49 protein-coding genes and 1 pseudogene are annotated in these 50857 nt (G+C 66.7%); 18 read left to right on the top strand and 32 right to left on the bottom strand.

The genetic code is table 11. From position 1 onward, the window contains the following. On the top strand, positions 1 to 546 hold a 546-nt coding region (locus tag AB3G45_RS29100; protein ID WP_367834012.1), incomplete at its 5' end, for a homogentisate 1,2-dioxygenase domain-containing protein. Positions 547 to 566: 20 nt separating this feature from the next. Here the strand turns inward: AB3G45_RS29100 and AB3G45_RS29095 are convergent. The 5 genes and pseudogenes from AB3G45_RS29095 to AB3G45_RS29075 form a co-directional block, all read right to left on the bottom strand. Beyond that, a pseudogene (locus AB3G45_RS29095) lies at positions 567 to 833 on the bottom strand (tetrahydrofolate dehydrogenase/cyclohydrolase catalytic domain-containing protein); the annotation flags it as partial. Next, positions 830 to 1396, bottom strand: a complete 567-nt coding sequence (locus tag AB3G45_RS29090) for a sarcosine oxidase subunit gamma (RefSeq protein ID WP_367834011.1) — start codon at positions 1394 to 1396, stop codon at positions 830 to 832. The gene AB3G45_RS29090 and the pseudogene AB3G45_RS29095, both read right to left, overlap by 4 nt. Continuing rightward, positions 1389 to 4319 (bottom strand): sarcosine oxidase subunit alpha family protein, encoded by a 2931-nt coding sequence (locus AB3G45_RS29085; RefSeq protein ID WP_367834010.1) that lies wholly within the window; start codon positions 4317 to 4319, stop codon positions 1389 to 1391. Before AB3G45_RS29085 ends, AB3G45_RS29090 begins: the two co-directional genes overlap by 8 nt. Then, positions 4316 to 4606 carry a sarcosine oxidase subunit delta gene (locus AB3G45_RS29080; RefSeq protein WP_367834009.1) on the bottom strand — a complete coding sequence of 97 codons (291 nt, stop codon included), beginning with the start codon at positions 4604 to 4606 and terminating at the stop codon, positions 4316 to 4318. Before AB3G45_RS29080 ends, AB3G45_RS29085 begins: the two co-directional genes overlap by 4 nt. Before the next feature lie 13 nt (positions 4607 to 4619). Then, positions 4620 to 5870, bottom strand: coding sequence for a sarcosine oxidase subunit beta family protein (locus tag AB3G45_RS29075; RefSeq protein WP_367834008.1), 1251 nt, complete (start codon positions 5868 to 5870; stop codon positions 4620 to 4622). Between the two features lie 122 nt (positions 5871 to 5992). On the opposite strand from AB3G45_RS29075, the gene AB3G45_RS29070 reads away from it, so the two are divergent. Further along, positions 5993 to 6949: a GlxA family transcriptional regulator gene (locus AB3G45_RS29070; protein ID WP_367834007.1), complete on the top strand. Its 957-nt coding sequence runs from the start codon at positions 5993 to 5995 to the stop codon at positions 6947 to 6949. 333 nt (positions 6950 to 7282) lie between these two features. Then, a complete protein-coding gene (locus AB3G45_RS29065; protein WP_367834006.1) occupies positions 7283 to 8152 on the top strand; it encodes a bile acid:sodium symporter family protein in 870 nt (289 codons plus the stop codon). A gap of 14 nt (positions 8153 to 8166) precedes the next feature. On the opposite strand, the gene AB3G45_RS29060 is transcribed toward AB3G45_RS29065, so the two are convergent. Next, positions 8167 to 8988, bottom strand: a complete 822-nt coding sequence (locus AB3G45_RS29060; RefSeq protein WP_367834005.1) for a helix-turn-helix domain-containing protein — start codon at positions 8986 to 8988, stop codon at positions 8167 to 8169. A gap of 63 nt (positions 8989 to 9051) precedes the next feature. Here AB3G45_RS29060 and AB3G45_RS29055 point away from each other — a divergent pair, with 63 nt between their 5' ends. Next, the gene (locus AB3G45_RS29055; protein WP_367834004.1) at positions 9052 to 10011 is read left to right on the top strand and encodes a DMT family transporter; all 960 of its coding nucleotides are present in this window, start codon (positions 9052 to 9054) and stop codon (positions 10009 to 10011) included. Between the two features lie 46 nt (positions 10012 to 10057). Here the strand turns inward: AB3G45_RS29055 and ocd are convergent, their stop codons facing one another. Together ocd and rocF are read right to left on the bottom strand one after the other, a co-directional pair. Beyond that, positions 10058 to 11119, bottom strand: a complete 1062-nt coding sequence (gene ocd / locus AB3G45_RS29050) for an ornithine cyclodeaminase (protein ID WP_367834003.1) — start codon at positions 11117 to 11119, stop codon at positions 10058 to 10060. Between the two features lie 27 nt (positions 11120 to 11146). After that, complete coding sequence (gene rocF, locus AB3G45_RS29045) at positions 11147 to 12067, bottom strand: arginase (protein ID WP_367834002.1); 921 nt, start codon at positions 12065 to 12067, stop codon at positions 11147 to 11149. Between the two features lie 119 nt (positions 12068 to 12186). Here rocF and AB3G45_RS29040 point away from each other — a divergent pair, with 119 nt between their 5' ends. After that, on the top strand, positions 12187 to 12624 hold the full coding sequence (locus AB3G45_RS29040; protein ID WP_367834001.1) for an Lrp/AsnC family transcriptional regulator: 438 nt from the start codon (positions 12187 to 12189) through the stop codon (positions 12622 to 12624). An 11-nt stretch (positions 12625 to 12635) separates the two neighbouring features. On the opposite strand, the gene AB3G45_RS29035 is transcribed toward AB3G45_RS29040, so the two are convergent. The 5 genes from AB3G45_RS29035 to AB3G45_RS29015 all read right to left on the bottom strand — a co-directional run bounded on the left by AB3G45_RS29035 (position 12636) and on the right by AB3G45_RS29015 (position 18022). Further along, positions 12636 to 13286: a glutathione S-transferase family protein gene (locus tag AB3G45_RS29035; protein WP_367834000.1), complete on the bottom strand. Its 651-nt coding sequence runs from the start codon at positions 13284 to 13286 to the stop codon at positions 12636 to 12638. A gap of 104 nt (positions 13287 to 13390) precedes the next feature. Further along, positions 13391 to 14572 carry a M20 family metallopeptidase gene (locus AB3G45_RS29030; RefSeq protein ID WP_367833999.1) on the bottom strand — a complete coding sequence of 394 codons (1182 nt, stop codon included), beginning with the start codon at positions 14570 to 14572 and terminating at the stop codon, positions 13391 to 13393. After that, on the bottom strand, positions 14559 to 15737 hold the full coding sequence (locus tag AB3G45_RS29025; RefSeq protein ID WP_367833998.1) for a M24 family metallopeptidase: 1179 nt from the start codon (positions 15735 to 15737) through the stop codon (positions 14559 to 14561). Before AB3G45_RS29025 ends, AB3G45_RS29030 begins: the two co-directional genes overlap by 14 nt. A 33-nt stretch (positions 15738 to 15770) precedes the next feature. After that, positions 15771 to 16523, bottom strand: coding sequence for an ectoine utilization protein EutA (locus AB3G45_RS29020; protein ID WP_367833997.1), 753 nt, complete (start codon positions 16521 to 16523; stop codon positions 15771 to 15773). Between the two features lie 116 nt (positions 16524 to 16639). Beyond that, a complete protein-coding gene (locus AB3G45_RS29015) occupies positions 16640 to 18022 on the bottom strand; it encodes a PLP-dependent aminotransferase family protein (protein ID WP_367833996.1) in 1383 nt (460 codons plus the stop codon). Positions 18023 to 18169: 147 nt separating this feature from the next. Between AB3G45_RS29015 and AB3G45_RS29010 the strand changes: the two genes are divergently transcribed. From AB3G45_RS29010 to AB3G45_RS29000, 3 genes are all read left to right on the top strand, one after another. After that, entirely contained in the window at positions 18170 to 18319 is a 150-nt protein-coding gene (locus AB3G45_RS29010; RefSeq protein ID WP_367833995.1) for a hypothetical protein, read from the top strand. Positions 18320 to 18470: 151 nt separating this feature from the next. Next, positions 18471 to 19352 carry an alpha/beta hydrolase gene (locus AB3G45_RS29005; protein ID WP_367833994.1) on the top strand — a complete coding sequence of 294 codons (882 nt, stop codon included), beginning with the start codon at positions 18471 to 18473 and terminating at the stop codon, positions 19350 to 19352. Between the two features lie 81 nt (positions 19353 to 19433). Then, positions 19434 to 19943 (top strand): NUDIX hydrolase, encoded by a 510-nt coding sequence (locus AB3G45_RS29000; RefSeq protein ID WP_367834013.1) that lies wholly within the window; start codon positions 19434 to 19436, stop codon positions 19941 to 19943. Positions 19944 to 19985: 42 nt separating this feature from the next. On the opposite strand, the gene AB3G45_RS28995 is transcribed toward AB3G45_RS29000, so the two are convergent. From AB3G45_RS28995 to AB3G45_RS28985, 3 genes are all read right to left on the bottom strand, one after another. Next, complete coding sequence (locus AB3G45_RS28995; RefSeq protein WP_367833993.1) at positions 19986 to 20432, bottom strand: VOC family protein; 447 nt, start codon at positions 20430 to 20432, stop codon at positions 19986 to 19988. Positions 20433 to 20568: 136 nt separating this feature from the next. Next, the gene (locus AB3G45_RS28990; RefSeq protein ID WP_367833992.1) at positions 20569 to 21948 is read right to left on the bottom strand and encodes a sigma-54-dependent transcriptional regulator; all 1380 of its coding nucleotides are present in this window, start codon (positions 21946 to 21948) and stop codon (positions 20569 to 20571) included. Continuing rightward, a complete protein-coding gene (locus AB3G45_RS28985) occupies positions 21945 to 23744 on the bottom strand; it encodes an ATP-binding protein (RefSeq protein WP_367833991.1) in 1800 nt (599 codons plus the stop codon). The genes AB3G45_RS28990 and AB3G45_RS28985 overlap by 4 nt, the downstream gene beginning before the upstream one ends. 223 nt (positions 23745 to 23967) lie before the next feature. On the opposite strand from AB3G45_RS28985, the gene AB3G45_RS28980 reads away from it, so the two are divergent. Next, entirely contained in the window at positions 23968 to 25299 is a 1332-nt protein-coding gene (locus AB3G45_RS28980; protein WP_367833990.1) for a dicarboxylate/amino acid:cation symporter, read from the top strand. An 83-nt stretch (positions 25300 to 25382) separates the two neighbouring features. Here the strand turns inward: AB3G45_RS28980 and AB3G45_RS28975 are convergent, their stop codons facing one another. From AB3G45_RS28975 to AB3G45_RS28955, 5 genes are read right to left on the bottom strand one after another with little or no spacing between them, the layout of a single operon-like run. After that, positions 25383 to 27275, bottom strand: a complete 1893-nt coding sequence (locus AB3G45_RS28975) for a bifunctional sugar phosphate isomerase/epimerase/4-hydroxyphenylpyruvate dioxygenase family protein (protein ID WP_367833989.1) — start codon at positions 27273 to 27275, stop codon at positions 25383 to 25385. A 23-nt stretch (positions 27276 to 27298) separates the two neighbouring features. Continuing rightward, complete coding sequence (locus AB3G45_RS28970) at positions 27299 to 28159, bottom strand: shikimate dehydrogenase (protein WP_367833988.1); 861 nt, start codon at positions 28157 to 28159, stop codon at positions 27299 to 27301. A gap of 60 nt (positions 28160 to 28219) precedes the next feature. After that, positions 28220 to 29224 carry a TRAP transporter substrate-binding protein gene (locus AB3G45_RS28965; protein WP_367833987.1) on the bottom strand — a complete coding sequence of 335 codons (1005 nt, stop codon included), beginning with the start codon at positions 29222 to 29224 and terminating at the stop codon, positions 28220 to 28222. Positions 29225 to 29279: 55 nt separating this feature from the next. Beyond that, on the bottom strand, positions 29280 to 30560 hold the full coding sequence (locus AB3G45_RS28960; RefSeq protein WP_367833986.1) for a TRAP transporter large permease: 1281 nt from the start codon (positions 30558 to 30560) through the stop codon (positions 29280 to 29282). A 10-nt stretch (positions 30561 to 30570) separates the two neighbouring features. Further along, positions 30571 to 31128, bottom strand: coding sequence for a TRAP transporter small permease (locus AB3G45_RS28955; protein WP_367833985.1), 558 nt, complete (start codon positions 31126 to 31128; stop codon positions 30571 to 30573). Positions 31129 to 31414: 286 nt separating this feature from the next. Here AB3G45_RS28955 and AB3G45_RS28950 point away from each other — a divergent pair, with 286 nt between their 5' ends. After that, entirely contained in the window at positions 31415 to 32071 is a 657-nt protein-coding gene (locus AB3G45_RS28950) for a TetR/AcrR family transcriptional regulator (protein WP_367833984.1), read from the top strand. Between the two features lie 142 nt (positions 32072 to 32213). Next, entirely contained in the window at positions 32214 to 33503 is a 1290-nt protein-coding gene (locus AB3G45_RS28945) for a cystathionine gamma-synthase family protein (protein WP_367833983.1), read from the top strand. Here AB3G45_RS28945 and AB3G45_RS28940 read toward each other — a convergent pair. From AB3G45_RS28940 to AB3G45_RS28915, 6 genes are all read right to left on the bottom strand, one after another. Then, positions 33500 to 33775, bottom strand: coding sequence for a helix-turn-helix domain-containing protein (locus AB3G45_RS28940; protein WP_367833982.1), 276 nt, complete (start codon positions 33773 to 33775; stop codon positions 33500 to 33502). The genes AB3G45_RS28945 and AB3G45_RS28940 overlap by 4 nt on opposite strands. Positions 33776 to 33836: 61 nt before the next feature. Next, on the bottom strand, positions 33837 to 34712 hold the full coding sequence (locus tag AB3G45_RS28935; protein WP_367833981.1) for a glycine betaine ABC transporter substrate-binding protein: 876 nt from the start codon (positions 34710 to 34712) through the stop codon (positions 33837 to 33839). A 56-nt stretch (positions 34713 to 34768) separates the two neighbouring features. Continuing rightward, positions 34769 to 35653 (bottom strand): ABC transporter permease, encoded by an 885-nt coding sequence (locus tag AB3G45_RS28930; RefSeq protein WP_367833980.1) that lies wholly within the window; start codon positions 35651 to 35653, stop codon positions 34769 to 34771. A 22-nt stretch (positions 35654 to 35675) separates the two neighbouring features. Then, complete coding sequence (gene proV, locus AB3G45_RS28925) at positions 35676 to 36908, bottom strand: glycine betaine/L-proline ABC transporter ATP-binding protein ProV (protein ID WP_367833979.1); 1233 nt, start codon at positions 36906 to 36908, stop codon at positions 35676 to 35678. Between the two features lie 301 nt (positions 36909 to 37209). Continuing rightward, positions 37210 to 38001, bottom strand: a complete 792-nt coding sequence (locus AB3G45_RS28920) for an SDR family NAD(P)-dependent oxidoreductase (protein ID WP_367833978.1) — start codon at positions 37999 to 38001, stop codon at positions 37210 to 37212. A gap of 82 nt (positions 38002 to 38083) precedes the next feature. Beyond that, positions 38084 to 38911 carry an alpha/beta fold hydrolase gene (locus AB3G45_RS28915; protein ID WP_367833977.1) on the bottom strand — a complete coding sequence of 276 codons (828 nt, stop codon included), beginning with the start codon at positions 38909 to 38911 and terminating at the stop codon, positions 38084 to 38086. A 130-nt stretch (positions 38912 to 39041) separates the two neighbouring features. On the opposite strand from AB3G45_RS28915, the gene AB3G45_RS28910 reads away from it, so the two are divergent. Next, the gene (locus tag AB3G45_RS28910) at positions 39042 to 39995 is read left to right on the top strand and encodes a GlxA family transcriptional regulator (RefSeq protein WP_367833976.1); all 954 of its coding nucleotides are present in this window, start codon (positions 39042 to 39044) and stop codon (positions 39993 to 39995) included. A 13-nt stretch (positions 39996 to 40008) separates the two neighbouring features. Here AB3G45_RS28910 and AB3G45_RS28905 read toward each other — a convergent pair whose 3' ends face one another. Continuing rightward, on the bottom strand, positions 40009 to 41304 hold the full coding sequence (locus AB3G45_RS28905) for a GGDEF domain-containing protein (protein ID WP_367833975.1): 1296 nt from the start codon (positions 41302 to 41304) through the stop codon (positions 40009 to 40011). 275 nt (positions 41305 to 41579) lie between these two features. On the opposite strand from AB3G45_RS28905, the gene ugpB reads away from it, so the two are divergent. From ugpB to AB3G45_RS28885, 4 genes are all read left to right on the top strand, one after another. Further along, entirely contained in the window at positions 41580 to 42887 is a 1308-nt protein-coding gene (gene ugpB, locus AB3G45_RS28900; RefSeq protein ID WP_367833974.1) for a sn-glycerol-3-phosphate ABC transporter substrate-binding protein UgpB, read from the top strand. 84 nt (positions 42888 to 42971) lie between these two features. After that, positions 42972 to 43853 (top strand): sn-glycerol-3-phosphate ABC transporter permease UgpA, encoded by an 882-nt coding sequence (ugpA, locus tag AB3G45_RS28895; RefSeq protein ID WP_367833973.1) that lies wholly within the window; start codon positions 42972 to 42974, stop codon positions 43851 to 43853. Positions 43854 to 43862: 9 nt separating this feature from the next. Further along, positions 43863 to 44711, top strand: coding sequence for a sn-glycerol-3-phosphate ABC transporter permease UgpE (gene ugpE / locus AB3G45_RS28890; protein WP_367833972.1), 849 nt, complete (start codon positions 43863 to 43865; stop codon positions 44709 to 44711). Continuing rightward, complete coding sequence (locus tag AB3G45_RS28885; RefSeq protein WP_367833971.1) at positions 44711 to 45757, top strand: sn-glycerol-3-phosphate import ATP-binding protein UgpC; 1047 nt, start codon at positions 44711 to 44713, stop codon at positions 45755 to 45757. The genes ugpE and AB3G45_RS28885 overlap by 1 nt, the downstream gene beginning before the upstream one ends. 12 nt (positions 45758 to 45769) lie before the next feature. Here the strand turns inward: AB3G45_RS28885 and AB3G45_RS28880 are convergent, their stop codons facing one another. Then, on the bottom strand, positions 45770 to 45997 hold the full coding sequence (locus AB3G45_RS28880; protein WP_367833970.1) for a hypothetical protein: 228 nt from the start codon (positions 45995 to 45997) through the stop codon (positions 45770 to 45772). Positions 45998 to 46065: 68 nt separating this feature from the next. Continuing rightward, a complete protein-coding gene (locus tag AB3G45_RS28875; RefSeq protein WP_367833969.1) occupies positions 46066 to 46782 on the bottom strand; it encodes a hypothetical protein in 717 nt (238 codons plus the stop codon). A gap of 363 nt (positions 46783 to 47145) precedes the next feature. Here AB3G45_RS28875 and AB3G45_RS28870 point away from each other — a divergent pair, with 363 nt between their 5' ends. Then, complete coding sequence (locus AB3G45_RS28870) at positions 47146 to 48720, top strand: phospholipase D-like domain-containing protein (protein WP_367833968.1); 1575 nt, start codon at positions 47146 to 47148, stop codon at positions 48718 to 48720. On the opposite strand, the gene AB3G45_RS28865 is transcribed toward AB3G45_RS28870, so the two are convergent. Beyond that, entirely contained in the window at positions 48618 to 49550 is a 933-nt protein-coding gene (locus AB3G45_RS28865; RefSeq protein ID WP_367833967.1) for a lysylphosphatidylglycerol synthase domain-containing protein, read from the bottom strand. The two genes, AB3G45_RS28870 and AB3G45_RS28865, sit on opposite strands and share 103 nt — an antisense overlap. A gap of 79 nt (positions 49551 to 49629) precedes the next feature. Between AB3G45_RS28865 and AB3G45_RS28860 the strand changes: the two genes are divergently transcribed. After that, the gene (locus AB3G45_RS28860; RefSeq protein WP_367833966.1) at positions 49630 to 50355 is read left to right on the top strand and encodes an endonuclease/exonuclease/phosphatase family protein; all 726 of its coding nucleotides are present in this window, start codon (positions 49630 to 49632) and stop codon (positions 50353 to 50355) included. Between the two features lie 6 nt (positions 50356 to 50361). Here the strand turns inward: AB3G45_RS28860 and AB3G45_RS28855 are convergent. After that, positions 50362 to 50857: RES family NAD+ phosphorylase (locus AB3G45_RS28855; protein ID WP_367833965.1), on the bottom strand; the 496-nt coding region annotated here is incomplete at its 5' end.

Genomic DNA, 50857 nt, shown 5'->3' with positions numbered 1-50857 from the left:
ATCGGCCAATCGCCGCTGGACGTCGTCGCATGGCACGGCAACTACGCGCCGTACAAGTACGACCTGCGGCGTTTCTCGCCCGTCGGGCCGATCCTCTTCGATCATGCCGATCCGTCGATCTTCACCGTGCTGACCTCGCCGTCCGAGACGGAGGGCACGGCGAACATCGATTTCGTCATCTTCTCCGACCGCTGGCTGGTCGCGGAAAACACCTTCCGGCCGCCATGGTATCACATGAACGTCATGAGCGAGTTCATGGGCCTGGTCTACGGGCAATATGACGCCAAGACCGGTGGCGGCTTCGTTCCCGGCGGCGTGTCGCTGCACAATTCCATGCTGCCGCACGGCCCGGACGTGGATGCTTTCGAAAGGGCGAGTTCCGTGGAGTTGAAACCCCACAAGCTGGAAGGAACCATGGCTTTCATGTTCGAGACCCGCTTCCAGCAGCGCGTCTCTGCCTTCGCGGCGGAAACCCATCCGCCGCAAAGGGACTATGGCAGCTATGGCCACAAGCTGAAGAAGATGTTCGACCCCGACCGGCGATAAGGAAAACGCTCCTCGTCATGCACGAGGATGCCGTGCACCGCCGGGTCGGGGTTCAGCCGCTCGATGAGGGCGATCAGCTCGGCCTGCGGTGCGTTCTCGGGCAACCTGTGCTCGAAGTTCGCCGTTCCGGCGGCCCGCGTCTGCGTGCCCTTGCTGCGGACATAGACCTCGCTTGCCGGGTCCTGTCCGACGAGCACCACCGGAAGGCCGGAAACGAGACCGTGCGCCGTCTTGAGGTCCGCGACCTCGCGGGCGATAACCTTGCCGTCGATCGCCGCCGCGCTCATGCGCCGGGGTCGGCAAGGCGCGCGGCCGCAGTCTCCAGCGTATGCCAGAGCGTGCCGGCGGCCGAGCGCATGCCGATCACGGCGAGCCGGTCCGCCGCGCGGCGGATGACGAAGACGCTCATATGTTCGAGGCCGGTACGGGTGGCGGTGCCGGGGCCGAAGCGGGCGGCATCGAGGTTCACGAGTTTCGCCATCAGCGCGAGAACCGGCGCCTCGCCGGCGGCGGAGCGGACCTCGAAGGCGACGAAGCCGTCGGTCTGCTCGGTGACGGAGCACCCGGGACAGGCGGCGGTTATCTCGGCGGCGAAGTCCGTTTCGGCGCGGCCGGGGCCTTCGACCAGCCATTGGCCGGGGCCGGTCCAGAGCGCGGCGGCGGTATCGTTGCCAGTCCATAGGCCGGGGCCGGGCAGGCCGAGGCCGAAGGGGGCCGGCTCTGTGGCGCCGCGGCGCAGCGCCAGCGAGGTGAGTGCGAGGCCGGAATTTTCCTCAAGGGTGAGAACACCGTGGGTGACGGCGCGGGCCGTGCTGCCGCCGAGCGCGGTCAAGGGTTTCAGGTCAGGCACGGAGGCGTTCTCCCTCGGGATCGACGAAATGGGGCGAGACGACACGCAGGCGGACGGACTGGCCCTGCAACGGATTGGCGGCGACGATCACCTCGCCGAGCCGTTCGGCTCCGTTGGCGAGGAAGCCGAGGCCGATGGCCGAGCCGACATGGGGCGAGAAGCAGGCGGAGGTGATCCAGCCCTGATCGGTCCCGGTGTTCTGCGCCGCATCCGCGGCGAAGAGATGCGAGCCGGCGACGACGGGCTCGGCCGGATCGACCGGCTGGAGGCCGACGAGGCTGCGCGTTTCCGCCACCAGCCCGTCGCGTCGCATCATGACGATGCCGATCGCGTCCTTCTTCGCGGAAACCATGCGGCTCATGCCGAGCATCTGCGCGGTGGTCTGGCCGTTCAGCTCGTTGCCGGCGGCGTGGCCCTTCTCGATGCGCATCACGCCGAGCGCCTCGGTGCCGTAGGGCGTCGCGCCGAGGTCCGCGCCCTTCTCCATCAGCCGCGCCATCAGCGCATTGCCGTAGCGGGCGGGAACGGCGATCTCATAGGCAAGCTCGCCGGAGAAGGAGATGCGGAAGAGCCGCGCCCTCAGGCCCCCGCAGACCGTGAGGCCGGCGCAGGCCATGAAGGGGAAAGCTTCGTTGGAAAGGTCGAAGCCGTCCACCACCCGCTCCAGCAGCCGGCGGGCGTTCGGGCCGGCGACGGAAACTTGAGCCCAGGCGTCCGTGGTCGAGATGAGCTGCACGTCGAGTTCCGGCCAGAGGCACTGGCGGGCGAATTCCATGTGGCGGTAGATCGGGCCGGCCTGCGTCGTCGTGGTGGTCACGACATAGTGGCCCTCGGCGAGCCGCGCGCAAGTGCCGTCGTCATAGGCATGGCCGTCCTCGCGCAGCATCAGGCCGTAGCGCACCATGCCGACCTTGAGGCTCTTCATGGCGTTGCAATAGAGCCGGTCGAGGAATTCGGCCGCATCCGCGCCCTGCACGTCGACCTTGCCGAGCGTGGTCACGTCGCAGATGCCGACGCCCTTGCGGGTGGCGAGCACTTCCCGGTCGACCGTCTCGCGCCAGTGGGTCTCGCCGGGCTTGGGGAAATACTGCGCGCGCATCCACTGCCCGACCTCGACGAAGACCGCGCCTTGCGCTTTCGCCCATTCATGGCTCGGGGTGAGCCGGCGAGGGCGGAAATGCGGACCCGTGTCGCCGCCGCCGAGCACCGAAAGGGAAACCGGCGTATAGGGTGGGCGGAAGATCGTCGTGCCGGTCTGAGGGATCGGCTTGCCGGTCAACTCGGCCATCACGGCGAGCGCGGTGACGTTCGCCGTCTTGCCCTGATCGGTCGCCATGCCGAGCGTCGTCCAGCGCTTCAGATGCTCGACGGGACGCATGTTCTCCTGATGCGCCAGCCTGATGTCCTTGACGGTGACGTCGTTCTGGAAATCCACCCAGGCGCGACCCTTGCCCGGTACATGCCAGAGCGGCTGGAGCCTTGCCTCGCCGTCGATGCTGCGCGGAAGCGGCGGCATCGCCGCCGTGATGCCGAGCGCGGCAAGCGCCGAGACGGCCGCTTCCGCGCCGGAGGCCATCGCCGCCGCCGTGCCGCCCTTGCCGGCCGCCGCGCCGGCGACCGTCATGCCGTCCGGCAAGCTGTCGCCGGGCAGGAAAGCTTGGCATCCCTCGTCCCAGACGGGACGGCCGCGATGATGCGAGGCGAGATGGACGTTGGGGTTCCAGCCGCCGGAGACGGCAAGGCCCCCGCAGGCGATCCATTCCTTCGTGCCGCCGCGCGTCACCTTGACGGCGGAAAGGCCGAGACGGCCCTTGCTGTCGGAGACGGTCGCGCCGGCGATCAGCCGGTAGTCGCCGGTCGCCCTGGCGTCGGTGCGCGAATCCACCACGGCGGCGACCCTGATGCCCTTGGCCAGCAGGTCGCGGGCCGTGCGGTGGCCGTCGTCGCCATTGGTGAAGATCGCCACGGTTTCGGCGGGGCTTGCGGCCCAGCGGTTGGCATAGGCGCGCATGGCGCCGGCCAGCATGATGCCGGGACGGTCGTTGTTGCGGAAGGGGATGTGCCGCTCCGTCGCGCCGGCCGCCAGCACCGTGCGCTTGGCCGTGATGCGCCACAGCGTCTGGCGTACCTTGCCGCCCGGCTCGGCGAGATGGTCGCTCACCCGCTCGACCGCGCCGTAGACGCCATTGTCGAAAGCGCCGAACATGGTGGTGCGGCGCAGGACGCGAAGGTTCGGCAGGCTGGCGAACTCGGCCTCGACCTTGGTGATCCAGTCCGTCGCGGGGGCGTCGTCCAGCGTGTCGCTCTCGGCCAGCAGCCGACCGCCGAGGCGGCTGTCCTCGTCGGCGAGGATGACCCGTGCACCGGCCCGCGCCGCCGTCAGCGCCGCCCCAAGGCCGGCCGCGCCGCCGCCGATTACCAGCAGGTCGCAGTGCAGGAAGCCCTTGTCATAGGCATCGGGATCGGCCTGCATGGACAGGCTGCCGAGCCCGGCCGCGCGGCGGATCGCCGGCTCGTAGAATTTCTCCCACAGCGCGCGCGGCCACATGAAGGTCTTGTAATAGAAGCCGGCGGTCAGGAAATCGGAAAAGTAATCGTTCACCGCCAGCGCGTCGAAGGCGAGCGAGGGCCAGCGGTTCTGGCTGCGGGCTTCGAGCCCGTCGAAGAGTTCCACGACGGTGGCGCGGGTGTTCGGCTCGCGCCGTGCGCCCGCCCGCAGTTCCACCAGCGCGTTCGGCTCCTCGGAGCCGGCGGAAAAGACGCCGCGCGGTCGATGGTACTTGAAGCTGCGCCCGACGAGGCGCACGCCGTTCGCCAGAAGCGCGGAGGCGAGCGTATCGCCGGGATGGCCCTGATACGGCTTGCCGTCGAAGGTGAAGCGCAGCGTCCTGCTGCGGTCGATCAGTCCGCCCTTGAGCCTCATGGCGCACCTGTCTTGTTGCGCATAGCGATATCGCGGGCGAGTTCCGCGCCGAGGATTTCGTGGGTCACGGTGTTGCGGGTGACGACGAGCCAGCTCCGGTCGCCCTGCTCGTGGAACCAGAGCTCGCGGTGCACGCCGGCGGGATTTTCGCGCAGGTAGACGTAATCGTTAAAGGCGTCCAGCGCATCGCTCGCCATGCCGTCCGGGCGGTCGAGGAGGGCGGCGTCGCCGAGATAGGTGAATTCCTGTGCGTCTCGGGGACCGAGAAGGGGATGGGGGATCAGCATCGGCAAAAAACCTTCAATGCAGGTTCGGTTGGGCGCCCATGCCCTTTTCGTCGATGACGTAACCGCGCTGGAAGCGGTCCAGCCGGTAGGCGCGGGCGGTGTCGTGGGGCGTGTCGGTGGCGAGCAGATGCGCGAAGGCATAGCCGGAGGCGGGGGTGGCCTTGAAGCCGCCGTAGCACCAGCCGGCATTCAGGTAGAGGCCTTCGATCGGCGTGCGGTCGATGATCGGCGAGCCGTCCATCGACATGTCCATGATGCCGCCCCAGATACGCAGCAGCCGGGCACGGCCGATCATCGGCATCAGCGCCATGCCGCCCTCGGCCACATCCTCGACGACGGGAAGGTTCCCGCGCTGGGCATAGGAATTGTAGCCGTCGATATCGCCGCCGAAGACGAGGCCGCCCTTGTCGGACTGGCTGACGTAGAAATGGCCCGCGCCGAAGGTGATGACGCCCGGAATGGTCGGCTTCAGCCCCTCGGAGACGAAGGCCTGCAGCACATGGCTCTCGATGGGCAGGCGCATGCCGGCCTGCGCCATCACCCGGCTCGTCGAGCCGGCCACCGCCACGCCCACCTTGCCCGCGCCGATATAGCCGCGCGAGGTTTCGAGGCCGCGGAGGCGGCCGTTTTCGATGCGAAAGCCGGTGACCTCGCAGTTCTGGATCAGGTCGACGCCGGCAAGGTCCGCCCCGCGGGCATAGCCCCAGGCGACGCCGTCATGGCGCGCGGTGCCGGCGCGTCGCTGGAGGAGGCCGCCCTTGATCGGGAAGCGGGCATTGTCGAAATTGAGGAAGGGGATCAGCGCCCGCACCTCATCGCGGTCGAGAAGCTCCGCGTCCGCGCCGGCCAGCAGCATGGCGTTGCCGCGCCGGCGGTAGGCGTCGCGCTGGGCGTCGGTGTGGATCAGGTTGACGATGCCGCGCTGGCTCACCATGGCGTTGAAGTTGAATTCCTGCTCCAGCCCTTCCCAGAGCTTCATCGAGAATTCGTAGAAGGGCTCGTTGCCGGGCAGCAGGTAGTTCGAGCGGATGATCGTCGTGTTGCGGCCGATATTGCCCGAGCCGAGCCAGCTCTTCTCCAGAACGGCGATCTTCGCCTTCCGGAAGGTGTTGGCGAGGTAATAGGCCGTGGCGAGCCCGTGCCCGCCGCCGCCAACGATGACATAGTCGTAGGCCGGTTGCGGATCGGGGTTGCGCCACAAGGGGCGCCAGCCGCGATGCCCGGTCAGGGCTTCCTTCAGTATCCGTAGGGCCGAGTAGCGCACAGGCGATGATCCTCGAATGGGCTGCAATATCGTGAACCCTGTGTAGCGCGAGATGCCGGAACGGCATTGCACAGTTCGGACATTTTCTTGTCTGCCCGTGCCATCGGTGATAAGCAACCGTCATGAAGATCGGTTTCGTCCTCACGCCCGGCTATGCGCTGATGTCGCTGACGAGCGCGGTGGAGCCGCTGCGCGCGGCCAATCACCTTGCGGGAAAGACGCTCTATTCCTCTTCCTTCCATTCGGTGGCGGGGGGCTTCATGGCCTCCACCGCCGGCGGTGGATTTGACACCCTTCCGCTTTCAGGCGCGCAGGAGTGCGGTCTCGACATCGCCTTCGTGGTGGCGGGCGGCAATCCCATTCTCTATGAGGACCCGGCTCTCGTGCGCGGGCTTCGCGCGCTCACGCAGCGCGGCGTGCGGCTCGGCGGCATCTCCGGCGGCTCGGCGATCCTCGCCAAGGCGGGGCTGATGGCCGGCCGGCGCTTCACCGTCCACTGGGCGCATATCGATTCGCTCATCGACTATGCGCCCGATCTCCTGATCGAGCGGGCGCTCTATGTCATCGACCGCGACCGCTATTCCTGCGCGGGCGGCGTCGCGGCCATGGACATGATGGGCGCGCTGATCGCCCGCGAGCACGGCGTCGCCTTCGCGCGCGAGGTCAGCGACTGGTTCATCCACCCGCGCCTGCGCACGGCGGACGAGCCGCAACGGACGCGCGCCGGCCAGCGCTTCAACCTGCACCACCCGACGCTGGAGGCGGCGGTGGAACTCATGGCAAGCCACCTTGCCGATCCGCTGTCGCCCGATCAGCTAGCCGCGCTGACCGCAATGAGCGTGCGCCAGTTGCACCGGCTCTTCGCCGGTCAGTTCGGCGTCTCGATGATGACCTTCTACCGTGACCTTCGTCTTGCCAAGGCGGATGAGCTTTTGCAGCAGAGCGCCCTTTCGCTGCTGGAGATCGCCATGCTGACCGGCTTTTCCAGCGGCGCACACTTCACCCGGCGCTTCACGGAGAAATACGGATTGCCGCCGAGCCGGAAGCGGCGTGCGCCGACGGGCGGGTGCTCTTCGTAGAGGTCCTTGAACCGTTCGCGCAGGACCGGGAAGTCCGCTTGAATCATGAGGCGAAAAGATGCGCGAAGCCGGCGTCCACCGCCGACAAGGCTCTGCTCATCGAAGATGGCCGGGGGGAGGCGCTCCCGGACCGCCGAGCGAGGCCGGCGCGTGTCGGGCCGGTTGCATTCCGCGGGCAGATGTATCAAAGCTGGAGCAATTCCACCGAAGCGGTTTTGCGTCCGCAAGAGTGTTGAAACATACAACTAGGGTGTTTTCTCGATTCGAGGAAACGCGGAAATACTTAAGGGCAGCCCGGCGGGCCACGACGCCTCTGTTGGAAAGAGCAGTAGCATGGAGCAGTCCGCCCTCATCGACATCGGTCTGCCGATCGCCGTGTTCATCATCATGGCCGGCATCGGCATGACGCTCGCGCCCGTCGATTTCCAACGGGTGGCCACGCGGCCGAAGGCCCTCATCTGGGGCATCGTGGCCGCGCTCGTGGTAATGCCGCTGGTGGCCCTGCTGCTTGCCATGGTCATGGGCCTGCCGCCGGAAATCGCCGTCGGCCTCGTCGTCATCGCCGCCTGCCCGATCGGCACGACGTCCAGCCTGTTCTCCTATCTCGCAAGGGGGGATCTCGCATTGTCGATCGCATTGAGCGCCGCCGGCAGCCTGGTCGCGATCGCGACGCTGCCGCTTTTTGCGAATTTCGCGATCGAGCGCTTCAGCGGCGACGATGCCCGCGTCTATCTTCCCGTGTTGCGCACGATCGGGGTAATGATCGCGATCATCCTGTTTCCAGTGCTCGTCGGCATGGGCATCCGGCAGAAGGCGCCCTCCTTCGTCGCCCGCGCGGAAAAGGTGGTCGGCGCCTTCGGCCTGCTGGTGCTGGTGGGGCTCATCGTCGGCATCGGTATCTCGGTCCATGAACGATGGGTGGAGATCATCGTCAGCGCCGGCCCGGCCGTCGTCGCGCTGATCGCCTGCGCGATCGCGGTCGGCCTGCTGGGCTCGCGCGCCCTTGGCCTCACCGCCGCCGAGGCCGTCACCGTGACCCTTTCGATCAGCATCCGAAACGCGGCGATCGGCATGGTCCTTGCGATCACCATGATGCATTCGCCGGAAATCGCCGTGCCGCCCGCCCTGTTCGGCCTGTTGATGTATGCGACCGGGTTCGGCCTCGTCGCCTATGGGCGCATGACCATCAAGGCATCGGCCTGAGCCGCGGTGCGGCGTCACCGGGCTGAAACGCGGTAATCGTCCGGCGTCACGCCCGTCATACGCTTGAACATCGCGATGAAGGACGAGGCGTTGCTGTAGCCGAGGGTCGCGGAGATGCGCTCGACGGTATCGTTCGCCTCCAGCATGGGCATGGCGCGCACCACCCGCAGCCGCTGCTTCCATTCGGTGAAGGGCATGCCGAGATCGCGCAGGCAGCGGCGGATCAGGGTCCGCTCGGCCAGTCCCCCGAGCCGGGCGTGCTCGGCGAGCGAGCGGTTGTCGGCGGGGTTTTCCCGAAGATGCGCCAGAACGGGTTCGAGCGCCGGATCGGTCGACCAGGGCAGGTAGGTTCCCACCCTTGGCGCGGCCGCGACGAGATCGACGACCACCCGGAGGAAGCGCAGGTGCCCGGCCGCGCCATGGTCTTCGTCGCCGCCGGCGCGCAGATGCTCCAGCATGGCCCTCAGAAGCGGGCTGACTTCCAGGGCCGTCGTTTCCGGCGGAAGAGGCCCACACAGCGCGGGATCGACATAGAGCGAGCAGTGCACTGCGGCATGCCGGTTCAGGCCCCGGTGCTCGATATCCGGCGGCAGCCAGACTGCATAGTGCGGCGGTGCGAGATAGTGCCCGTCCGTCAGGCTGACCTCCATCATGCCGCTGTAGGAATAGACGAACTCGCCCCAGGGGTGGCTGTGGCGCGGATAGGTGGCGTTCTGCGGCATCTGCGCGGCGCGGAAATACAGGGGATGGGGCAGGGCGTTGCGGAAGGGCACGTCGCGGAAATGCGCGCCGCCCCCCGTCCGCCCGCCTGTCAGGGTCTCGATACCGACTGTCATGAAGTCATTATATCCGCCTTATGTGCCAGATGCTATGCCGGGTGCGATATCGGAGCACGCATCTTGGACAACCGCAAATCCATCGACATTGCCGCGGTCGGCATCATGGTCGCCGTCTGCCTCATCTGGGCCTTCCAGCAGATCGGGCTGAAATCCACGGCCGTCTTCGCCGCGCCGGTCCTGCAGATCGGCCTCAGGTCGGGGATCGCGGCCGTCCTCGTCTTCGCCCTCGTTCGCGCGCGCCGGCAGCATGTGGCGTTCCGGGGTGCGGCGGCTGGGCTCGGCGCTCTTGCGGGCCTGTTGTTCGCCATGGAGTTCTTTCTCGTCGGCGAGGCGCTGAAGCACACCTCGGCCTCCCATGTCGTGGTCTTTCTCTATACCGCGCCGATCTTCGCCGCCCTCGGCTTGCACTGGAAGCTCCCGTCGGAGCGTCTTGCGGCGGTGCAATGGGGCGGCATCGCCGTCGCGACGGCCGGCATCGCCTTCGCCTTCCTCGCGCCGCCGGACGGCCGGCAGGGCGGCGGCGACCTTGGTGCCATGCTGTGGGGCGACGGGCTGGCGCTGCTGGCGGGCGCGGCCTGGGGGCTGACGACGGTGCTGATCCGCACGACGCGGCTGAGCGCGATGCCGGCCACCCATGTCCTGTTCTACCAGCTCGCCACCGCCTTCCTCATCCTGACGGGCGCGGCGGTGCTGGCCGGCGAGGCGGGCATCGTGCCGTCCGGGCCGCTGCTGTTGAACATCGCCTTCCAGGCGGTCGTCGTCTCTTTCCTCAGCTTCCTCACCTGGTTCTGGCTGCTCACCCGCTACCGCGCCTCCCAGCTCGGCGTCTTCTCCTTCATGACGCCGGTGTTCGGCGTCCTGCTGGGCGTCCTCCTGCTGGACGATCCGCTGACGGCCGAATTTGCGGTCGGCACGGCGGGGGTCGTGGCCGGGATCCTCATCGTCAGTGCCTATCCGTGGCTCCAGAACCTGATGGCAAAGGCTCGACGGCGCCCCGAGGGTGTCTGCAAGGGATCGTAGCATGACCGCCCGGCTCGCGGCATGCGAACCGGGCGGTCAGCAGATGTCAGGCCGCGTCGAGCTTCTTCTCGCAGCGCAGCAGCATGCCGTAGAGGTCGCGCGGCTCGTCGGGGTCGGCGAGCAGGTCGAGTTCTGTGAACATCCCGTGCTCGGCGATCTTCTCTCGCACGTAGCGCAGTGCGGAGAAGTCCTCGATGGCGAAGCCCACGCTGTCGAAAAGCGTGATCTGGTCGGCGCTTCTGCGGCCCTCCGCCGTGCCGGTCATGACCTGCCAGAGTTCAATGACGGGATGCTCGGCCGGCAATTGCTGGATCTCGCCCTCGATGCGCGTCTGCGGGGGATATTCGACGAAGATGTCGGAGCGCAGCAGGATGTCCTTGCTGAGCTCGGTCTTGCCCGGGCAGTCGCCGCCCACCGCGTTGATGTGCGCGCCGGGACCGACATGATTGTCGGAGAGGATCGTCGCATATTGCTTGTCGGCGGTGACGGTGGTGATGATGTCGGCGCCCTCGACGGCCTCCTCGACCGAGCGGCATTCCTCGATCACGAAGCCGAGGCCGGCAAGGTTCCGGGCGCATTTGCGCGTCGCCGTCGCATCGATATCGTAGAGCCGGAGCCTGTCGACGCCGATGAGCGACTTGAACGCGCGGGCCTGGAATTCGCTCTGCGCGCCGTTGCCGATGATGGCCATGGTGCGGGCATTCGGCCGCGCCAGGTATTTCGCCGCCACCGCCGAGGTCGCCGCCGTGCGCAGCGCGGTCAGGATGGTCATCTCGGTGAGCAGCATCGGATAACCGTTGCCGACATCCGACAAGACGCCGAAGGCCGTCACGGTCTGCCGGCCGTCGCGGGTGTTCTTCGGATGGCCGTTGACATATTTAAAGCCGTAGAGCGTGCCGTCGCTGGTCGGCATCAGTTCGATGACGCCTTCCTTGGAATGGGAGGCGACGCGCGGGGTCTTGTCGAAGATCGGCCAGCGGCGGAAGTCCTCCTCGATCGTCGCCGCCAACTCCGTCAGGAACCGGTCGATGCCGACCTTCAGCACCAGTTTCATCATATGGTCCACGCTGACGAAGGGAACCACGTTGAGTTTCGGATCGATGTTCATTTTTCCTCCAACCGGGAACGAGCGGGTTCAGCCTGCGCGCGTCGGGCGATCCATCACCCGCTTGCCCATCAGGCTGGCGACAAGATCGACGAGCAGTTTCGCGGTCTTGCCGCGTTCGTCGAGGAACGGATTGAGCTCGACGATGTCGAGGCTCGTCACGAGATCGCTGTCATGCAGCATTTCCATGATCAGGTGCGCCTCGCGGAACGTCGCCCCGCCCGGCACCGTGGTGCCGACGGCCGGCGCGATGTCCGGCTCCAGGAAATCGACGTCGAAACTGACATGCAGGAGGCCGTTTGCCGCCCGGACCTGCTCGATGAACGTGCGGATGAGGACGGCGACGCCGTGCTCGTCGATCACGCGCATGTCGTGGACGGTGATGCCGGTCTTCCGGATGGCGGCCTGTTCGGCGGGATCGACGCTGCGGATGCCGATCATGCAGACGTTCTCCGCGGGCACGGCATGGGCGAGCGCCGGGAAATAGCCGGTAAAGCCGGCCTGGCCGGTATAGTAGGCGACGGGCGTGCCGTGCAGGTTGCCGCTGGCGGTCGTTTCGAGGCTGTGAAAATCCGTATGGGCGTCCAGCCAGAGCACGAAGAGCGGCCGGCCGCGCTCGGCGGCCCGGCGGGCAAGGCCCGGAACGGTGCCGGCCGATATTGCATGATCGCCGCCGAGGAAGATCGGCATGCCGGCCTCGCTGTGCGCGTAGGCCGCGGCCGACAGCGCCTCGACCCAGGCGACCGTCTCGCCGAGATGGTGCACGGCGGCGTTCGGATGTGCCATCTCATCGAAGGCGCGGGGCGTGATGTTGCCGGTGTCCTTCACCGTGTGGCCGAGCTCCTCCAGCGCCGTGCGAAGGCCGGCGATGCGCAGGGCGCTCGGCCCCATCTCGCAGCCGAGCTGCCCCGCACCGATTTGCAAGGGGGCGCCGATCAGCGTGCACTCCATGATGTACTCCTCATCGTTTTTCCCAAGTCTAGAAGCCCGGAATGGCAGATTGAATATTGAATTTTGGCATGTCGGAATGGCATATTGACCATAATGGAAAGCCAAGGAGCCAGATTGGCATGGATGCGCTCGACCAGAAGATCGTCACCCTGCTTCGCGGCAACGGGCGCCGGAGCGTTTCGGACCTTGCGTTGGAAACGGGGGCGTCGCGGGCGACCGTGCGTGCGCGTATCGAGCGGATGGAGCAGGACGGCACCATCCTCGGCTACACGGTGATGCTGCGCGCCGATGCGCTGGAAGATGTCGTTCGCGGCGTCATGACGATCGAGATCGAGGGTCATGTGACCGACCGCGTGATCCGCACCCTCGGCGGGTTCGCGGAGATCTCGCAGATCCACACGACGAACGGCCGCTGGGATCTCCTGGTGGAACTCAGCGCCGCGAGCCTTGCCGAGTTCGACGCCGTCCTGCGCAAGATCCGCCTCGTTCCGGGCATCACGGGCAGCGAAACGAGCCTCCTCCTGTCCACGCCGCGCTCGACGCGGGCGAAACTGTAGGACCGTCCCGGTCAGGTGGAGGATAGGGCGGTCCAGACCGCGCGTTGCGCCTCGAAGGCCCGCCTGTAGGCGGGGCGTGCCTTGCCGCGGGCGATATAGGCGGAAAGGTTCGGATAGTCGCCCAGCAGGTCCGATCCCTCCAGCCTGCGCAGAACGGTCACCATGAGAAGGTCGCCGGCGCTGAAGGCGCCGTCGAGCCAGTCGGCATCGCCGAGCCGGCGGGAGAGCTCGGCGACCCGCGTGCGGACACGGCCCTCCAGGATCGGCAGGCGCTCGGCGTACCAGGGCTTGTCGCGCTCCGTATAGCCCGGTATCTCGCGGTCGAGGATCGGCGGTTCCACCGTGTTGAGCGCGGCGAACATCCAGGTGATCGCCTGCGCCCGGGCATTGGCGTCAGCCGGCAGCAGGCCGGCATGGCGCTCGGCGATGTGAAACACGATGCCTCCCGTTTCGAACAAGGCGAGATCGCCGTCCTCATAGGTCGGGATCTGCCCGAAGGGATGAAGCGCAAGATGCGTGGGCTCCTTCATCTCCCTGAAGGTGAGGAGACGGACCGCGTAGGGCTGGCCCACTTCCTCCAGCGCCCAGCGAACGCGCATGTCGCGCGCCAGACCTCGGCCGCGATCGGGCGATTGGGCAAAGGCGGTTATGGTGATCGTCATGGCGTCCTCCCTGGCATGTCTGCTTGAAGACGACCGGCCGGGCGGTATTCCGACACGCCTGCCCGAAATAGGTATCGCGATCCGGGGCTGGCCTCCTGTCCTTCCTACTCCATCGTCCTGAGGAAGGTTTCGGCCGTGGCACAAAGCACCGCGGCGCCCTGAGGCAGGGCCGCTTCGTCGATACGGAAGCGCGGATGGTGCAGGGGATGGATCGCGCCGGCTTCCGCGTTGCGGATGCCGAGGCGGAAATAGACCGAGGGGCACCTCTCGCTGTAGAAGGCGAAGTCGTCGGCGGCGGTCCAGCCGGGTGCCGACAAAACCTTGTCCGCACCGACGACCGCCGCGCCGGCCTGCCGGACGATCTCGACCATTTCCGGTGCGTTGACGACCGGCGGCTCGCCCCGTTGCAGATCGACCGCGACCGTCGCGCCATGGGTCGCCGCCACGCCCTCCAGTACCTGCCGCAGCCGGCGCCACGCCTTCTGCCGGGTTTCCTCGTGGCCGCTGCGGATCGTGCCCTTCAGCCGGGCTTCGGCGGCGATGACGTTGTAGGCGCCGCCGCCCTCGATGCCCGTGACGGAGATCACCAGCGGATCGTAGGGATCGATTTCGCGCGCGACGATCTTCTGCAGCTCCGTCACCATCGAGCAGGCGACGGCGATGGCGTCGATGCCGTCGGACGGCCTTGCGGCATGTGCGGAATTTCCGGTCACGACGACGTCGAAGATATCGCAGGCGAGCGTATAGGGACCCGCGCCCACCGCGATCCTGCCGGTCGGCGTATAGGGATCGACATGGATGCCGATCGCCGCGTCGACATCGTGGAGAAGGCCTTCCGCGACGACGCGCCGTCCGCCGAGCGGCTCGGCTTCCTCGGCGGGCTGGAAGATCAGCCGCACGGTGCCGCTGAAGGATTGCCTGCGTCCATGCAGCAGGACGGCGGCGGCATACCCCATGGCCGCGTGGGCATCGTGCCCGCAGGCGTGCATCACGCCGGGCCGTTCGGACGTGAAGGGCTCGCCCGATAGTTCGACGATCGGCAGCGCGTCGATATCGGCGCGGATGACGACCTTGCGGTTGGAGGGACCGGCCGTGCCGACGATATCGACGGCAAGGCCGAAGCCGGCGACCGGCCGGACCGGGCCGAGGCCCGCCTCTTCGAGAACCTGCCTCAGATAGGCCTGCGTTTCGCGCTCCGCGTTGGAAAGTTCCGGATTGCGGTGGAGGTGGCGCCGGATTTCGATCATCCGGCGCGTCAGGGCCGCGTCGGGCTCAGGCCTTGACATGGATGTCCCGGGGGAAATTGGTCAGCGTCTCGCAGCCGGTTTCGGTGACGAGGATCGTCTCGCTCACCTCGATGCCCCAGCCGTCCATCCACATGCCGAGGATAGAGTGCAGCACGTTGCCCGGCTTCAGGAGGGTCGTGTCGCCGGGGCGCAGGCTGATCGTGTGCTCGCCCCAATCCGGCGGATAGGCGACGCCGATCGAATAGCCGATGCGCGATTCCTTCTTCAGGCCGTGACGCTCGATCACCCGGCGCCAGCTCGCTTCCACCGCCTCGGCCGTCACGCCCGGCCTGATGCCGTCGAGGACGGCCTCCATGCCCTCCAGCACCGCCTTGCTCGTGTCGCTCACCTTGGCCGGCATCCTGCCGAGCTGAAGCGTTCGCGCCAGACCCGCCGTGTAGCGGCGGACGACGCCGGCAAGTTCGAGCGCGACGGTCTCGTTCTCGCCGAAGCGACGGTCGCTCCACATGACGTGGGGGGCGGAGGCGTTCTCGCCGCCGAGGATGGTCGGGGGCAGGGCGGTGATGTCGCCGGCGAAATCCGGCGCGCCGGCGATCTGGGCGGCCTGGATCCTGGCGATCGCGTCGCATTCGCGCACGCCCGGTGCGATCGTGTCATAGGCCGCGCGCACCGCGGCTTCGGCAAGGCGCGAGGCCTTGCGCAGATAGTCGACCTCCGCCGGCGACTTGACGCTGCGGATCCAGTTCACCAGCAGGTCGGCATCGTGGAAGGCGGCGTTCGGCAGGCCGGCGGTCAGGCGGGCATGGGCCTTGGGCGAATAGTAGTAGGCTTCCAGTTCGATGCCGATATTGCCGCGGCCCCAGCCCTTGCGGTCAATCCAGGCGGCGATCCAGTCCATCGGGTGGCGGTCGGCGCGCTGGACATGGTCTTCCGGAAAGCCGACGACGTTTTCCGGCTTCATCCAGGCCGTCAGCAGGCCGCCGGCGGCGTCCATGGCGCGGCCGATCCAGACCGGTTCCTCATCGGCGAGGGGCACGAGTACGACCTGCGGCGTGTAGAAGGACCAGCCGTCATAGCCGGTGATGTAGTGCTGGTTGGCGACGTCGTTGACGACGAGCAGATCGAGATTGCGCCGCGCCATCTCCGCGCGGATGGCCTGAAGCCTGTTTCGATATTCGGAAAGGGCGAAGGGAAGTTCGATCATGAGAGAGGCATCCTGATTGGCGAAACGGGAATGTCAGGCGGTTGTGAGCAGGCGGCATACGGCATCCGGATCGGGCGCGACGCCGCATTGCCGGAGGCTTGCCCAGGCGGCCGCCAGATTGCTGGTGACGACCGGCAGGCCGGTCTGCCGCTCGATCTCGGGGACGCATTGCGCCGCGCGCAGCGCCGTGCAGGCGATGAACAGGGCGTCGGTCCCGGCCCCTGCGATGCCGGCGGCGAGCCGGACGATTTCCGCCCGCGGCAGGCGCGCCATCTCGCGGTCGTCCTCCATACCGAGGCAGGCGAGGCAATCGACGCCAAAGCCCTTCGCTTCGAAATAGGCCTGCATGGGTTCGGCCGTCCTGCGGATATAGGGCGTCAGGATGGCGATGCGCCGGGCCTTCAGCGTGCGCAGCGCCAGCACGGCGGATCCGGCCGGGGTGATGGCGGAGGCGCCCGGCTTGCCCTCGCCGATGGCGGCGGCGACGGCCTCTTCGCCGATGACGACCGAGGCCGATGTGCAGCCGTAGACGATGGCGTCGAGGTCCTCGCCGGGCAGGAGCAGCGCGGCGGCCGCCGCAAGGCGCGGATGCATCGCGCGCAGGTTCTCCGGCGTCGTGGGATTGGCATAGCCGACGCGCGTCACGTGGACGGCGATGTCGTCGCGCGCCACGAGGCGCCGGAAATCCGCCTCCACCGTATGGTCGGTGGCGAGCGCGATCAGGCCGATGCGCCGGGCCGCCGGGCGGGCCTCAAGGGTCGATTGATGCTGGATCTCCTCGATCATGCGCACTCCGCCACCGTTTGATGCCGCCATTCAGCCGCGAGGAAAAATGCATGTCAATCGAGGAAAAAGACACATGTCAATTTCGAGGGCGCAGCGCGATGCGCGGTCGCGGCGCTTCAAAGGGCGAGGACGCTCCGGTCGGGCGCGGCGCACAGCAATGAGGCGAGGATGTCGAGGCCGGCGCTGAGTTCGTCCGCCTCCGTCGCGCCGAGCGAGACCCGGACGGCTCCCACCGGCGCGCCGGAGAGCGAGAAGGGTGTGCTCGGCGCCACCGCCACGCCCCGGGTGCGCGCCTGGGAAACGAAGGCAGGCTCGTCGTGCTCCGGCGGAAGCGGCAGCCAGAGATGAAGCCCTTCCGGATGCGCGCGGTATGCCGTGCCGTCGAGCACCGTCGAGACGATGCGGTGCCGCTCGCGCAGGGCCGCGCGCTGCCAGTCGACCAGCGCCTGCATAGTGCCGTCGGTAAGCCACAGCGTGGCGATCTCGGCCATGACGGGCGTCGCCATCCAGTTCGCCATCAAGTGCCGGTTGGCGATGGTGGCGGCAAGATGATCGGGCGCGGCCACATAGCCGATCCTGAGGCCGGGCAGGGCGGCCTTGCTGAAACCCGTGATGTAGAGCGTCCGTTCGGGGGCCAGCGCCGCGATGGGGCGCGGCCGGCGGGAGAGCAGCGGGCCGAACACGTCGTTTTCGATGATCGTCACGTCGTGCCTGCGCGCCGTTTCGGCGATGGCGCCGCGCCGGCCTTCCGACATCAGCGAGGCCGTCGGGTTGGCGAGATTGGGCTGGAGGGCGACCACCCGCACCTCTTCCTTCAGGCAGGCCTCCTCCAGCGCTTCGGGCAGCATGCCGTCCGCGTCCGCGGGTATCGGGCGGACACGGATGCCGAGATAGTCCGCAAGCGGCCGGACGACATGATAGCACACCTCCTCGGCGGCAAGGATCGCGCCGGGGCCGGCCGCGGACAGGAGGGCGACCGTGAAGGCCGAGGAGGCCCCGTTCGTCACGAGCAGGTTGCGCGGCGCGGTCTCGACGCCGAGCGTGGAGAGCCACGCGGCGGCCGCCTCGTTGTGCCGCGGGAAGATGGCATTCGGCCGGAAGGACAGGGCCGCGGCCGGCGGGAGGCTGTCGCCGAGCCGGTGCAGGGCCTCCTTCATCCGCTCGAGGTGGAAGGGCGTGCAGACGGGCGTGACGATCGAGAGGTCGATCTCGTTCGCCAGCCGCTCCGCAATATAGGGCGACTGCGGGGCAAGGCCGCTCGCCTTGACATAGGTGCCGCGACCGACCTCGCCCGACACCAGGCCGCGGCGGGCGAGGACGTCATAGGCCTTGCTCACCGTCTGGATCGAGATTTTCAGGTCATAGGCAAGGTCGCGGTGCGCCGGCAGCTTGTCGCCGGGCACAAGCCGGCCGCCCTTGATCGCCGCCGTGACCTGGTCCGCAAGCGAGATATAGACGGGGCGCCGCAACTGGCCGGAATCGGGATGCCATTTTGTCATGCATTCTTCTCGGTCAAAAGCATGGCAATTTCAATCCGCATCGACATGCCCCGCCCCGCCCCATCTTCCTCATGCGCGGCGCCAAATTGTCACGTAGCGTGCGGCGTTAAAGTGGTATATTATTTGCCACATTAACAGGAGAAGGCCATGAACAACGAAGAAACACGCAAGCCCCTGGTGTTTTCCGGCGAGCATGTCAGCGGCCGGGACGTCAATGGCAGCAGCCTGATGCCGATGCTCGTCGCAGGACTGATCCTGATCGCGATCGGCTATGCGGGCGTGATGATCTTCGTCTAGGCGGGCAAGCCGGCGGCGTGTCGATGGGCGGTCGGCCGGCGCCGCGGCGCCATCGCCATGTTTGCCGGGCATCGAATCGCATTAGATGGCAATCCCAGTCGATCCTCGTGACGCGGCGCCGCCGTCTCGTCCCGTACCGCCCGGAGAAGCCATGCCGCCTTCATCATCGCCCGTCGCGCTTGCCGGCGCGACGTTCACCGACATGACGCTCGGCACGGCCGACCAGCCGCACCGGATCTTCCTCTATCGCCCGGCAGGGCCCGCGCCGCCCGAGGGCTGGCCTGTCCTCTACATGACGGACGGCAATGCCTGCTTCGCGACGGCCGTCGATGCGCAGAAGGTGCAGATGGCCCATCCGAGCGGCACGAACATCCGCGCGGGCGTGATCGTGGCAATCGGCTATCCGTCCGATGACGCCTACGATCCCTTCCGCCGCTCCTGGGACCTCAGCCCGCCGCCCGGCCGCACCTATCCGCCGTTCTTTCCCGACACGCCCCACGTCAGGACCGGCGGCGGCGAAGGCTTCCTCTCCGCGATCGAGGAGGAGGTGAAGCCATGGGTCGAGCGGCAGGTGCCGATCGACCGGTCCCGCCAGGCGCTTTTCGGCCATTCCTTCGGTGGCCTGCTGGTGCTCCATGCGCTGTTCACCCGGCCCCATGCCTATATGCGCTGGATCGCGGCAAGTCCGTCGATCCACTGGGAGGACGCGGCCGTCCTCTCGACCGAACGGGCGTTCCTCGAGCGCTCCGACCTGCCGCCCGGCATCGAGCTTCATCTTTCGGCCGGGCAGTATGAGAGCGAGGCGTGCATCGCCCCCTTCCATAAGGGCCGACCCGACGAGGAGCAGAGGCGAGCCCGCGCCCGTGAAGCCAGAACGGTGGAGCTTGCCCGGGCGATGGCGGAACGCTGGGAGGCTTTACCTCGGCTCGCGGGCATCGCCCGTTTCGAGGAATATGCCGGCGAGAATCATATGTCCGTTCTACCCGTCGCCGTGAACCGCGCCGTCCAGATCGCCTTCCGCCAGGAAGGGTAGCCGGCCGGGGCGGCGCCTTTGACATGGTGGGCAACTCGTCCTAGGTTTCGCCCCCATTTCCGATGCGTGGCGGCAAGAGCCCTGAAAACGACCAAGAAGACCAAGGCGCAGAAGAACCGCAGGCCCAAGACCCTTCTGCAGAAGCTGGCGGCTACCCCCGAAAAGCTGTTTTCGGGCGCGTTTCGCCAGCAATATGCTGCCCTGTGCTTTCGCAGCGCGCCCGAGGGGGCCGGGATCGAGATCCTCGTGGTGACCTCGCGCGACACCGGGCGCTGGATCATTCCCAAGGGCTGGCCGATGAAGGACCGGAAGCCCTATGAAGCGGCCGCGATCGAAGCCTTCCAGGAGGCCGGCATCCGGGGAAAGGTGCACAAGAAGCCGGTCGGCAGCTACACCTATCTGAAGCTCTTGGACGACGGCGACGTGGCGCCCTGCATCGTCGACGTGTTCCAGATCGAAGCCACCGAGCTTGCCACGAAATTCAAGGAAAAGGGCGAGCGCCGGCTCGCCTGGGTGAGCCCGGACGAAGCGGCGCGGCGCGTGCGCGAGATCGAGCTGAAATCGCTATTGGTCGAGTTCAAGCCCCGCTGAGCGTGCGCCGTTGCCGGCGTCACGCTGCTCGGGAAGGACGGGTCAGCCCTGTGCCGGCTTCCAGTCGGCGGCGGGAATGCAGTTGATCATCCACGGAACGCCGAACTTGTCCACGAGGGAGCCGAAGCCGGGCGACCAGAAGGTCTCGCCGAACGGCATGACGGCCTTGCCGCCTTCGGCGAGCCGGTCGAACCAGCGCTTGGCCTCCGCCTTGTCCGTGGTGTGCAGCGTCACGTCGAAGCCGTTCTTGGGCTTGTCGATGTTGGGCGCCCAGGCGGGGTCCATGTCGGCGCCCATCAGCGCCTGGTCGCCGACCTCCAGCCAGCAATGCATCAGCCAGTCCTTGTATTTCGGATCGCTGATCGGCATCTCCGGCGGCGCCTCGCCATAGGGGAAGGCGCCGGTGATCTTGCCGCCTAGCACCTCGGCGTAGAACTCGAATGCCGCGCGGCACTGTCCCTGGAAACTCAAGCTCGTGACGATCTTCATGCTTCATTCCTCCTCGTGGTTGTCGTTTCGCCGACCCTCAAGACCGGCATTCGCTCAGTGACGTTGATATCAACGTAAATGGCGTGTCAAGTCAACCCGGGACGGGGCGGCCTTGCCAGCCTTCCCGCCGCGGCCCTCAAGGATCCGGTTTCGAAGGGACCGGTTTGCCGCCCGTCGCGGAGAATTCCCGCCTGACGATGCCGTGGCGCTGGAGTTTGTCGTAGAAGGTCTTGCGCGGGATGCCGAGGGCGGCAATGGTTGCCTGCACGTTGCCGTCATGGGCGCCGAGCGTATCGCGGATGATCTCGGCCTCAAGCCGTTCCAGCCGCTCCGGCAGCGAGCCCGCGCCGCCGGCTTCGGAGGAAGGGCCTTGCCGCGCCAGCGCCGCGGGCGTCATGCCCAATACCGTGCGTTCGGCGAAATGGGAAAGTTCGCGCACATTGCCGGGCCAGTCGTGTTCGCGCAGGTGGCGCAGGATTTCAGCCGAAAGGCCGGGCGCCGCCCGCTGGAAGCGCCGGGCGGCCCGCTCGGCGAAATAGCTGAACAGCAGCGGAATGTCCTCGCGGCGCTCGCGCAGCGGCGGGATGGAAAGGGAGATGACGTTCAGGCGGTAGTAGAGGTCCTCGCGAAAGGTCTCGCGCTGGGCGGGATCGGCAAGGTCGACCTTGGCCGCCGCGACGATGCGGATGTCCACCGGCCTGACCTCGTTCGTGCCGAGCGGGGTCACCTCGCGCAGTTCGAGCACGCGCAGCATCTGGACCTGCGTGGACGGCGGCATGCTTTCCAGTTCGTCGAGGAAGAGCGTTCCGCCGCTCGAATGCTCGATGCGGCCGATGCGCTTCTTCTGTGCGCCGGTGAAGGCGCCGGGTTCGTGGCCGAAAAGCTCGCTCTCGATCACCTGTTCCGGCAGGGCGCCGCAGTTGAGCGCCACGAAATTGCCTTTCGCCCGCCGGCTCCAGCCGTGCAGCAGGCGGGCCACGACCTCCTTGCCGCTGCCCGTCTCGCCGGTCACGAGCACGTCGACGTCCGTGTCGGCGATCTGGCGCAGGGTCTGGCGCAGCCGGTCCATCGCCGGCGTCTGGCCGATCAGGGGAAAATCGTCCTCCGCCTGCCGGGCGCTTTCCCGCAGCCGGCGGTTTTCCATGACGAGGCTGCGTTTTTCCGCCGCGCGCTGGACGCACTGGACCAGCCGCTCGGCGGGAAAAGGTTTTGCGATGAAATCGTAGACCCCTTCCTGGATGGCCTTGACCGCCGTCGCGATATCGCCGTGGCCGGTGACGAGCACGACCGGGATCTCGGTATCGAGCGCGCGAATGCGCGCAAAGAGCTGGAGCCCGTCCATGCCGGGCATGCGGATGTCCGACACGACGACGCCAGCGAAATCCGCGTCGAGCCTTTCCAGCGCCTCGACGGCTGAGCCGAGCGGCGCCACGGAAAAGCCGGCGAGTTCCAGCGTCTGGGCCGTGGCGCGCAGAAGCTGCCTGTCGTCGTCGATGAGGAGGACCGGCGCGGTCATTCTTCAGCCTTTCTGAGGTGGACGCGGAAGGCGGCGCCGCCCGTGCTTGTCTCGACCTCCAGCCTGCCGCCATAGTCCGAGACGATGTCCTTGGCGATGACGAGGCCGAGGCCGAGGCCCTTTTCCTTCGACGTGTTGAACGGCTCGAAGAGCGAGGCGAGGATGGCGGCCGGCAGGCCGGGGCCGTTGTCGGCGACGGAAACGACGACGCCGTCCTCCCCCGCGGTGGCTGTGACGTCGACGTGTCCGTCCGCTCGGTCCTCGACGGCTTCGAGCGCGTTCTGGAAGAGGTTGATGAAGACCTGCTCGAGCCGCAGCCGGTTGCCGGCGACGCGCAGGCCTTCCGGCAGCGGGGCGACGGCGAGGCGATCGAGCCGGCCGGTGAAACGGCTGCGCAGCAGCAGGATCGCACCGTCGATCGCCTCTTGCAGCACGACGGGTTCCTCGGCGGTGCGGCCCTTGCGGGCCAGCGCCTTCAGGTCCTCCGTGATGCCGGCGATCCGGTCGGTGAGGCCGGCGATGAGATCGAGGTTTTCCTGTGCGGGCTCCGGCCGGTTGCGCGCCAGGAAGACCTTGGCATTGTCGGCATAGGCGCGGATGGTGGCAAGCGGCTGGTTGATCTCATGCGCCACGCCGGCGGCGACCTGGCCGAGGATGGCGAGCCGGTTGGCGTGCACCAGGTCCTGCTGTACGGCCTGCAGGTGGTCGCGGGCGAGGCTGAGGTCGCGGGTGCGCTCGACGACGCGGCGTTCGAGTTCTTCGCGCGCCGCCTGGTCGCGCGCGGCATTGGCGAGCATCGCCTGGCGCCGGCGCAGCGTGAAAGCGGCGGCGAGCGTGATTGCGCCGACGGCGAGGAGGGCCACGAGGCGTGCCTCGCGCATGCTGGCGGCGACGGCGCTGCCGGTTGGCATGAGATATTCGAAATGCCATGGCGTCGTGGCGACGGGCGCCGTTATGCGAAGATAGGTCTGCGCGCCGCCGCCGGGCTGGACGACGCGCAGCAACGGGCCGCCGTCGACGGGCGTGAAGGGAAGGGGGGCGAGCGGCGCCGCGCCGAATTGCAGGCTGTCGCGAATGGTCGCGAGGCTTTCGGCTGGCAGCGGTTCGGTGGTCATGAAACGCCAGGAGGGGATGCTGGTGATCAGCACCACGCGATTGGCGTCCACCACATAGGAGGGGCGTTGCGTTTCGTGCCAGTCGCGCTCCAGCCGGTCGAATTCCATCTTGACGACGACGACGCCGAGGGGCGCGGCGGCCGGGCCGATCCGGTGCGAGATGTAGAGGCCGGGCCTCTTGCTGACCGAGCCGAGCGCGAAATGCTCCGCCGTGCCCTCCGCCATCGCGCGGGAGAAATAGGCGCGGAACGAATAGTCGTTGCCGACGAAGCTCGTCGGTTCGCGCCAGTTGCTGGCGGCGATCGCCACGCCCGTCTCGTCGATGGCATAGATGACCGCCGCATCGGTGCCGGCGACCAGCTCCTCCAGCTTGCGGTCGAGAAAGGCGCGTTTGGCCGGGTCGGCGCCTGCCAGGGTCTCCGTGACGTCCCGGTCGCGGGACAGGAGGAAGGGAAGGGCGCGCGGGCGTTCCAGAACGGCCTGCAGCAGCGCGACCTTGAGGTTCGCATCGGTCCGCCCCTGTTCCTCCAGCGCCGACAGGGCCGAGGCGCGGCCATAAAGGCCGGCGGCATGGAGCGCGGCAAGGGCGAGGGCGAAAACGACGACGGCGAACGCGGCCCATTGCCGCCGCGTCGCGCGGGAGAGGGCAATCTGGTTGCTGGTCGTCGGAACCGGGTCCATCGGCGATCTTGAGCATAAAACCGCACGATATTCAAGGAAATCTGTGCGGAAATCCGCACTATCATATTCAACTCCAGCCGCCGGATTTTAAAAAACTGAACTTTAACAATAGCTTGAGTGGCGTCGTGCAAACTGGCACGCCCTTTGCGAAGTCTCCGTCGATTGCAGCAAAGCCACCCCGGGAAGAGCCAGTGCGCTGGTTGGGGTGCGAAAGGAGGAAGCCATGCACATTTCGTCTGCCGCCACGCCGGACCGTGGTCCGTTGCCGTTCTACCGCCATCTCTATGTCCAGGTGATCGTCGCCATCGTCGCCGGCATGCTGGTCGGCCACTTCTATCCCGATCTCGGCGCCGGCCTGAAGCCGCTCGGCGACGCTTTCATCCGGCTCGTCAAGATGATCATCGCCCCGGTGATCTTCCTGACGGTCGCCACCGGCATTGCCGGCATGTCCGATCTGAAGAAGGTGGGGCGCGTCGCCGGCAAGGCGATGATCTACTTCCTCACCTTCTCCACGCTCGCGCTCGCCGTGGGCATGCTCATCGCCAATGTCGTGCAGCCGGGCGCCGGCATGCATATCGACCCGGCCTCGCTCGATGCCGATGCCGTGGCGTCCTATGCCAGCAAGGCGCATGAATCGACCATCACCGGCTTCCTGATGAACATCATCCCGCAGACCATCGTCGGCGCCTTCGCTGAGGGTGATATCCTGCAGGTGCTGTTCTTCTCGGTGCTGTTCGGCATCGCGCTCGGCATGGTCGGCGACAAGGGCAAGCCCGTCGTCGATTTCCTCCAGGCCCTGACGACGCCGATCTTCCGGCTGGTCGCCATCCTCATGAAGGCGGCCCCGATCGGCGCCTTCGGCGCCATGGCCTTCACCATCGGCAAATACGGCATCGGCTCGGTCGCCAACCTCGCCTTCCTGATCGCCACCTTCTATCTCACCGCCTTCCTCTTCGTCTTCGTCGTGCTGGGCGCGGTCGCAAGGTATAACGGCTTCTCGATCGTCGCGCTGATCCGCTACATCAAGGAGGAGCTGCTTCTCGTGCTCGGCACCTCCTCGTCCGAGGCGGCGCTTCCGGGTCTGATGCAGAAGATGGAACGGGCCGGCTGCAAGCGCTCGGTCGTCGGTCTCGTCATTCCGACGGGCTATTCGTTCAATCTCGACGGCACGAACATCTACATGACGCTCGCCGCACCGTTCATCGCCCAGGCGGTCGACATTCCGCTGTCGTTCGGCGACCAGATCCTGCTGCTGCTCGTCGCCATGCTGAGCTCCAAGGGTGCCGCCGGCATCACCGGCGCGGGGTTCATCACGCTCGCCGCAACGCTCTCCGTCGTGCCGTCCGTCCCGGTCGCCGGCATGGCCCTCATCCTCGGCATCGACCGTTTCATGTCGGAATGCCGGGCGCTGACCAACTTCGTCGGCAATGCCGTCGCGACGATCGTCGTCGCCCGCTGGGAAAACGAGCTGGACGTCGCCCAGTTGAATGCGGCCCTGAGCGGCGATCTCGTCGACATGCCGGTTCCGGCGCCCGCCTTGCAGGCTGCGGAATGATCGCGGCATCGGCCTGAATCCACCCGTTGCAGCCCTTCAACCCCGCGCAAGCGGGGTTGTCTTTTGAAGAGGCCGCGCTGCGCTCAGCCGCGCGGCATGCCTGTCGGGCGCAGGTGCCGGCGCAGGGCGGCGATGCGGAAGATCGCGTTGGCCGCGCCATAGCCGCGATAGCCCCGGCGCTCGACGATCTCGAAGAAGAAGCCCTCGTGATAGGTGGGGCTGTAGAGCTGGAAATACTCGCCGTGCTCGTCGCGGTCGTAGAGGATATTGTGCGCCTGGAGCTGTTCCGTCAGGGCCGGATCGAGGCCGAAGCGGGCCTCTAGATCGTCATAGTAGTTCCGTGAAATCTCAAGGGCGGTGAAGCCGTTTGCCGCCAGCGCCTTCGCGGTGGTGAAGATGTCGTTCGTGGTGAAGGCGAGATGCTGGATGCCGGAGCCGAAGGTTTCCGAGATGAAGCGCCCGGCGACGGTGTTGCGGTTCTCCGCGCCGTTCATGGTAATGCGCAGCGAGCCTTCGGCATTCTCGACCACCTGGCTGCGCACCAGGCCCGAGGGATCGACGATATCGACCATCGGCGTCTTCTCGGCCTGGAAGATCGCGGTGTAGAACAGCAACCAGGTCAGGAGCGTGTCGTAGGGCATGGTCTGGGCGACATGGTCGATCTTTTCCAGCCCGGCATCGCGCGCGGCCGGGGCATCGTCCGCCAGCGGCACGAACTCGATATCCCAGATGCGGGCGAGATCGCTCGTCCGGTCGAGGAAATAGAGGATGCCGCCGCCGACGCCCCGCACCGCCCGCATGTCGATCTCGCCGGGGTCGAGCGGCTGCTCGAAGGGCTCGGCGCCAAGCGCGACGGCCCGCTCGAAGGCCGCGCGGGCATCCTCGACGAGCAGGCCCATCGCATAGGCCGAGGTGCCGTGCACGAGATAGGAGGAGCCGGCAAAGCCGCGATCGTCCGCATTGACGACCAGCCGGATATCGCCCTGGCGATACACCGTGACATTCTTCGACCTGTGGCGCGCGTCCCGGCGGAAGCCGAGCGTGGCGATCACCGCCGTAAGTTCGGGCGCCTCGGCCGCGTCGACGGCGAATTCGACGAAGGCGACGCCCTCCACCCGGCTGCGCGCCGGCATGTCCGGCACGCTCAGGGCCGCGCCGGGATGGGCGCGGCGGACCTGGTCGCCGAGATAGAGCAGCGAGCGGTGCCCGTCGGCGGCGATGGCGGCGGGAGAACCGCCGCGGAACTGGTCGTTGAAGATTTCCAGCGAGAGATAGCCGTCATAGCCCGTCTCGGCGACGGCGGCCATGAAGTCGGCCACCGGCAGTTCGCCTTCGCCCGGCATGTTGCGGAAATGCCGGCTCCAGTAGAGCAGGTCCATGTCGATCTTCGGCGCATCGGCAAGCTGGATGATGAAGATCTTCTCCTTCGGGATCGAGCGTATCGAGTTGACGTCGATCCTGCGCGCCAGCGTGTGGAAACTGTCGAGGATGAGGCCGATATTCGGATGATCGGCGCGGCGCACGATCTCCCACGCGTCGCGGTGGTCGTTGATGTGCCGGCCCCAGGCCAGCGCCTCGTAGCCGACCTTGAGGCCGCGCCGTGCGGCCCGCTCGCCAAGCTCGCGGAAGTCGGCGGCGGCGCGGTCGAGCCCGCCGAGCGCCGCGCTGGAGACGTTCGAGCAGACGAGGACGAGGTCGGTGCCCATCTCCTGCATGAGGTCGAACTTGCGCTCGGCCCGGTCGAAGGTGCGCGTGCGCAAGGGCTCGGGCATGCCCTCGAAATCGCGGAACGGCTGGAACAGCGTGATCTCCAGGCCGAAATCGCGCACCATGCGGCCGAGCTGCCGCGGGCTCTCGTCGAAGACGAGGAAGTCGTTCTCGAAGATCTCGACGCCGTCGAAACCCGCCTTGGCGATGGCGGTGAGTTTCTCGCGCAGGTCCCCGCTCAGCGAGACGGTGGCGATAGAGGTTTTCATGGCGATGTCCTCCTGGCGGGGCCTCAGCGCGCGAGCGTGTTGAAATGGGCGAGCATGCGCCCGGCGTCCGGCTCGCGCCCGGTGAACAGCCGGAAGGCGCCGACGGCCTGGAAGACCGCCATGCCGCCGCCATCGAGCGTCCGGCAGCCGCGGCGCCGCGCCTCGCGCAGGAGCGCGGTCTCCAGCGGGAAATAGACCACCTCGGCGACCCAGTGCCGGGCTTCGAGCAGGTCGGCCGGCAGGGGCAGGCCGGGATATTTCGCCATGCCGGTCGGCGTCGCATGGACGAGGCCGGCGACCGACCGCATGGCGGGGGCGAGCGTTTCGGCGACCGTGATCGCGGCGCGGGGGAAGAGAGCGGCCATGGTATGGGCAAGCGCTGCCGCCCGTTCGCCCTCGCGGTCGAAGACCAGCAGCCGTTCGAGGCCGAGGGAGAGCAGCGCATAGGCGGTCGCCGCCCCGGCGCCGCCGGCGCCGAGCTGCAGCGCCGAGGAGAGGTCGGCCTGCGGCAGGCCCTTGCGAAAGCTCTCGGCAAAGCCCCACCAGTCGGTGTTGTGGCCGGAGCGCCTGCCCTCGTGCAGCACGATCGTGTTGACGGCGCCGAGATCGCGCGCCTGCGGCGACAGGTCGTCGAGGAGGGGAATGACGCTCTGCTTGCACGGATGCGTGATGTTGAGCCCGCTGAGGCCGCGTTCTTCCGCGGCATCGAGAAGGCGCGGCAGGTCGTCCGGCGTCGCGCCGATCCGGCTGAGGTCGATCAGCTCGTAATCGTAGGGCAAACCCTGCGCCGCACCCTCGCGCATGTGCATGGCGGGCGTCAGCGATGCCTGGATGCCGGCGCCGATCAGGCCGGCCTTCATCGGTTTGAGCAGCGTCTCGGTCATCTCGAAGGGTCCGTTGTGGCAAAGGCCGGCCCGCCGGTTGCGGCGGGCCGGTTAAGCGGCTTACTTGCTGCGGATCGTCTCCAGTTCCTTGAAGAGGGCGGCCACCGTCTCCGGGCCGATCTCGGCGGCGAACTTGTCGATCAGCGGCTTGACGGCGTCACGCAGCTTCTGCGTTTCCTCCGGCGAGAGCTCGCCCACCTCCATGCCGGTCGCCTTGATGTCCTCTATCGCCTTGGCGTCCACCTCGCGCGAGACCTTGCGCTGGTAGTCGCGCGCCTCTGTGGCGGCCGCCTGGAAGACGGCCTTCTCCTCGTCGTTCAGCCCGTCCCAGGTCTTCTTGCTGATCAGCACGATCTGCGGGTTGTACTGGTGGCGGGTCACCGTCATGTACTTCTGCACTTCGTAGAACTTGGCGTTCAGGATGTTGGCGGCGGGGTTCTCCTGGCCGTCGACGGTGCCGGTCTCAAGCGCCGTGTAGAGTTCGGTATAGGGCAGCGGCACGGCGTTGGCGCCGAGGCTGTTGAACAGCTCGATCGGGATCGGCGACTGGATGGTGCGGATCTTCAAGCCCTCGATGTCTTCGAGCTTGGTGATCTGGTGACGGTTGTTGGTGAGGTTGCGGAAGCCGAGTTCCCAATAGCCGAGACCCACGAGGCCGGTATCGGGCAGAAGGTCCATCAGGCTCGTGCCGAAGGCGCCGTCCATCACCTTGTCGGCTTCCTCGCCGCTGCCGAACAGGAAGGGCAGGTCGACCGCGCCGAACTCCTTGACGTTGCTTGCGAGGATGCCGGCATTCAGCACCGTCATCTCGATGACGCCGCCCTGGAGCGCCGAGACGGTCTGCACGTCGCCGCCGAGCACGCCGCCCGGAAACAGCTTCACCTCGATCTTGCCGCCGCTCTTCTCCTTCACGAGTTCGGCGAATTTCTCCATGCCGGTCACCTGCGGATGGCCCTTGGTATTGGCCGAGGCGAACTTGATCTGGTGCTCGCGGATTTCGGCCGAGGCCGGCATCGCGGCCAGCACGACTGCACCGAAAACCAGGCTTTTCAGTAGGGTATGCATGTTTTCCTCCCAGGTTTGGCCACGCTTCGCGTTCGGCCGGTTGAATGGATGTCGGTCAGTGCCCCAGCAGTGCCACGGGAACGAGGACGAGCTGCGGGAACAGGACGAGCAGAAGAAGCACGATGAGTTCGGCGATGAGGAAGGGCATCACGCCCTTCATCAATTGCTCCATGTTGAGCTTGGACACGCCGCACAGCACGTTCAGCACGGTGCCGACGGGCGGGGTGATCAGGCCGATGGAGTTGTTGATGATGAAGAGGACGCCGAAATAGACCGGGTCGATGCCGGCCTCCTTGATGACGGGCATCAGCACCGGCGTCATGATAAGGATGGTCGGCGTCATGTCCATGGCGGTGCCGACCACGACGACGAGGGCCATGATGGCAAGCAGCAGCAGCGTCTGGTTGTCCATCAGCGGCTCGAGCAGCGAGACCAGTTCGCCCGGCACGTCGGCGACGGTGACGAGCCAGGCCGAGACGGCCGCGCAGGCGACGAGGAACATGACGACCGCGGTGATCTTGGCCGCCGAGACGAAGACGCCGAAGAGTTTGGCCGGCGGCAGTTCGCGGTAGACGACCATCGCCACGAACAGCGAGTAGACGGCGGCGACGACGCCGGCTTCCGTCGGCGTGAACACGCCGAATTTCAGCCCGACGATGATGATGACCGGCAGCATTAAAGCCCAGAGGCTGTCGACGAAGGCCTTGAGGCGGACCTCGCCGCTCTGGCGCGGCGGCAGGGCGAACTGCTCCTTGCGGGCGACGATGAGCCAGGTGACGCAGAGCGCCCCGGCGATCATCAGGCCCGGAAAGATGCCGGCGAGGAAGAGCTTGGTGATCGAGACGCCGCCGACGACGCCGTAGAGGATGAAACCGATCGACGGCGGGATGATCGGCCCGATGATCGAGGCGGAGGCAATGAGGCCGCCGGTGCGCGCCGGGTCATGGCCGGATTTCACCATCATCGGGTAGAGCAGGGCGCCGAGCGCCGCCGCATCGGCGACGGCCGAGCCCGAGAGGCTCGACAGAATGCAGGCCGCAAAGATGGCGACGAAGCCGAGCCCGCCGCGGATATGGCCGACCAGCGCCATGGCGAGGTCGACGATGCGGCGCGACAGGCCGCCGGTGTTCATCACCTCGCCGGCGAGCAGGAAGAACGGCACGGCCATCAGGGGAAAGCTGTCGGCGCCGTTGAGCACGTTCTGCGCGACGATCTGCGCGTCGAACAGGCCGAGATACATCATCAGGGCGACGCCGCTGACGATGAGGGCGAAGGCGATCGGCACGCCGAGCGCCATCGGAACGAGAAGGGCACCGAGGAAGATCGTAACGGTCATCGCGGGCGCCTCAGCGTTTGGCCGAAGGGGCGGCAAGGGAAGGATCGTGCTCGAGCGCAAGCTCGTCCTCGCTGTCCTTGACGAATTCGGCCGTGGTGACGTCGATGCGGCCGGTGAGGACGCCGATCATGTCGGAAAGGATGAGGAGGAGCGCGGGGACGCCGAAGGCAAGGCCCGCGCCGTAGAAGACGCCCATCGATATGCCGGTGGCCGGCGCCGAGACGTGGAGATTGATCAGGGTCTGGGTCCAGCTGCCGCTGATCATCAGCCAGGTGGCCCAGACCATCAGCGCCTGGCCCGTGAGGACCGCGACCTTGGCGCCGGAGGGCGGCAGGCGGCGCAACAGGGTATCGACGCCGAGATGGCCGTGCTCGCGCATGGCGACGACCGCGCCGAGGAAGGTCAGCCAGAGGAAGAAGATGCGCGACAGCTCTTCCGAATAGGTGATGCCCGTGTTGAAGGCATAGCGCAGCACGACATTGCCGAAGACCAGGACGACCATGCCGGCGAGCAGCGCGGCGATCGCGGCCTTCAGCCCCAAGAAGCAGAAATCGATGATGCGGATCATGCATTCCTCCCAAAGCGAATTGCCGCTGTCGCGGGCCCGTTCGTTCCTAGCGCAGCTCCGGTCGGCGCGTCAGGGGTGCGGCGGTGCTGGGACGACCCCTCCTGGTCGTTCCGGCTTCCTAAAAATGTACGAACTAGTACGTATGTCAAGCGGAGTATCTTGAAAGACCCCGACAACCTCAATATGACTGGCCGGGAGATCGGAAGCCGGGGCCTTGCGTACCGGCCGGCTTCAGATTGCTTTTCTTGATGAAAATCAAGCTGATCGCCGGGAGACGCGACCACAGATGGCAGGACGGGCTGAAGCAGGGCGAAAAAACGATCCGGAGCGGACGAAGGAGGATATCCTCGCCGTCGCCACCGAGGAATTCGCCACCCATGGCCTTGCCGGCGGGCGCGTCGATGCCATCGCGGAGCGCACGCGCACGTCCAAGCGCATGATCTACTATTATTTCGGCGGCAAGGAGGGGCTTTACCTCTCCGTGCTGGAGCGCGCCTATCGCAAGATCCGCACGCTGGAGGAGGACCTGAAGCTGGCGAGCCTGGCGCCCGAGGCGGCACTGCGCACGCTGATCTTCAGCACCTTCGACCATGACGAGGCCAATCCGGATTTCGTGCGGCTGGTGAGCATCGAGAACATCCACCACGCCGCCCACATGCTGCGCTCGGAAGCGATCCGCGACCTCAACGTCTCGGTCATCGAGACGATCGCCGGCATCCTGGAGCGCGGCCACGCCGAGGGCGTGTTCCGGCGCCGGGCCGATCCGATCGACGTGCATATGCTGATCAGCGCCTTCTGCTTCTTCCGCGTCTCGAACCGCTACACCTTCGGCACGATCTTCCGCCGCGACCTGTCGGAGCCCGAAACGATGGCGCGGCATAAGGGCCTGATCGCCGATGCGGTGATCGATTTCCTCAAGGCCGGCCCCGACGCCGTGTCTTGATCATCTCGGGGGAAATTTTCCCGGCTGTCTCCGCAAGACGTCGCTTCCAAAAGCGCCGGGCCGCGCCAAATAGCAAGGAAACGCCGCCGCGCCTGATATAGTGTGGCGTCCGAAGCCGCTGCACGAACGAGGGAGACTTTCCATGACCGCGCCGCATCCGTCGAGAACCCATATCGGCAACCATGCCCTGCATCCCGAAACGCAGATGCTGAACTACGGCTATGATCCCGAACTGTCCGAAGGGGCCGTCAAGCCGCCGGTCTTCCTGACATCCACCTTCGTCTTCAAGTCCGCCGAGGACGGGCGCGACTTCTTCGACTACGTCTCCGGGCGCAAGGAGCCGCCGGAAGGCAGGGGCGCCGGCCTCGTCTATTCGCGCTTCAACCACCCCAACAGCGAGATCGTCGAGGATCGCCTGGCCGTCTACGAGCGGACGGAAAGCTGTGCGCTGTTCTCGTCGGGCATGTCGGCGATCGCCACGACGCTTCTCGCCCTGGTGCGACCGGGCGACGCCGTGCTGCACTCGCAACCCCTTTACGGCGGCACCGAGACCCTTCTGGCAAGGACCTTCCTCAATCTCGGCGTCTCGGCCGTGGGTTTTGCCGACGGTGTCAGCGAGGCGTCGGTGCAGGCTGCGGCGGACGCGGCGATGCAGAAGGGCCGCGTTTCCGTCATCCTCGTCGAAACGCCGGCCAACCCCACCAACAGCCTCGTCGATATCGCGATGATCCGCCGGGTCGCCGATGCGGTCGGCGCGCGGCAGGGCCATATGCCGGTCGTCGCCTGCGACAACACGCTGCTCGGCCCGGTCTTCCAGCGGCCGATCGAGCACGGCGCGGATCTCTCGCTCTATTCGCTGACCAAATATGTCGGCGGCCATTCGGACCTGATCGCCGGCGCCGCGCTCGGCCGCAAGGCGGTGATGAAGCAGGTCAAGGCGTTGCGCGGGGCGATCGGCACGCAGCTCGACCCGCATTCCTGCTGGATGCTCGGGCGCTCGCTGGAGACCCTGCAGATCCGCATGGAGCGGGCGAACAGCAATGCGGCGGCGGTCGCCGGCTTCCTGCGCGAGCACCCCAGGGTCGAGACGATCCACTATCCGCCCTTCTACGATTCCGCATCGCCGGCCGGCCGGACCTTCGCCGCCCAGTGCAGCGGCGCCGGCTCGACCTTCTCCTTCGATATCGAGGGCGGGCAGCCGGCTTCGTTCAAGTTCCTGAACGCGCTGAAGATCTTCAAGCTCGCCGTCAGCCTGGGCGGCACGGAATCGCTCGCCTCGCATCCCGCGACGATGACCCATTCGGGCGTCCCTGCCGAGGTGCGCCAGCGCATCGGCGTGCTCGAATCGACCATCCGCCTGTCCATCGGCATCGAGCACCCGGACGACCTGGTGGCCGATCTCGTGCAGGCGCTTGATGCGAGCCAGGATTAGCCGTTGTTGTACAGCGGCCCCTTGCCCTGCCCGTCGAGCAGCCAGGCGATGTTGACCTGAAGGATGCGGGCCAGCATGTCGAGGCGGTTGGCGCGGGGCTCCGCCCGGTCGTTCTCCCAGTTGGTCCAGGTCTCGACCGTCACGCCGGCAATGGCGGAGATCTGGTCGACGGTGAGGCCCACGGCGTCGCGTGCAAGCGAAATCCGCCCGCCGATCGTGTCATAGGCCGTGTCGACGGCGGTGCGCGGGGCAAGGGTGGCGTCGTTGTACATGTCTATGTCCTTTGTTCGTGAGGGGATGCCCCGCGCAGGCGGCGCGGGGCCGGTGGCGGCGTCAGCCGTCTTCCTTGGCGAGCCAGGCCTTGATCTGGTCGGGATGGTCGGCGATGTACTTGTCGACGGCCTTCTCGTAGGAGGTCTCCTGCGCGTTGAACATCGCGGCCTCGAGATCGCCGATCGGCAGCTTCATGCGCGACAGGAAGGCGGCGACCTCCGGATTGTCCTTGTCGAAGTCCTTGCGGGCGATCACGTCGACATGCTCGGCCTTGCCGAGGGCGCCCTTCGGATCCTCGATGTAGCGCAGCGCGTACTTGCCGAACATCCAATGCGGGCTCCAGGAAGTGGCGACGAACCATTCCTCCTTGCGGATCGCCCGGTCGACCGTCGTCAGCATGCCGGCTTCGCTGGAGATCTGCAGCTTGTAGCCGTCCAGGCCGTAGTCCGTGACCGCCTGTTCGGAAAGACGGGTAAGGCCGGCGCCCGGATCGATGCCTTCGATGCGGCCCTTCAGCTTCGCCTTCACGTCGTCCTTCTTCAGGTCCTCGATGGAGGCGACGGCGTCTTCCGGCACATAGGCGGGCACGACCCAGCCGAGCTTCGCGCCGTCATAGACGGTGCCGAGCGTCGTCACCTTGTCCTTCACCTTGGCGAAGTAATCGGCATGGGTCTGCGGCAGCCAGGCCATCATCATGGCGTCGAGGTCGCCGCGGCTGACGCCCTGGTAGAGCGGGGCGACGTCGGTCTGGACCAGTTCGACCTCATGGCCGAGTTCGTCCTTGATGAGCTTTGCGGCAAGCTTCGTCACGAATTCGGCGTCGGACCAGGCGGCCCAACCGATCTTCACCGGCGCCTTGTCTTGGGCGAGCGTCGCGCCGGCCGCGCCGACGAGCATTCCGGCCGCAAGGCCGAGGGTGGCGAGTGTCTTGAACATCTTTGCTCCTTTGGAAGGTACGCATTCGACGGCGCGAGGGCCGCCGGTTCTGGGCGTCAGGCCGTGGCGGCGGAGGCCGCCGGGGCCGGTGCCCGGGGACGGAAGAGGGTGCGCCAGAGGCTGGCGCGCGCCTTTCCGAGGCTCTGGGTGATCCGGTCGAGGATCACCGCGAGGATGACGACGGCGATGCCGCCCTCGAAGCCGGTGCCGACGTCGAGACGCTGGATCCCGGTCAGCACGGTGTTGCCGATGCCGCCCGCGCCGATCATCGAGGCGATCACCACCATGGATAGCGACAGCATGATCGTCTGGTTGATGCCGGCCATGATGGAGGGCATGGCATTGGGAAGCTGCACCTTGAAGAGCAGCTGCGGGGCCGTGCAGCCGAAGGCGTTGCCGACTTCGATATATTCGACATGCACCTGGCGGATGCCGAGATTGGTGAGGCGCACGACCGGCGGCATCGAGAAGATGACGGTGGCGATGGTGCCGGGCACGGCGCCGAGGCCGAAGAACATGGCGGCCGGGATGAGGTAGACGAAGGCCGGCATGGTCTGCATGAGGTCGAGCACCGGGCGGACGACGGCCGCGACCCGGTCGCTGCGCGCCATGGCGATGCCGAGCGGCAGGCCGACGACCATGGCGACCAGCGTCGAGGCGAGGACTAGCGACAGCGTCTCCATCATGGCGGACCACAGGCCCATATGGTCGACGAGCCAAAGCGAAACTGCGGTGAACGCGGCAAAGCCGAAGCCGACGCGCCACAGCGAGAGCAGCACGAAGACCGCAAGGCCGAGAGGCATCGGCGTTGCCAGGAGCAGGGCCTGGATGCCGTTCGTCACCGTGCCGATCGCGGCGGCGATGAAATCGAGCAGCGGGGCGAAATTGTCGAGGATGTAATTGACGGCGCTGTCGACGCCGTCGCCGATATCGAATGTCATGATTTTTCTCCGGTCCGGCGGGTCAGGCGGTGCGGTCGAGCGCTTCGAGCAGCGCCGACTTGCTGATGGAGCCGAGATAGCGGTTGGCTTCGTCGACGACCGGCAGCGGGAAGGTGCTGGCGGCGACCTTGCCGAGGACGTTGGCGAGGTTCTCCGAGGCGGGGATCGGCTCGACGTCGGGAAGGAACGCGCGGCGATAGGGATCGCTCGCGCCGTCGCGGCTGGTCTTGATCAGCGAAGCGCGGCTGACCATGCCATGGAAGGTCTTGTCGCGGCCGAGGATGATGGCGACGTCCCGGTCGTAGTGCTCCATGCGCTCCAGCGCCGCGGCGGCCGAAACGCCCTGGCGCTCGATGATCGTCACCTGGGTCTTGCGCGCGACGTCGCCGGCGCGGAAGACCTGCGAGACGTCGACATTGCGGAAGAAGGAACGGACGTAGTCGTTGGCGGGCTTCAGCACGATCTCGTCGGGCGTGCCGACCTGCACCACCTCGCCGTTCTGCATGATGCAGATGCGGTCGCCGATGCGCATGGCCTCGTCGAGGTCGTGGCTGACGAAGACGACGGTGCGGCTGTGCTCGGCCTGGAGGCGGACCAGTTCGTCCTGCATCTCCGTGCGAATGAGCGGGTCGAGCGCGGAAAAGGCCTCGTCCATCAGGAGCACGGTCGGCTCGCCGGCAAGCGCCCGGGCAAGGCCGACGCGCTGCTTCATGCCGCCGGAAAGCTGGTCGGTGCGGCTGTCGTCGTAGCCGTCCAGCCCGACGGCCCGAAGCGCGGCGCGGGCGCGCTGCCGGCGCTCGGCCTCGCCGACGCCGGCCACCTCCAGCCCGAAGGCGGCGTTGTCGATGACGGTGCGGTTCGGCAGCAGCGCGAAGGACTGGAAGACCATGCTGATATCGCGGCGCCGCAGCGCGATCAGTTCGCCGCGCGGCATGCGCGCGACATCACGGCCCTCGATCTCGATCGATCCCGACGTGGGTTCGATCAGCCGGTTGATGAGGCGCAGCATGGTGGACTTGCCGGAGCCCGAAAGCCCCATGATGACGAAGATCTCGCCGGTGCGGATATCGAAGCTGGCGTTGTTGACGCCGATGGTGCAGCCGGTGGCGGCGTGGATCTCCGCCTTGGTCCTGCCGGCTTTCAGAAGATCGAGGGCCCTGTCGGGCCGCTCGCCGAAAACCTTGAAGACGTTCTTGATACTGATCTTGATCCCCTGGTCGTTTGCCGAAGGGTCGCTCTCAGTTGCAAATGCCATATTGTCCTGGGCCCGGCTCCGGAAGCGGGGCGCTCTCCTTTGTTTGGTGTCGGCTGATGATGCACTCAGCGGGATGGAATACGCGCAGGCCGAAAGGCTTCGCAAAAGCGATAGAGCGTCGCAATATGGATACCATTTGGCACATTGATGCCGTAATGTCCACAGTATAAGAAAAAAATTCTATTTTTTGGTCTTATTTTGCCTGATAATCGGAACGATTTCGCGGCGGAATTCCGTGGGCGACAAGGCGCGCCCGCGGGTTTGCCCGGAGCGCGCCGGCGTCCGGGCCGATGGTCCCGCCTCACTCCCGGTTGCCGAGCCCGTAGCGGGTGGCGGCGCGGGCGTGCGAAAGGTTGGGCCTCAGGGCGTCGCGGGCGGCAAGGAAGGCGTCGAGATCGGGGGTGTCCGGCAGGGAGGGGACGGTCAGCGTCTCGCCGAGGTCGAGGCCGGCCAATGCCGCATCGACCATCTCCTCGACATCCATCACCATGGCCGCCGGCAGGGTTTCGAGCGTCTCCTCTTCCCAGATCGCGGTGCGCGTGATGCCCGGCAGCACGCCCTGCACGCGCACGCCGGCCGGGGCAAGTTGCCCCTGCAGCGCCTCGGTGAAGGCCAGCACGAAGGCCTTCGTCGCGGGATAGACGGCGGTGAAGGCAGCCGGCATCAGTGCGGTCACGGAGGTCATGTTGATGATCGTGCCCCTGCCTGCCGCGGCAAGCCGCGGGGCGATGGCGGCGGCAAGGCGTGTGACGGCGAGGATGTTGAGGTTGATCATGCCGGTGACGGTCGCCGGGTCCAGTTCCGTGATCATGCCTTCTCCAGCGATGCCGGCATTGTTGACGAGGCCGGTGATGGCGGCGTCCTCACGCAGCCGCTTTTCGACCAGCGCCAGCCCCTCGGGCTGCGCGAGGTCGGCGGAAAGGATTTCGACGGCGACGCCGTGCGCCGACCGCAGCCGTTCGGCGAGCGCTGCCAGCCTGTCGGTGCGCCGGGCGACGAGCAGCAGGTCGTGGCCGCGACGGGCAAGCCGGTCCGTATAGACCGCGCCGATGCCGTCGGATGCGCCGGTGACGAGAAAAGTGTCCTTGCTCATGGTCTGTCTCCTGGATGGGGGAATTTGATGGAACGGCGCCGGGCCGGCGCTCTTCTACGCCGAAGCCCGTGCCGGAAGGCGGTCAGGCGTTGATGAAGTCGAGAAGGTCGGCGTTGAACCGGTCCTGATGGGTTTGCGTCAGGCCGTGGTCGGCGCCCTCGTAGACCTTCAGCACGGCGTGCTTGATGATCCTGACGGTCGACAGGGCGGCCGCGCCGATCGGCACGATCTGGTCGTCGTCGCCGTGCAGTACCAGCGTCGGCTTGTCGAAGGCCTCGAGATCCTGATGGAAGTCGCTTTCCGAGAAGGCGCGGATGCTGTCGAGCTGGCCCTTGAGACCGCCCATCATGCCCTGCCGCCAGAAGTCCGCGCGAATGCCCTCGGAAATGACCGCGCCGTCGCGATTGTAGCCGTAGAAGGGGATGGTCAGGTCCTTGAAGAACTGGCTGCGGTTGTCATAGGTGCCCTTGCGGATGTCGTCGAAGACGTCGATGGGCAGGCCGCCGGGATTGGCTTCCGTCTTCAGCATCAGCGGCGGGACGGCACCGATGAGCGCAACCTTGGCGACGCGGCCGGTCCCGTGGCGACCGATATAGCGGGTGACTTCGCCGCCGCCTGTGGAATGGCCGACCAGGATGACCGCGCGAAGGTCGAGCTTTTCGATGAGTTCGGCGAGGTCGTCGGCATACTGGTCCATGGTGTTGTCGTGCCAGACCTGGTCCGACCGGCCATGGCTGCGGCGATCGTGGGCGATGGTGCGGAAGCCCTGGTTGGCGAAGAACACCATCTGCGCATCCCAGGTGTCGGCGCTGAGCGGCCAGCCATGGGAGAACAGGATGGGCTGGCCGTCGCGCGGGCCCCAGTCCTTGTAGAAGATGTGCGTACCGTCGCGGGTCGTGATCGTGCTCATGGCTCTCTCTCCTGTTGTCGGGGACTTGATTGCCTCCCGTGTGAAGAGGGATACTCTGGCCTGCGCTTGGACTGGATTGGCGCTTCCGACAGAAGGCGCGCCGAAACTGACAAAAGGCGGAGGACGCGCAATGGAAGTCGGATTGATGCTCTATCGGGATTGCCAGGCCGCCATGGTGCACGGCATCACCGATCTCTTCGCCATCGCGTCGGTCTTCTCGCGGGATCGCGGCGGGCCGGCCGTGCGGGTCAGCCATTGGCGGATGGACGGGGAGGGGCGCTTTTTTCGCTGCCACGACACCGATCCAGGCGCCCCCGGAACACCCGATATCCTGATCGTGCCCGGCCGGCTGACGGGGCCGGCCGAGGCGGAGGAGGCGGCACCCTACGCCCGTTGGCTGCTGGATCGCCACGGGCAGGGCGCGACGCTCGCCTCCACCTGCGGCGGGGCGTTCATCCTGGCGGCGACGGGCCTGCTTTCCGGCCGTCCCGCCACTACGCACTGGCTGTTCGCCGACCGTTTTCGCGCGCGCTTTCCCGATGTGCGCGTGGAGGCGGACAAGATCGTCATCGAGGACGGCGACATCATCACCGCCGGCGGGCTGATGGCCTGGACCGATCTCGGCCTGCGCATCGTCGACCGCCTGCTCGGCCCTTCGGTGACGATCGAGACCGGCAAGTTCCTGCTGATCGACCCCTCCGGGCGCGAGCAGCGGCACTACAGCAACTTCGCACCGCGCCTCACCCATGGCGACGAGGCGGTGCTGAAGGTGCAGCACTGGCTGCAGGAGCGTGGCGGCCGGCCCACCAGCGTCGCGGACATGGCGGGCCATGCGCGGCTGGAAGAGCGCACCTTCCTGCGCCGCTTCAAGACGGCGACCGGCATGAAGCCGATCGAATATGTCCAGCATCTCCGGATCGGCAAGGCGCGGGAGCTTTTGGAGTTCACGCGGCGAACCGTCGACCAGATCGCCTTTGCGGTGGGCTATGAGGACGCCGCCGCCTTCCGCCGCGTATTCCACCGCATTCTCGGGCTTTCGCCCGGTGAATATCGCAGCCGGTTCTCGGTCGCCTTGGCGGCGTGAGCCGGCGGCGCTATCAGGCGACGCGCGTCACGACGCGGTTGCGGCCCGTCCGCTTGGCTTCATACAGCGCATTGTCGGCCCTGAGGATCGCCGAGCCGAAGGGTTCGTCCGACGGATCGGCGAGCGTGGCGCCGATGCTGACGCTGAGCGGGATCGCGGCGCCCTCGATGTCGAAAGGCAGGGCGTGGATCGCGGAGCGGATGCGCTCGGCCAGCGTCACGACCGCCGCCGGTCCGTCCGCCGCGAGCAGGATGGCGAATTCCTCCCCGCCGAGCCGCGCGAAACGGTCGCCCGGGCGCACGACCGCCTGGCAGCGGCGGGCGAACTCCATGAGGACGAGGTCGCCCGCGCGATGGCCGTGCGTGTCGTTGATCGACTTGAAATGATCGATGTCCAGCATGAGCACACCCACGGACGCGCCGCCCGATCTGGAGAAGATCTCCTCCGCCTCCTCGAAGAAGCGCCGGCGGTTCAGGATGCCGGTCAAAGGATCGGTGTTCGCGAGGGCCTTGAGCTGCTCGGCATAGGCGCGCTCCTTCGTGACGTCGATATAGAGGTTGACGTTGAAGTTGCCGATCGTCCTTTGCCGGAACTGGATGCGCTTCGTCGCGCCGCTCGCCGTCCTGACGTCGAGATCGAACGGCGCCATCTCGCGATTCTCGCGCCGCGCATCCGCGATCGAGCTGTGCCATTGGGTGCGGGCGTATTCACGGTATTGCGGATCGGGATAGACGAGCCGCCACCAGTCCTCGATGCTTTCGATCTCGTCCTGGGTATAGCCGAACAGCGCCTTGAAGGTCGAGTTGGCGAACTGGATTTGGTCGTCGCTGCTGGCGATCTCGAAGCCGAAGGGCAGCCAGTCGAGGAGCGAGATCATCTGCTCCTGCCAGCCGGCGAGGGAGACGGAACCCTGCGGCGGCGCATCGGTGAAGGTGAACAGGCGCGCGAGGTCTCCCTCGACCGCGATCTTGGTGACCTGCACCATCAGCACGCGCTCCTGCGCCTGCACCGCAGCGCGGATGAGGAACGGTTCGCCCGGCACGCCGATCGGCGCGACGTTCCAGATCTGCGAGAGCAGGATGCTCGCCTCGCGGCCGACGAGGTCTTCCATCGGCAGGTCTTCGAAGGCATCGAGCCCCAGCCCGAACAGAACCGCGGCATTGGCGTTCGCCCGGCGCACATGCAGCGTGCTCTTGTCGACGAGCATCATCGGCGCACCGACGCACCCCATCCAGAAGTCTATTTCCTCCCGGGACCTGCCGTAGGGAACGGGGTTCCTCTCGGTTGGCTGCGATGCTGTACTGCTCATGCGATCCCGTACCCATCGTCATTCGTGCCAGGCCACACAGGCCTCCCGCGCTGAAGATAGCCGCCTAACGTAAGAAAAGGCTTAAGCGCCGGGCAGTTTTTCGGCGGTGGACCGTCCTACAAATTCGTGTCGCCAGGCGATAATTTCGTTTGCAGGTTCGTTTGTCTTCGTTTTGAATGCGGCTTGCTTCGCTGCGAAGCGGGCCGGGGCGGGATCGAGGAGGATCTCCCTTCGGAACAGGCCGTTTCCAGCGGCCGGAACATCAGGGAGGAATCATGTCCAATCGTCTCATCGCCACCTCGACAGCCGCCATCACCCTTTCGCTCCTGCTCGGATCGAGCGCGCTTGCCGCAACCGAACTGCAATGGTGGCATGCCATGACCGGCGCCAACAACGAGGTCGTCGACCAGCTGGCGAAGGAATTCAACGAAAGCCAGAGCGAGTACAAGGTCGTTCCGGTGTTCAAGGGAACCTATCCCGAGACGCTGAATGCCGGCATCGCGGCCTACCGCTCCAAGCAGCCGCCCGCGATCATCCAGGTGTTCGACGCGGGCAGCGGCGTGATGATGGGGGCCGAGGGCGCCATCGTGCCGGCCGCCGACGTCTTGCAGAAGGGCGGCTACACCTTCGACAAGTCGCAGTATCTCGCCGGCATCGTCGCCTATTATTCCAAGCCGGACGGCACCATGCTGTCCTTCCCCTACAATTCGTCCTCGCCGATCCTCTACTACAACAAGGACGCCTTCACGAAGGCGGGGCTCGACGCGGAGAACCCGCCCAAGACCTGGCCGGAAGTCTTCGAGGCTGCAAAGAAGATCAAGGCGAGCGACGCGGCGAAATGCGGCCTCACCTCCACTTGGCTGACCTGGATCCAGACCGAGAATTTCGCCGCCTGGAACAATGTCGCCTATGGCACGAACGAGAACGGCCTCGGCAGCACCGATGTGAAGCTCGAGTTCAACGCACCGCTGTTCGTGGAGCATTTCCAGGCCATCGCCGATCTCGCCAAGGACGGCACGTTCCGCTATGGTGGGCGCACCTCGGAAGCCAAGCAGCTCTTCATGTCGGGCGAATGCGCGATCCTGACCGAATCTTCCGGCGGCCTCGGCGACATCGTCAAGTCCGGCGTCAATTACGGCATCGGCCAACTGCCCTATTATGAAGGCCACGGCCCGCAGAACACCATTCCCGGCGGCGCCAGCCTCTGGGTCTTCGGCGGCAAGAGCGACGAGGAATACAAGGGCGTCGCGCAGTTCTTCAACTTCCTGTCGCAAACGCAGATCCAGGCCCGTCTCCACCAGGTCTCCGGCTATCTGCCGGTCACCAACGCAGCCTACGAGGATACCAAGAAGTCGGGCTTCTACGAGAAGAATCCGGCCCGCGAGACGCCGATCCTGCAGATGATGGGCAAGGCGCCGACCGAGAACTCCAAGGGCGTGCGCCTCGTCAACCTGCCGCAGGTGCGCGACATCATGAACGAGGAGTTCGAGGCGATGCTGGCCGGCTCGCAGGACGCCAAGACGGCGCTCGACAAGGCCGTCGAGCGCGGCAATGCGGCGATCGCGGAGGCGATCGGCAACTGAGCGTAGGATGCCGGATGCCGCCCGCCGCCTTCGGGGCACGGGCGGCGGACGGCACGTCTTGACCTGTCGCTTCGGGAGACCGCCTTGCACACTGTCGCCTTTCCCAACAAGATCCTGCCCTATCTCCTGGTGGCGCCGCAGATCATCCTCACCGTTGTCTTCTTCTTCTGGCCTGCGAGCCAGGCGATCTACCAGTCGACCCTGCGCGAGGATCCGTTCGGCCTGAAGAGCGGCTTCGTGGGCCTTGCCAATTTTTCCGCCGTGCTCGCCGATCCGAACTACCTCTCCTCGTTGCAGGTCACCGTGGTCTTCAGCGTCCTGACGGCGCTGGTGTCGATGGGCGTCGCGCTGCTGCTGGCGACCGCCGCCGACAAGGTGGTGCGCGGCCAGACGCTCTATCGCACGCTGCTGATCTGGCCTTACGCGGTGGCGCCGGCCGTCGCCGGCATGCTCTGGCTCTTCATGTTCAACCCGGCCATGGGCACGCTTGCCTATCTGCTCCGGCGCAACGGCTTCGGCTGGGACCCGCTTCTCAATGGCGACCAGGCCATGGCGCTCATCGTGGTCGCGGCCGCCTGGAAGCAGATCAGCTACAATTTCCTGTTCTTCGTCGCCGGCCTCCAGGCGATCCCGAAATCGCTGATCGAGGCGGCCTCCATCGACGGCGCGCGCGGTGCGCGGCGCTTCTGGACCATCGTCTTCCCGCTTCTTGCGCCCACCACCTTCTTCCTCCTGGTGGTCAACACCGTCTATGCCTTCTTCGACACGTTCGGCATCATCCACGCGGTCACCGGCGGCGGCCCGGCCAAGGCGACCGAGACGCTGGTCTACAAGGTCTACAACGACGGTTTCGTCAACCTCAACCTCGGCTCCTCCGCCGCGCAGTCGGTGGTCCTGATGATCATCGTCATCGCGCTGACCGCCTTCCAGTTCCGCTTCGTCGAGAAGCGCGTGCATTACGGGTGAGGAGAGGCCATGATCGAAAAACGCCCCATCGCCAATCTCATCGGCCACCTGGTCCTGATCCTCGGGATCATCGTCGTCGCCTTCCCGATCTACTATACGTTCATCGCCTCGACGACGACCTCGGAGGCGATCATCCGGCCGCCCATGTCGCTGCTGCCGGGCGGGCATCTGGTCGAGAACTATTCCGACGCCATGGCCGGCGGCGTCGAGCGGGTCGTCGGCGTCAGCCTGGAGCGGCTGCTGTTCAATTCCTTTGTGGTGGCCGTCGCCATCGCGGTCGGCAAGATCGTCATCTCGTTCCTCTCCGCCTTCGCCATCGTCTTCTTCCGCTTTCCGCTGCGCATGGTGTTCTTCTGGATGATCTTCGTCACCTTGATGCTGCCGGTGGAGGTGCGCATCCTGCCGACCTACAAGGTGATCGTCGATCTCGGCCTGATCGATACCTATGCCGGGCTGACGCTGCCGCTGATGGCGTCGGCCACGGCAACCTTCCTGTTCCGGCAGTTCTTCCTCACCATTCCCGGCGAACTGGTCGAAGCGGCGCGCATCGACAATGCCGGGCCGTTCCGTTTCATGCGCGATATCCTGCTGCCGCTGTCGAGCACCAATATCGCGGCGCTTTTCGTGATCCTCTTCATCTATGGCTGGACGCAGTATCTCTGGCCGCTTCTCGTCACCAACGATGCGAAGATGAACACGATCATCATCGGGCTGCGCCGCATGGTGGACTTCACGGACGCCTCCACGCCGTGGAACTACGTCATGGTGACGGCGATCCTCGCCATCATCCCGCCCATCCTCGTCGTCGTGCTGATGCAGCGATGGTTCGTCAAAGGTCTCGTGGAGACGGAGAAATAATGGCCAGGATTGCACTCAACGATGTCCGCAAGACATACGGAACGGTCGAAGCCATCAAGGGCGTGTCGCTCGACATCGCGGATGGCGAACTGATCGTGCTGGTCGGCCCGTCGGGCTGCGGGAAGTCGACGCTCTTGCGCATGATCGCCGGGCTCGAAGGCATTACCGGCGGCACGATCTCGATCGGCGACCGGGTCGTCAACGATCTGGAGCCGTCGGAGCGCGACATCGCCATGGTCTTCCAGAACTACGCGCTCTATCCGCACATGACGGTGCGCCAGAACCTCGCCTACGGCCTGAAGAACCGCAACACGCCCAAGCCGGAAATCGACCGGCGGATCGCCGAGGCGGCCAAGGCGCTGGAGATCGAGCCGTTCCTCGAGCGCAAGCCGCGGCAATTGTCCGGCGGCCAGCGCCAGCGCGTCGCCATGGGCCGGGCCATCGTGCGCGAGCCTGCCGCCTATCTGTTCGACGAGCCGCTCTCCAATCTCGATGCCAAGCTGCGGGTGCAGATGCGGGTGGAGATCAAGCGGCTGCAACGGTCGCTCGCGACGACCAGCGTCTACGTCACCCACGACCAGATGGAAGCGATGACGCTCGCCGATCGGCTCGTCGTGCTGAACGGCGGGCATATCGAGCAGGTCGGCACGCCGATCGAGCTTTACGAGAGACCGGCGACGACCTTCGTCGCCACCTTCATCGGCTCCCCGTCGATGAACCTCCTCGCCGCGCCGGCGACCGGCGCCGGATGGACGCTTTCCAATGCGGCGTCCCTGCCGGCCGGCGCCGCCACCCTCGGCATTCGGCCGGAAGACCTGCACCTGGCGCAGGAGGGCCGCGACGACGCCTTCCGCGCCGATGTCAAGGTCGCCGCCGTCGAGCTTGTCGGGGCGGAGAGCTACGTGCACGCTACGCTGCCGGACGGCACGCCGATCGTCTTCCGCGTCGCCGGCCGCTCGCGCATCGCGATGGACGACACCATGACCATCGGCGCTGCGGCATCGGGTCTGCATTTCTTCGACGGGCAAGGCACGCGGCTGGCATAGCCGAAAGGGGCGTCACGGCAGGATCAGGCGTTCCATGAGGGCCTTCAGGTCCCGGGCTACGGCAAAGCTGTCGTCCTGGTGCTGGCGCTTGCAGAAGAGTTTGCAGCTCCACCAGCCGGTATAGGCCGTCGACTTGACGGCATCGACCCAGCTTGCAAGGTCAGCACGCCCTGCCCCGTCGGCACGTCCCTGAGGATCGGCTCGTTGGGTATGCCGCCGGCATAGGGCAGGCAATCGCAAAGATGCACGCCGTAGATCAAGTCCTTGTCGAGCCGGGCGATCCGTTTGTCGCCGCTGGTGTAGGAATGTCAGAAATCGATGACGATGCGCACATTGTCCCGCTTGCAGCGGCCAAGGACCTGCAATTGCGCGTCCATCGTGTTGAGCGGCGTCCAGGATAGCGAGCAGGCCATGCGATGTGGCGATCTCCGCGACGTCGGCGGCGGGGATGGAAACCGGCCGCCGGCTCCGGGCCGCCCGGATGGTTTCTGCGGCGCGCAGCGCGACGACGTTGTCCTCGCCGAACGACATCCACGTCGCGGATTTCTGCGGCAAGGCCAGGAAGGCTTCGATGGTCGTGACATGCGGTCGCGCTCGCGCACCGGGATGAGTTCGTTGCGCCCGTTCAGCCGCCACACCAGCGTGCCGGCACCCTTTCCGCTGAGCGTTCCATGGGCGATCAGCATGCCGCGGTCGCCGGCGAGCATGACGATGCTTTCGAATTCGGCGGTCGTGAAACTCTCGTAGGATTGCAGGACGGCGCCGCCGGACAGGCCGACCGCATAGGACTGCTGGTCGGTTTCTCCCTGCGCCGGCAAGGCCGACAGGGCGGAGACGGCGACGGGCTCCGGACCGGTCAGGAACCACGCGAGGTCGATGCTGTCGACGGATGCCTCGAAAAGCGCATCGCCGCGGTTCACCGCCTCGTCGACATGGCGGTTGGGCGGCGGCTGGAAGGGCGCGCCGCGTGCGATGACGAGCGATTGCAGTGTGCCGATTTCCCCCTCCTGCAGCAGCCGTCGCATGGTCCGGTGCGGCGAGAGGGTGCGGAAGGGCTGGTGCAGCGCGAGCGTGATGCCCGCCGCCCATTGCCGCGCTCAACGGGCAGAATGCCGCCAGCACCTCGCCGGCGGCCATGGCGATGCTGCGCGAGGACTTCGGGTTCAAGGGCCTGATCGTCAGCGACGATCCCGATGCGCCCGCTCCGGGCAGCTTGCGCCGGATCGCCTGGCGGAGGCGGCCGCCCGCGTGCGGCAGCTTGCGGCAGGCGCGTGAAGCGCACTGTGGCTGCCCGTCCGAGGTGATGCCTTCTGCACGGAAGGGAACCAAAATCGTTCCCGCGAATTTCCGCGCAGGAGGCATGACATCACCTAACGAGGCGGCAGAGAGTGCGAAACGACGGTTTCCCGGTGCAGGTGGCGAACACCCACGCGCCCTCCCCCATCATCCGGCCCGGCGGGAATGCCTGGCGGGTGGCGAAGGCGGGCCGATTAAAAGTCCTCGTCGATGGCGACGCCTATTTCCGGCAGTTGGAAGGCGCCCTGCGACAGGCGCGCGAGACGGTGTGGATCGTCGGCTGGGACTTCAACCCCGATATCCCGATCCGCTCCGACCTGCCGGGTTCGCAAAGCCTCGGCGCCTTCCTTCTCGATCTGGTCGCGGAGCGTCCGGACCTCACCATCCGGGTGCTGATCTGGGCCATGGGGCCGATTTATTCCGGCAAGTCGCTGAAGATGTTCCGCAAGCGCCGCTGGTCCTCCCATCCGCGCATCGAGCTTGCCTTCGACAACCGTCATCCGGTCCGCGGCTCCCATCACCAGAAACTCGTGGTGGTGGACGACTGCGTCGCCTTTGTCGGCGGCATAGACCTGACCGCCAAGCGCTGGGACACGAGCGAGCATTGCATCGACGACCCCCGTCGGGTGCTGCCGTCGGGCGAACCCTATGACCCGGTGCATGACGTGCAGGTGGCGCTGGAGGGAGAGGCGGCCCGGCTCGCCGGCGATATCGCGCGCCGTCGCTGGCTGTTTGCGACCGATGCGGCGGTGCCGCCCGCCGGGAGCGGGGCGGACGTCTCCCTCGACGGCCTGGTGCCCGACATGGCCGGGGTGGATGTCGCCTTTTCCCGTACGGAACCGGCGATCCGCGGGCGCAAGGCTGCCACGGAGGCGATAGACCTGACGGTGGCCGCCCTCAGGGCCGCCCGGCGGCACATCTATATCGAAAGCCAGTATTTCGCCTCGAGGCGGGTTTGTGACGTGCTGTGCGAAAAGCTCGCCGAGCCCGGCGGGCCGGAGGTCGTCCTCGTCTCGACGCTGAGTTCGCACGGCACGATCGAGCGTCTCGTGCTCGGAGCCAATCGCGACCGGCTGATCCGCCGCCTCGGCCGGTGCGACAGGCATGGCCGCATGCGCGCCTTCTACCCGGTCGTGCCGAAGCCGGACGGCGCAGAACAGGAAATCGTCATCCACTCGAAACTCCTCATCGTGGACGACGTCTTCCTGCGCATCGGATCCTCGAACCTCAACCAGCGCAGCGAAGGGCTGGACACGGAACTCGACGTGGCGGTCGAGGCGCGGACGGACGAAGAACGCAGCGCCATCGCGGCCTTGCGCGCCCGGCTGCTGGCGGAGCATCTGGATGCGGACCCGGTCCCGTTCGGGGCGGCGGTGCAGGCGGAGGGCGCGCTGGGCAGGACCATCGATGCCTTCAACACAGGCGCGCGGGGCCTACGGCCGTTCCCGGCTGCCGGCGGGGCGGGCGCCATCGAGCCGGTTGCCGGCACGGGGCTCGTCGATCCGGTCGCGCCGTGGTGGCCGCTGCCCGCCTGGCGGGATGCGGCGCGCGCGTTCCTTCGCCGTCAGTTCCGGCTTTCCCGCAGGCCTGCACCGCTGTTCGGCCCCAGCAAGGCCTCGCTGGCGAGCAGCGACACCAGCCCCAGCGGCAGCGGAATGAAGAAATAGACGACGCGAAAGGCGATCAGCGCGCCGATCGAGGCGGACCCTCCCAGAAGAAAGCCGATCGTCGCCTCCAGCACGCCGAGCCCGCCCGGTACATGGCTGACGAGTGCCGTCAGGTTGCCGACCACATAGGCGGCCGTCGTTTCCATATAGTCGGCCTTGTCGCCGAGAAGCTGGTGGAGGCAGGCCGCGACGAAGGCGAAGTTCACGGTCCCGGCGAGGATCTGCAGGGCGGCGAGGCGCGGCTCCGGCAAGGCGAAGCGCCAGCGTCTCACCTTCACCTCGCCGCGCACGAAGGCGGCGAGCGCAAGATAGATCGCCCCGACCGCAAGGCAGGCGAGGCCGAGCGCGACGGATGCGGCCGTTCCGAGCCCCGCGACCTTGCCCGCCGTGCCGGGAAGCAGGACGAGGCAGAGCCCGGCTAGCGTGACGAGCCCGAGGCCGACCGTCACGCCGCAGAAGACGATCAGCTTGGCGATCTCCTCCCCATCGAGGCCCCAGCGCGAGTAGAAGCGGTAGCGCACGGCGCCGCTGGAGAGCGCGGCGATGCCGACATTGTGGCCGATGGCAAGGCTCGTGAAGGAGGCGAGCGCTGCGCGCAGATAGGGCAGCGGCTTGCCGACATAACGCAGCGCCAGGAAATCGAAGAGCGTCAGGCAGAGATAGGAGCAGGCCGAGAATGCGAGGGCCAGCGCGAAGCTTGCCTTGGGAATGGCGGCGATGGAGCTTGTAATGTCCGTCCACGAATATTGGCTCAGCGTCCGGTAGAGGAGCCAGCCGGCGAAAAGGACCGCACCGGCGACGAGAGCATGCAGGATATTGGCGCGTTTCATGTATTCCTCGCTTCTTCGGGGCGGAACGAAAACGAGGGCTTTCGTGTTCCCGAGGCGTCGCAGACAACGAGAGGACGACATGACGAGGCGGCTGCGGATCGCGACCTACAACGTGCACAGTTGCTTCGGCACGGACCGCAGGCTCGATCCCGCCCGCATCGCCGCGGTGATCGCCGAGTGTGAGGCGGATATCATCGCCTTGCAGGAGGTCGATGTGGCGCGTGCCCGCAGCGGCGGCATCGACCAGGCGGAGACCATCGCCACCCATCTGCGCATGGCCTCGCATTTCCATCCGGCGCTGCATCTGGAGGAGGAGCGTTACGGCGATGCCCTGCTCACGGCATTGCCAACGCGGCTCGTCAAGGCCGATGCCCTGCCCTCCCGGGGCGAACCGCGCGGCGCGCTCTGGGTGGAGGTGCCGGTCGATGGGGTGAAGCTGCAGGTCTTCGTCACCCATCTTGGCCTTCTGGGCGCCGAGCGCGTGCGGCAGACCGAAGCGTTGATCGGGCCGGGCTGGCTGGGGGCGGAGATGCCGGAGGCGTCCCGCATCGTCCTTGCCGGAGACTTCAACGCCGTTTCGCGCTCGGCCTGCTACCGCCTGCTCGTGCGGCGCTTCGGCGATGCGCAGGTGATGGCCGGCGGCCGGCCGCGGCCGACCTTTCCCTCGCGTCTGCCGCTGCTGCGCATCGACCATATCTTCGTCGGGGATGGTATCCGCGTGGCGAAGACGTTCGTGCATGACAGCCCGCTCGCCCGTAGCGCTTCGGACCACCTGCCGCTCTACGCCGACCTCGATATCGAATAGGTGCTTTCAACGCGACAGGCGCTTCTCGTCGTCGATCAGCACGAGGCGGCTGGGCGGGGCGTCGCCCCATGTCCACAGGACGAGGTTGAGGTCGTCATCCATCGCCGCGGGCGCAAAGCTCTTCACGAGCAGCCCGTGATAGCCGGCGGCCGAAAGCCGGTGCGCGAGATCCTGGGTCGGGGCGGTTCCCGAAGCCCGCATCCGGTCGCGCCAGGCCGGATCGGCGAGCGCGGCCGCATCCATGCCTTCCGCATCCAGCGCCTCCGCGTCGCGGCAGTCGAAAACCCGCGCGATGTCGGCGTCGTAGGAAACGAGGGTGGTGGGCTGCAGATTGCCGACCTGGTTGGCCTCGCGCAGCGCCGTCAGGATCGACAGCGATGTATAGAGCGCGGGCATGCCCTTGGGATTGAACCGGCCGCCATAGAGCTCGGCGCCGCGCCCGGACAGCGGCTCGCGGGCATAGACCGGGTTCAGCGCCCGGTACAGTTTTCCCTGATAGCGC

Origin of the sequence: Shinella sp. S4-D37, from assembly GCF_040812195.1 — a bacterium.
GTDB lineage: Bacteria > Pseudomonadota > Alphaproteobacteria > Rhizobiales > Rhizobiaceae > Shinella.
Note: the sequence above shows the minus strand (reverse complement) of the source record. Positions and strands in the feature narration are given on the sequence as shown.

Bases quoted from the DNA above. Each gene is read 5' to 3' on its own strand.
- AB3G45_RS29085 (WP_367834010.1), bottom strand. From the start codon at position 4,319: ATGAGGCTCAAGGGCGGACTGATCGACCGCAGCAGGACGCTGCGCTTC.
- AB3G45_RS29080 (WP_367834009.1), bottom strand. From the start codon at position 4,606: ATGCTGATCCCCCATCCCCTTCTCGGTCCCCGAGACGCACAGGAATTC.
- AB3G45_RS29070 (WP_367834007.1), top strand. From the start codon at position 5,993: ATGAAGATCGGTTTCGTCCTCACGCCCGGCTATGCGCTGATGTCGCTG.
- AB3G45_RS29065 (WP_367834006.1), top strand. From the start codon at position 7,283: ATGGAGCAGTCCGCCCTCATCGACATCGGTCTGCCGATCGCCGTGTTC.
- AB3G45_RS29060 (WP_367834005.1), bottom strand. From the start codon at position 8,988: ATGACAGTCGGTATCGAGACCCTGACAGGCGGGCGGACGGGGGGCGGC.
- ocd (WP_367834003.1), bottom strand. From the start codon at position 11,119: ATGAACATCGATCCGAAACTCAACGTGGTTCCCTTCGTCAGCGTGGAC.
- rocF (WP_367834002.1), bottom strand. From the start codon at position 12,067: ATGGAGTGCACGCTGATCGGCGCCCCCTTGCAAATCGGTGCGGGGCAG.
- AB3G45_RS29040 (WP_367834001.1), top strand. From the start codon at position 12,187: ATGGATGCGCTCGACCAGAAGATCGTCACCCTGCTTCGCGGCAACGGG.
- AB3G45_RS29035 (WP_367834000.1), bottom strand. From the start codon at position 13,286: ATGACGATCACCATAACCGCCTTTGCCCAATCGCCCGATCGCGGCCGA.
- AB3G45_RS29030 (WP_367833999.1), bottom strand. From the start codon at position 14,572: ATGTCAAGGCCTGAGCCCGACGCGGCCCTGACGCGCCGGATGATCGAA.
- AB3G45_RS29025 (WP_367833998.1), bottom strand. From the start codon at position 15,737: ATGATCGAACTTCCCTTCGCCCTTTCCGAATATCGAAACAGGCTTCAG.
- AB3G45_RS29020 (WP_367833997.1), bottom strand. From the start codon at position 16,523: ATGATCGAGGAGATCCAGCATCAATCGACCCTTGAGGCCCGCCCGGCG.
- AB3G45_RS29015 (WP_367833996.1), bottom strand. From the start codon at position 18,022: ATGACAAAATGGCATCCCGATTCCGGCCAGTTGCGGCGCCCCGTCTAT.
- AB3G45_RS29010 (WP_367833995.1), top strand. From the start codon at position 18,170: ATGAACAACGAAGAAACACGCAAGCCCCTGGTGTTTTCCGGCGAGCAT.
- AB3G45_RS29005 (WP_367833994.1), top strand. From the start codon at position 18,471: ATGCCGCCTTCATCATCGCCCGTCGCGCTTGCCGGCGCGACGTTCACC.
- AB3G45_RS28995 (WP_367833993.1), bottom strand. From the start codon at position 20,432: ATGAAGATCGTCACGAGCTTGAGTTTCCAGGGACAGTGCCGCGCGGCA.
- AB3G45_RS28990 (WP_367833992.1), bottom strand. From the start codon at position 21,948: ATGACCGCGCCGGTCCTCCTCATCGACGACGACAGGCAGCTTCTGCGC.
- AB3G45_RS28985 (WP_367833991.1), bottom strand. From the start codon at position 23,744: ATGGACCCGGTTCCGACGACCAGCAACCAGATTGCCCTCTCCCGCGCG.
- AB3G45_RS28980 (WP_367833990.1), top strand. From the start codon at position 23,968: ATGCACATTTCGTCTGCCGCCACGCCGGACCGTGGTCCGTTGCCGTTC.
- AB3G45_RS28975 (WP_367833989.1), bottom strand. From the start codon at position 27,275: ATGAAAACCTCTATCGCCACCGTCTCGCTGAGCGGGGACCTGCGCGAG.
- AB3G45_RS28970 (WP_367833988.1), bottom strand. From the start codon at position 28,159: ATGACCGAGACGCTGCTCAAACCGATGAAGGCCGGCCTGATCGGCGCC.
- AB3G45_RS28965 (WP_367833987.1), bottom strand. From the start codon at position 29,224: ATGCATACCCTACTGAAAAGCCTGGTTTTCGGTGCAGTCGTGCTGGCC.
- AB3G45_RS28960 (WP_367833986.1), bottom strand. From the start codon at position 30,560: ATGACCGTTACGATCTTCCTCGGTGCCCTTCTCGTTCCGATGGCGCTC.
- AB3G45_RS28955 (WP_367833985.1), bottom strand. From the start codon at position 31,128: ATGATCCGCATCATCGATTTCTGCTTCTTGGGGCTGAAGGCCGCGATC.
- AB3G45_RS28950 (WP_367833984.1), top strand. From the start codon at position 31,415: ATGGCAGGACGGGCTGAAGCAGGGCGAAAAAACGATCCGGAGCGGACG.
- AB3G45_RS28945 (WP_367833983.1), top strand. From the start codon at position 32,214: ATGACCGCGCCGCATCCGTCGAGAACCCATATCGGCAACCATGCCCTG.
- AB3G45_RS28940 (WP_367833982.1), bottom strand. From the start codon at position 33,775: ATGTACAACGACGCCACCCTTGCCCCGCGCACCGCCGTCGACACGGCC.
- AB3G45_RS28935 (WP_367833981.1), bottom strand. From the start codon at position 34,712: ATGTTCAAGACACTCGCCACCCTCGGCCTTGCGGCCGGAATGCTCGTC.
- AB3G45_RS28930 (WP_367833980.1), bottom strand. From the start codon at position 35,653: ATGACATTCGATATCGGCGACGGCGTCGACAGCGCCGTCAATTACATC.
- proV (WP_367833979.1), bottom strand. From the start codon at position 36,908: ATGGCATTTGCAACTGAGAGCGACCCTTCGGCAAACGACCAGGGGATC.
- AB3G45_RS28920 (WP_367833978.1), bottom strand. From the start codon at position 38,001: ATGAGCAAGGACACTTTTCTCGTCACCGGCGCATCCGACGGCATCGGC.
- AB3G45_RS28915 (WP_367833977.1), bottom strand. From the start codon at position 38,911: ATGAGCACGATCACGACCCGCGACGGTACGCACATCTTCTACAAGGAC.
- AB3G45_RS28910 (WP_367833976.1), top strand. From the start codon at position 39,042: ATGGAAGTCGGATTGATGCTCTATCGGGATTGCCAGGCCGCCATGGTG.
- AB3G45_RS28905 (WP_367833975.1), bottom strand. From the start codon at position 41,304: ATGAGCAGTACAGCATCGCAGCCAACCGAGAGGAACCCCGTTCCCTAC.
- ugpB (WP_367833974.1), top strand. From the start codon at position 41,580: ATGTCCAATCGTCTCATCGCCACCTCGACAGCCGCCATCACCCTTTCG.
- ugpE (WP_367833972.1), top strand. From the start codon at position 43,863: ATGATCGAAAAACGCCCCATCGCCAATCTCATCGGCCACCTGGTCCTG.
- AB3G45_RS28885 (WP_367833971.1), top strand. From the start codon at position 44,711: ATGGCCAGGATTGCACTCAACGATGTCCGCAAGACATACGGAACGGTC.
- AB3G45_RS28875 (WP_367833969.1), bottom strand. From the start codon at position 46,782: ATGCGACGGCTGCTGCAGGAGGGGGAAATCGGCACACTGCAATCGCTC.
- AB3G45_RS28865 (WP_367833967.1), bottom strand. From the start codon at position 49,550: ATGAAACGCGCCAATATCCTGCATGCTCTCGTCGCCGGTGCGGTCCTT.
- AB3G45_RS28860 (WP_367833966.1), top strand. From the start codon at position 49,630: ATGACGAGGCGGCTGCGGATCGCGACCTACAACGTGCACAGTTGCTTC.